At 48.3% G+C, this 57,671-nt stretch carries 57 protein-coding genes and 1 riboswitch (2 of these 58 running past the window's edge); of the genes, 55 read left to right on the top strand and 2 right to left on the bottom strand.

Annotated features, from left to right (window positions below; translation table 11 throughout):
* A protein-coding gene (locus AY633_RS05095) for an acyltransferase (protein WP_068487078.1) crosses the window boundary here: on the top strand, nt 1–628 show its 3' portion. It extends 464 nt beyond the left edge of the window; 628 of the gene's 1,092 nt are visible here — the last part of the coding sequence; the start codon falls outside the window, past its left edge; its stop codon occupies nt 626–628.
* A gap of 156 nt (nt 629–784) precedes the next feature.
* Here AY633_RS05095 and hemQ read toward each other — a convergent pair whose 3' ends face one another.
* Nucleotides 785–1,534 carry a hydrogen peroxide-dependent heme synthase gene (hemQ, locus tag AY633_RS05090; RefSeq protein ID WP_068487077.1) on the bottom strand — a complete coding sequence of 250 codons (750 nt, stop codon included), beginning with the start codon at nt 1,532–1,534 and terminating at the stop codon, nt 785–787.
* A gap of 170 nt (nt 1,535–1,704) precedes the next feature.
* Between hemQ and AY633_RS05085 the strand changes: the two genes are divergently transcribed.
* From AY633_RS05085 to AY633_RS05075, 3 genes are read left to right on the top strand one after another with little or no spacing between them, the layout of a single operon-like run.
* Nucleotides 1,705–2,514 (top strand): lipoate--protein ligase family protein, encoded by an 810-nt coding sequence (locus AY633_RS05085; protein WP_068487076.1) that lies wholly within the window; start codon nt 1,705–1,707, stop codon nt 2,512–2,514.
* A 60-nt stretch (nt 2,515–2,574) separates the two neighbouring features.
* Nucleotides 2,575–3,879 carry an HD domain-containing protein gene (locus AY633_RS05080; RefSeq protein WP_068487074.1) on the top strand — a complete coding sequence of 435 codons (1,305 nt, stop codon included), beginning with the start codon at nt 2,575–2,577 and terminating at the stop codon, nt 3,877–3,879.
* A complete protein-coding gene (locus tag AY633_RS05075) occupies nt 3,880–4,386 on the top strand; it encodes a YwgA family protein (protein ID WP_068487071.1) in 507 nt (168 codons plus the stop codon).
* A 317-nt stretch (nt 4,387–4,703) separates the two neighbouring features.
* Here AY633_RS05075 and AY633_RS05070 read toward each other — a convergent pair whose 3' ends face one another.
* Complete coding sequence (locus AY633_RS05070; RefSeq protein WP_068464286.1) at nt 4,704–4,889, bottom strand: 2-hydroxymuconate tautomerase; 186 nt, start codon at nt 4,887–4,889, stop codon at nt 4,704–4,706.
* Nucleotides 4,890–4,954: 65 nt separating this feature from the next.
* Between AY633_RS05070 and AY633_RS05065 the strand changes: the two genes are divergently transcribed.
* The 51 genes from AY633_RS05065 to atpF form a co-directional block, all read left to right on the top strand.
* Complete coding sequence (locus AY633_RS05065) at nt 4,955–5,470, top strand: YwhD family protein (protein ID WP_068487069.1); 516 nt, start codon at nt 4,955–4,957, stop codon at nt 5,468–5,470.
* A 416-nt stretch (nt 5,471–5,886) separates the two neighbouring features.
* On the top strand, nt 5,887–6,720 hold the full coding sequence (speE, locus tag AY633_RS05060; protein ID WP_068487067.1) for a spermidine synthase: 834 nt from the start codon (nt 5,887–5,889) through the stop codon (nt 6,718–6,720).
* 1 nt (nt 6,721) lies between these two features.
* The gene (gene speB, locus AY633_RS05055) at nt 6,722–7,594 is read left to right on the top strand and encodes an agmatinase (RefSeq protein WP_068464274.1); all 873 of its coding nucleotides are present in this window, start codon (nt 6,722–6,724) and stop codon (nt 7,592–7,594) included.
* Between the two features lie 418 nt (nt 7,595–8,012).
* Nucleotides 8,013–9,257 (top strand): cation:proton antiporter, encoded by a 1,245-nt coding sequence (locus AY633_RS05050; protein WP_068487065.1) that lies wholly within the window; start codon nt 8,013–8,015, stop codon nt 9,255–9,257.
* Between the two features lie 227 nt (nt 9,258–9,484).
* On the top strand, nt 9,485–9,895 hold the full coding sequence (locus AY633_RS05045; protein ID WP_068487064.1) for a DUF1934 domain-containing protein: 411 nt from the start codon (nt 9,485–9,487) through the stop codon (nt 9,893–9,895).
* Nucleotides 9,892–11,553 (top strand): arginine--tRNA ligase, encoded by a 1,662-nt coding sequence (gene argS, locus AY633_RS05040; RefSeq protein WP_068487062.1) that lies wholly within the window; start codon nt 9,892–9,894, stop codon nt 11,551–11,553. Before AY633_RS05045 ends, argS begins: the two co-directional genes overlap by 4 nt.
* 44 nt (nt 11,554–11,597) lie before the next feature.
* Nucleotides 11,598–11,779: riboswitch (cobalamin riboswitch) on the top strand.
* Between the two features lie 407 nt (nt 11,780–12,186).
* Nucleotides 12,187–13,167, top strand: a complete 981-nt coding sequence (locus tag AY633_RS05035) for an ABC transporter substrate-binding protein (RefSeq protein WP_068487059.1) — start codon at nt 12,187–12,189, stop codon at nt 13,165–13,167.
* A complete protein-coding gene (locus AY633_RS05030) occupies nt 13,160–14,152 on the top strand; it encodes a FecCD family ABC transporter permease (protein WP_068487057.1) in 993 nt (330 codons plus the stop codon). The genes AY633_RS05035 and AY633_RS05030 overlap by 8 nt, the downstream gene beginning before the upstream one ends.
* On the top strand, nt 14,153–15,613 hold the full coding sequence (locus tag AY633_RS05025) for an adenosylcobinamide amidohydrolase (protein ID WP_068487055.1): 1,461 nt from the start codon (nt 14,153–14,155) through the stop codon (nt 15,611–15,613). It abuts the gene before it with no gap.
* On the top strand, nt 15,610–16,563 hold the full coding sequence (gene cbiB, locus AY633_RS05020) for an adenosylcobinamide-phosphate synthase CbiB (RefSeq protein WP_068487053.1): 954 nt from the start codon (nt 15,610–15,612) through the stop codon (nt 16,561–16,563). Before AY633_RS05025 ends, cbiB begins: the two co-directional genes overlap by 4 nt.
* A complete protein-coding gene (locus AY633_RS05015; RefSeq protein ID WP_068487050.1) occupies nt 16,550–17,626 on the top strand; it encodes a pyridoxal phosphate-dependent aminotransferase in 1,077 nt (358 codons plus the stop codon). The genes cbiB and AY633_RS05015 overlap by 14 nt, the downstream gene beginning before the upstream one ends.
* On the top strand, nt 17,608–18,156 hold the full coding sequence (locus AY633_RS05010) for a bifunctional adenosylcobinamide kinase/adenosylcobinamide-phosphate guanylyltransferase (RefSeq protein ID WP_068487048.1): 549 nt from the start codon (nt 17,608–17,610) through the stop codon (nt 18,154–18,156). The genes AY633_RS05015 and AY633_RS05010 overlap by 19 nt, the downstream gene beginning before the upstream one ends.
* A gap of 11 nt (nt 18,157–18,167) precedes the next feature.
* Complete coding sequence (gene cobS, locus AY633_RS05005) at nt 18,168–18,938, top strand: adenosylcobinamide-GDP ribazoletransferase (protein WP_068487045.1); 771 nt, start codon at nt 18,168–18,170, stop codon at nt 18,936–18,938.
* On the top strand, nt 18,911–19,495 hold the full coding sequence (locus tag AY633_RS05000; RefSeq protein WP_068487043.1) for a histidine phosphatase family protein: 585 nt from the start codon (nt 18,911–18,913) through the stop codon (nt 19,493–19,495). Before cobS ends, AY633_RS05000 begins: the two co-directional genes overlap by 28 nt.
* Entirely contained in the window at nt 19,447–19,866 is a 420-nt protein-coding gene (locus tag AY633_RS04995) for a bifunctional adenosylcobinamide kinase/adenosylcobinamide-phosphate guanylyltransferase (RefSeq protein WP_068487041.1), read from the top strand. The genes AY633_RS05000 and AY633_RS04995 overlap by 49 nt, the downstream gene beginning before the upstream one ends.
* Nucleotides 19,838–20,428, top strand: a complete 591-nt coding sequence (locus tag AY633_RS04990) for a cob(I)yrinic acid a,c-diamide adenosyltransferase (protein WP_068487039.1) — start codon at nt 19,838–19,840, stop codon at nt 20,426–20,428. Before AY633_RS04995 ends, AY633_RS04990 begins: the two co-directional genes overlap by 29 nt.
* Nucleotides 20,425–20,904, top strand: a complete 480-nt coding sequence (locus AY633_RS04985; RefSeq protein WP_390176112.1) for an ECF transporter S component — start codon at nt 20,425–20,427, stop codon at nt 20,902–20,904. The genes AY633_RS04990 and AY633_RS04985 overlap by 4 nt, the downstream gene beginning before the upstream one ends.
* Nucleotides 20,904–21,578 (top strand): alpha-ribazole-5-phosphate synthase, encoded by a 675-nt coding sequence (locus AY633_RS04980; RefSeq protein ID WP_068487035.1) that lies wholly within the window; start codon nt 20,904–20,906, stop codon nt 21,576–21,578. Before AY633_RS04985 ends, AY633_RS04980 begins: the two co-directional genes overlap by 1 nt.
* A 308-nt stretch (nt 21,579–21,886) precedes the next feature.
* A complete protein-coding gene (locus AY633_RS04975; RefSeq protein ID WP_068487033.1) occupies nt 21,887–24,028 on the top strand; it encodes a (Fe-S)-binding protein in 2,142 nt (713 codons plus the stop codon).
* Nucleotides 24,029–24,471: 443 nt separating this feature from the next.
* Nucleotides 24,472–25,665 carry an acetyl-CoA C-acetyltransferase gene (locus tag AY633_RS04970; RefSeq protein ID WP_068487031.1) on the top strand — a complete coding sequence of 398 codons (1,194 nt, stop codon included), beginning with the start codon at nt 24,472–24,474 and terminating at the stop codon, nt 25,663–25,665.
* A gap of 2 nt (nt 25,666–25,667) precedes the next feature.
* Nucleotides 25,668–26,519 carry a 3-hydroxybutyryl-CoA dehydrogenase gene (locus AY633_RS04965; RefSeq protein WP_068487029.1) on the top strand — a complete coding sequence of 284 codons (852 nt, stop codon included), beginning with the start codon at nt 25,668–25,670 and terminating at the stop codon, nt 26,517–26,519.
* A gap of 18 nt (nt 26,520–26,537) precedes the next feature.
* Nucleotides 26,538–27,674 carry an acyl-CoA dehydrogenase gene (locus tag AY633_RS04960; protein ID WP_068487027.1) on the top strand — a complete coding sequence of 379 codons (1,137 nt, stop codon included), beginning with the start codon at nt 26,538–26,540 and terminating at the stop codon, nt 27,672–27,674.
* A gap of 17 nt (nt 27,675–27,691) precedes the next feature.
* Nucleotides 27,692–28,831: an acyl-CoA dehydrogenase gene (locus tag AY633_RS04955; RefSeq protein WP_068487025.1), complete on the top strand. Its 1,140-nt coding sequence runs from the start codon at nt 27,692–27,694 to the stop codon at nt 28,829–28,831.
* Nucleotides 28,832–28,846: 15 nt separating this feature from the next.
* Nucleotides 28,847–29,488 carry a TetR/AcrR family transcriptional regulator gene (locus tag AY633_RS04950; RefSeq protein WP_068487023.1) on the top strand — a complete coding sequence of 214 codons (642 nt, stop codon included), beginning with the start codon at nt 28,847–28,849 and terminating at the stop codon, nt 29,486–29,488.
* Between the two features lie 5 nt (nt 29,489–29,493).
* On the top strand, nt 29,494–32,745 hold the full coding sequence (gene icmF, locus AY633_RS04945) for a fused isobutyryl-CoA mutase/GTPase IcmF (RefSeq protein WP_082799184.1): 3,252 nt from the start codon (nt 29,494–29,496) through the stop codon (nt 32,743–32,745).
* Nucleotides 32,746–33,714: 969 nt separating this feature from the next.
* Nucleotides 33,715–33,876, top strand: a complete 162-nt coding sequence (locus AY633_RS16570) for a hypothetical protein (RefSeq protein WP_167358172.1) — start codon at nt 33,715–33,717, stop codon at nt 33,874–33,876.
* Between the two features lie 61 nt (nt 33,877–33,937).
* Nucleotides 33,938–34,543, top strand: coding sequence for a DNA-directed RNA polymerase subunit delta (gene rpoE / locus AY633_RS04940; protein ID WP_068487021.1), 606 nt, complete (start codon nt 33,938–33,940; stop codon nt 34,541–34,543).
* Nucleotides 34,544–34,818: 275 nt separating this feature from the next.
* Nucleotides 34,819–36,417: a CTP synthase gene (locus AY633_RS04935; protein WP_068487019.1), complete on the top strand. Its 1,599-nt coding sequence runs from the start codon at nt 34,819–34,821 to the stop codon at nt 36,415–36,417.
* Between the two features lie 157 nt (nt 36,418–36,574).
* Nucleotides 36,575–36,934 (top strand): response regulator, encoded by a 360-nt coding sequence (locus tag AY633_RS04930; RefSeq protein ID WP_068487017.1) that lies wholly within the window; start codon nt 36,575–36,577, stop codon nt 36,932–36,934.
* 86 nt (nt 36,935–37,020) lie between these two features.
* Complete coding sequence (locus AY633_RS04925; RefSeq protein ID WP_068487016.1) at nt 37,021–37,884, top strand: class II fructose-bisphosphate aldolase; 864 nt, start codon at nt 37,021–37,023, stop codon at nt 37,882–37,884.
* Nucleotides 37,885–37,941: 57 nt separating this feature from the next.
* Entirely contained in the window at nt 37,942–38,592 is a 651-nt protein-coding gene (gene fsa / locus AY633_RS04920) for a fructose-6-phosphate aldolase (protein ID WP_068464197.1), read from the top strand.
* A gap of 26 nt (nt 38,593–38,618) precedes the next feature.
* A complete protein-coding gene (locus AY633_RS04915) occupies nt 38,619–39,920 on the top strand; it encodes a UDP-N-acetylglucosamine 1-carboxyvinyltransferase (protein ID WP_068487015.1) in 1,302 nt (433 codons plus the stop codon).
* A gap of 72 nt (nt 39,921–39,992) precedes the next feature.
* Nucleotides 39,993–40,958 carry a class II fructose-bisphosphatase gene (gene glpX, locus AY633_RS04910; protein ID WP_068487871.1) on the top strand — a complete coding sequence of 322 codons (966 nt, stop codon included), beginning with the start codon at nt 39,993–39,995 and terminating at the stop codon, nt 40,956–40,958.
* Nucleotides 40,959–41,074: 116 nt separating this feature from the next.
* The gene (rho, locus tag AY633_RS04905; protein ID WP_068487013.1) at nt 41,075–42,358 is read left to right on the top strand and encodes a transcription termination factor Rho; all 1,284 of its coding nucleotides are present in this window, start codon (nt 41,075–41,077) and stop codon (nt 42,356–42,358) included.
* Nucleotides 42,359–42,508: 150 nt separating this feature from the next.
* Nucleotides 42,509–42,724, top strand: coding sequence for a 50S ribosomal protein L31 (rpmE, locus tag AY633_RS04900; RefSeq protein WP_058382951.1), 216 nt, complete (start codon nt 42,509–42,511; stop codon nt 42,722–42,724).
* A gap of 153 nt (nt 42,725–42,877) precedes the next feature.
* Nucleotides 42,878–43,471 carry a thymidine kinase gene (locus tag AY633_RS04895; protein WP_068487012.1) on the top strand — a complete coding sequence of 198 codons (594 nt, stop codon included), beginning with the start codon at nt 42,878–42,880 and terminating at the stop codon, nt 43,469–43,471.
* Nucleotides 43,472–43,610: 139 nt separating this feature from the next.
* A complete protein-coding gene (gene prfA / locus AY633_RS04890) occupies nt 43,611–44,690 on the top strand; it encodes a peptide chain release factor 1 (protein ID WP_068464182.1) in 1,080 nt (359 codons plus the stop codon).
* Entirely contained in the window at nt 44,677–45,552 is an 876-nt protein-coding gene (prmC, locus tag AY633_RS04885; protein WP_068487011.1) for a peptide chain release factor N(5)-glutamine methyltransferase, read from the top strand. The genes prfA and prmC overlap by 14 nt, the downstream gene beginning before the upstream one ends.
* An 88-nt stretch (nt 45,553–45,640) precedes the next feature.
* The gene (locus AY633_RS04880) at nt 45,641–46,630 is read left to right on the top strand and encodes an L-threonylcarbamoyladenylate synthase (protein ID WP_068487009.1); all 990 of its coding nucleotides are present in this window, start codon (nt 45,641–45,643) and stop codon (nt 46,628–46,630) included.
* A 1,459-nt stretch (nt 46,631–48,089) separates the two neighbouring features.
* On the top strand, nt 48,090–48,524 hold the full coding sequence (locus AY633_RS04870; protein WP_068487007.1) for a low molecular weight protein arginine phosphatase: 435 nt from the start codon (nt 48,090–48,092) through the stop codon (nt 48,522–48,524).
* Nucleotides 48,525–48,722: 198 nt separating this feature from the next.
* Nucleotides 48,723–49,160 (top strand): ribose 5-phosphate isomerase B, encoded by a 438-nt coding sequence (gene rpiB, locus AY633_RS04865; RefSeq protein WP_068487006.1) that lies wholly within the window; start codon nt 48,723–48,725, stop codon nt 49,158–49,160.
* A gap of 12 nt (nt 49,161–49,172) precedes the next feature.
* Nucleotides 49,173–49,757: a TIGR01440 family protein gene (locus AY633_RS04860; protein WP_068487005.1), complete on the top strand. Its 585-nt coding sequence runs from the start codon at nt 49,173–49,175 to the stop codon at nt 49,755–49,757.
* Nucleotides 49,744–50,979, top strand: a complete 1,236-nt coding sequence (locus AY633_RS04855; RefSeq protein WP_068487003.1) for a serine hydroxymethyltransferase — start codon at nt 49,744–49,746, stop codon at nt 50,977–50,979. Before AY633_RS04860 ends, AY633_RS04855 begins: the two co-directional genes overlap by 14 nt.
* A gap of 101 nt (nt 50,980–51,080) precedes the next feature.
* Entirely contained in the window at nt 51,081–53,255 is a 2,175-nt protein-coding gene (locus AY633_RS04850; protein ID WP_068487001.1) for a bifunctional diguanylate cyclase/phosphodiesterase, read from the top strand.
* A gap of 136 nt (nt 53,256–53,391) precedes the next feature.
* Complete coding sequence (gene upp, locus AY633_RS04845) at nt 53,392–54,021, top strand: uracil phosphoribosyltransferase (RefSeq protein ID WP_068486995.1); 630 nt, start codon at nt 53,392–53,394, stop codon at nt 54,019–54,021.
* Between the two features lie 19 nt (nt 54,022–54,040).
* A complete protein-coding gene (gene wecB / locus AY633_RS04840; RefSeq protein WP_068464154.1) occupies nt 54,041–55,159 on the top strand; it encodes a non-hydrolyzing UDP-N-acetylglucosamine 2-epimerase in 1,119 nt (372 codons plus the stop codon).
* A 436-nt stretch (nt 55,160–55,595) separates the two neighbouring features.
* The gene (locus AY633_RS04835) at nt 55,596–55,817 is read left to right on the top strand and encodes an AtpZ/AtpI family protein (protein WP_068486993.1); all 222 of its coding nucleotides are present in this window, start codon (nt 55,596–55,598) and stop codon (nt 55,815–55,817) included.
* 3 nt (nt 55,818–55,820) lie between these two features.
* The gene (locus AY633_RS04830) at nt 55,821–56,192 is read left to right on the top strand and encodes an ATP synthase subunit I (protein WP_068486991.1); all 372 of its coding nucleotides are present in this window, start codon (nt 55,821–55,823) and stop codon (nt 56,190–56,192) included.
* A gap of 28 nt (nt 56,193–56,220) precedes the next feature.
* The gene (gene atpB, locus AY633_RS04825; RefSeq protein ID WP_068486989.1) at nt 56,221–56,931 is read left to right on the top strand and encodes a F0F1 ATP synthase subunit A; all 711 of its coding nucleotides are present in this window, start codon (nt 56,221–56,223) and stop codon (nt 56,929–56,931) included.
* Nucleotides 56,932–56,989: 58 nt separating this feature from the next.
* A complete protein-coding gene (gene atpE, locus AY633_RS04820) occupies nt 56,990–57,202 on the top strand; it encodes a F0F1 ATP synthase subunit C (protein WP_008433003.1) in 213 nt (70 codons plus the stop codon).
* 301 nt (nt 57,203–57,503) lie between these two features.
* Nucleotides 57,504–57,671, top strand: partial view of a F0F1 ATP synthase subunit B gene (gene atpF / locus AY633_RS04815; protein WP_068486987.1) — the start only. 354 nt of this gene lie beyond the right edge of the window; the window shows 168 of its 522 coding nt (coding positions 1–168); it begins with the start codon at nt 57,504–57,506; its stop codon lies beyond the right edge, outside the window.

The following is a 57,671-nucleotide window of genomic DNA, read 5'->3' as shown; positions in this document are numbered from 1 at the left end:
GATCGCCTTGGTGGTATCTGCTGCCATTCATGTTTACGCGATGAAATACATGGATCCTTCGCAATTTGACGGGCTGCTTGCCAGAGTCGTCGAGCAGCGAGCCTTTTTGCCGAAGTGGATTTTCTTCTTTATCTTTGGCGGATTTCTCGCCTACAACTGGGAAACGGCGAAGCAGTGGGCGTACAAGTGGAGAGTCGGTTTGTTTGTTGGGGTGCTGCTAATCCTTTACTTTGCGGCAGTTGAATACGAATGGGGACGTTACATAGGATCCAACCGCGTATCCAATATCATCAATTTGCCGATCCTCATTTTGTTTATCATGGCGATTGCCGAGAAAGTCGGGCGAAATCCACTGCTCCATACAGTCGCTTCGAAGCTAGGCGCGATGTCTATGGGAATCTATTTGATCCACCCGTTTGTCATCAATATGCTGCAGCGCAATATGCCTGAGGGCGTATGGAGGCTCTCGTTGTTTCCATTATGGTACGTAGTGGTGATGGCTATTACGATTGGCATCATTTTGCTGGTACAGAAACTGCCATTTGGCCGCGTTATCTTGACCGTTCCTTCTGTCAAGACGGTCAAGCCCGCTACAAAGAGCGGGAACAAAGACTTAAAGGAAGCTTGATGACATGATATAAAAAAAGTTGCCGGCACACGCAGGCAACTTTTTTATGTTATTTCGCTGAATCTGGTACTTCTTCAATGATTGCGCCGCCAACTAGTAGTGAACACATAAAAAAACGCCGCCTCCTGATGAAAGGAGGCGGCGTTTATCAGAAATTTATACTTCGAGGAATTTCACGGTTTTTTCTTTGTCGAGAATCGTGCCGACGTAGAATGAACCAAATTCGCCGTAGCGAGCGGAAACTTCATCGAAACGCATTTCATAGACAAGTTTCTTGAATTGGAGCACGTCTTCCGCGAAAAGCGTGACGCCCCATTCGTAATCATCGAATCCGACAGAGCCGGAAATGATTTGTTTGACTTTACCGGCATAGCTGCGGCCGATTTTGCCGTGAGACAGCATCAAATCTTTGCGCTCTTGCATTGGCAACATGTACCAGTTGTCATTGCCTTCGCGGCGCTTGTCCATTGGATAAAAGCAAATGTACTGGGAGCGTTGCAGCTCAGGGTACAGACGCGAACGGACATGCGGGTTTTGGTAAGGGTCTTCATTGCTGTCGCCTGACAGGTAGTTCGACAATTCCACAACGGATACGTAAGAATAGGTCGGTACTGTATAAGCGATCAAAGTCAATTTATTGTATTCGGTTTCGAGCTCGCGCAACTCATCCATCGTTTCGCGCAATAGCATAAGCATCAGGTCTGCTTTTTGCCCGATGATGGAATAAAGGGCGTGGGCACCGGTTTTATTGTCATCAGCTTGGTTAACTTTGTCCATGAAATTGTTGAACTCGTCGATTGCGAATTGGCGCTCCTCATCGGTCAACATTTTCCATGCGACCCAGTCCATCGAACGAAAATCGTGGAGCACGTACCAGCCGTCTAATGTGATTGCTGCTTCATTCATCAGTAGAACACTCCTTTTATATGAATCTCTTTCCCAGTTTATCACACGCACCGGAGAAGTTCCTATCCGAATGCGGCCTGTCACGAATTTGCCATGGGCGCAGCGCCTTTTCAGCCTGCATTGAAAAGGGTAAACTGAGAAGAGTGAATCAAAAAGAGGAGAATGACAGCATGGCTTTATTTATGGAAGATAAAAAATGGCGCTTTTGGGACCAGTCCTTGAGTGCGCGCAACCGCTCTGCGCTCGAATCGTTCGCAGCGGACGACACGCTTTGTGAACTGGTTGGCTCGCAGAAAAGTCCGGCGACGGTCAGAACCTGGGTGCATGATGAAACGGTCGTACTTGGCATCCAAGACCATCGCTTGCCCCATATCGATAAAGCGATGGCAGTACTAGAAGACAACGGCTATCAAGGAATTGTCCGGAATTCCGGCGGCCTTGCCGTAGTGCTCGATTCCGGCGTCTTGAATATTTCCGTCGTTCTATCGGAAAAAGAAGGGGCGATCGATATTCCGCAAGGCTACGATATCATGGTCGAACTGGTGGAAGCATTGTTTCCGGAAGCGACAATCGATGCCTACGAAATCGTCGGTTCCTACTGCCCAGGCAGCTACGATTTGAGCATTGGCGGAAAGAAATTTGCTGGCATTTCCCAGCGGCGCATTCGCCGCGGCATAGCGGTGCAAGTGTATTTGTGCATCGAAGGAAGCGGCGCTGAACGGGCGGAAGTGATTCGCAAATTTTACGAAGCGGGCAGAGGGGGCGAAGATACAAAATTCAGCTATCCCGAGATCCAGCCGGAAGTTATGGCCTCGCTTAGTGAATTGCTTGGCCGTGACATCACCGTGCCTGAAGTGGTACTCGATCTACATGCGCTGCTCGGTTCGCCGGCTCCGATGCCGCTTCAAGAAGAAGAATTTGAATTGTATTCGTTTTATTTAAAACGGGTATTTGATCGCAACGAAAAAATGCTCGAATGAACGCTTGAATGAACAGATGATTCGTGTAAAATAACCAGTACGATTCGAGGAGGAGTGCCCGTGAGCTACGCCACACAGAAATTAGCTGAAGAAAAAGTTTTCAAAGATCCGGTTCACCGGTATATCCACGTGCGCGACCAAGTGATTTGGGACCTCGTCAACTCAAAAGAGTTCCAGCGCTTGCGCCGTATCAAACAACTCGGGACATCCTACCTCGTTTTTCACGGCGCAGAGCATAGCCGGTTCAACCATTCGCTCGGCGTCTACGAAATCGTCCGGCGCATCTCAGACGATGTGTTCCATGGCCGCCCGGAGTGGGATGAAGGCGAGCGCTTGACGGTGTTATGCGCTGCGCTTCTTCATGATCTCGGACACGGCCCATTTTCGCATTCATTCGAAAAGGTCTTTGACGTGGACCATGAAGAATTCACGCGTGCCATCTTGACCGGTGATACGGAAGTGAACAGCATCTTGCAAAAAGTTGCGCCTGATTTTCCGGCAGATGTTGCAGAAGTCATCGCCAAAACCTACTCCAATAAACAAGTCGTCTCGCTCATTTCCAGCCAGATCGACGCTGACCGGATGGATTATTTGCAGCGGGACGCATACTATACGGGTGTTTCCTATGGCCATTTCGACATGGAGCGCATCCTGCGGGTCATGCGGCCATTAGATGACCAGGTCGTTATCAAATCGAGCGGCATGCACGCGGTCGAAGACTATATCATGAGCCGCTACCAGATGTATTGGCAGGTGTATTTCCACCCGGTCGCAAGAAGCGCGGAAGTCATTTTGCGGAAAATTTTGCAACGGGCAAAGGAATTGAGCGAAAACGGCTATGAATTCCAGCAGCCGCCGACCCATTTTCTCGCCTTTTTCGACCGCAGCTTTACGCTGGCCGATTATTTAGCGCTCGATGAAGGGGTCTTGATGACTTACTTCCAGCTTTGGATCAATGAACGCGATCCGATTTTGGCTGATTTATGCGAGCGTTTTGTCAACCGGCGCCTGTTCCAATACGTCGATTTCGATCCCGGTACGGACTACAAGAAACTCGGGGAGCTTTCGGCATTATTCAAAAAAGCGGGTATCGATCCCGAATATTACTTGATCGATGATTCGACTTCCGATTTGCCATATGACTTCTATCGCCCTGGAGAAGAAGAGGAGCGCCTGCCGATCCAATTATTGATGCCAAACGGCGACATTAAAGAACTATCCAGGTTGTCCCAGATTGTAGACGCCATATCCGGCAAACGCCGAACCGATTATAAATTATATTTTCCAGCAGAATTGTTGATCGATGGCAAGAAAAAAGCCATTAAGCAGCAAATCCTGGAGATGCTCAGAGAAGGAGGGATTTAGTTGCTCCAAGAACATGCAAGAATCGTCGATTTTATCGCGACGGCCGAAGGAGTAACCGGCCGAAAGAAACTGCAGAAAATGGTCTATATTATGAAAAAGCTCAATGTCCCGTTCAGAGAGAAATACGAATTTCATATCTACGGGCCCTATTCGGAAGAATTGACGGCGCGCATTGAGGAATTATGCGATATGGGCTTTATTTCAGAAGCATTGGAAGACAAAGGTTCCTATGTTCAATATAAATACGCGGTCACGGAAGAAGGCATGGAATTCCGACAAGCCGTTGCGGCATCGATCCCGAAAAACCCTGAAGCCGCCGCTTTGCTCAATGCCAAAAGCGCACGCTTTCTGGAGCTCGCTTCGACTCTTCTGTATTTTGACCATCTCGAGCGTGAAGAACAGATCGCCAAATTGCATAGTGTAAAAGGCAAACTGAACTTCACCGAAACTGAAATCGAGGAAGCTTACCGTTTTCTCGGTGAACTGGCACAATTAAAGCTCGCGTAACTTGTGTCCTCTTTAATCAAGCATATTTCGAGGGGGATGGTGCTTGTTCAAAAGGCTCCCCCTTTGATTGAAGCCTCTTGTTGTGAACCGCCGCCGCGCTTGGGGTTGAGCTCCCGCAATAAGCCAGGAAAACCACCTGTCTCATTGCTTCGCTTCACCCGTATTCGCGCGGTGGCTATACCGGTTCATTGAAAAAAATGAGCAGATGCGACAAGGTCAAAACTGACATCAGCTGGCTATTTCGTGATTTAACTTTTGAGCAGTGAGATGAGCCCATTTATTTGTGCATAAAAAAACTCCCCGAGGGGAGTTTTTGTCTACTCTTCGCTTAATAGCTTACCGTTGACCGCGTATTCGCTTTTCTTTAAGTCTTCGAGGAAGACGACAACTTTTTCGGTTGGTGCACCGGTCGTTTCAGAAACAGCGGCTGTTACTTTTTCGACGAGTGCGCGTTTTTGTTCATCTGTGCGGCCTTCAAGCATTTTTACAGTTACGTATGGCATAATGGATGCAGCTCCTTTTCATTGAATGTTAGGCTAATCATATACAGAATGGAGGAATTGTACAAATGGCAAATGAAGAAAAGCCCAAAAAGAAATTGGGATTCACCATTATAAAAGACGATCCGACAGACGGGCATAAAGGCTACGGCATCGGTTCCTTGTCGCTCGAGAACGTTTCACCGCTCATCATCGACGTCGAAGAACAAGATGCGGTACTTGATATTGGCGCGATGCACGCAAGAAGCCAAACAGAACGCGGCATCAAATTTACGACCAACCGCGAAGATTCTGAGGGCGGAAAAAATTATTGGCTCGTCTGGATCACCATCGATTTCAATCCGGCAGGGCCTTATTATGCAGGGGTCACCGCCTGTGAAATGGTCGTCAACCGGGAAAAGCGCCGCGGCTATAAAATTTTGGCGGACCACGTTAATTTGATGGATAAGTCAATGAAACGCAAAATCATTGTTGACCATATGGATGCGCCATCGAAAAAAGTACTCGCTGATTACTTGAAAACCCATAACCCAGAAATGTGGGAGCGCAGCGAAGAACAATTGCATAGTGATTTGTTACAGTAAAGTTAGATTTTTGAACAGAATGTGAAACCTGAAATTCGGTCCTTCAGGCAGTTGAAGTTGAGACGAAAAAAAAGTAAACTGAGAGTACAGCTTTTCAACTAGAAAGCTAGGACACCTGATAGCGGGCAAGTGCTGTGAGCCATTGCGACAAACCCAAGCCCAATGCCTCATGTCACTTTCTCCGCGCCCATCAGGCCAAAAAGGTTTTCTGTGCAGGGAATGGATTCCCTTTGCAGAAAGCCTTTTTGTATGCAGGGAATCGGCAACTGCCTGAGCTTCTCGAGTCATTTAGGCATGCATAGTCCACGCCTGTTCGGGTAAAGAATAGTGGCGGAAAAGAGTATTGCACTTTTGCGGAAAACACTTATACTTTGTAAGGTGATTTCAATCTGATAAATAAAGGAGTTTGATTATACATGGCAGGATTCTGGTATACCGAAAAACAAACCGAAAACTTTGGCATTACAATGAAAATCAATAAAACGCTTCATACAGAACAAACAGATTTCCAATATTTGGAGATGGCTGAAACAGCAGAATGGGGCAATATGTTGTTTTTGGACGGCATGGTCATGACTTCTGAAAAAGACGAATTCGTCTACCACGAAATGGTTGCACACGTGCCACTATTTACTCACCCGAACCCGGAAAACGTATTGGTCGTCGGTGGAGGAGATGGCGGTGTCATCCGTGAAATTCTGAAACACCCATCAGTAAAAAAAGCGACGCTTGTTGATATCGACGGAAAAGTCATCGAGTACTCGAAGAAATTCTTGCCATCGATTGCATCTGGCTTAGAAGATGCACGCGTAGAAGTGATCGTCGGTGACGGCTTCATGCACATCGCGGAGTCGGAAAACGAATTCGACGTCATCATGGTCGACTCAACAGAACCGGTTGGACCGGCTGTAAACTTGTTCTCAAAAGGTTTCTATGCAGGTATTTCAAAAGCCTTGAAAGAAGACGGCATTTTTGTCGCGCAATCGGATAACCCATGGTTCACGCCAGATTTGATCAAACAAGTCCAAAGCGACGTGAAAGAGATTTTCCCGATTACAAAACTTTATCTTGCAAACATCCCAACATACCCGAGCGGCTTGTGGTCGTTTACAATCGGGTCGAAAAAATACAACCCGCTGGAAGTTCCGGCTGAACGTTTCCACGACATCGACACCAAATATTACACGCGGGAATTGCACGACGCAGCATTTGTGTTGCCGAAATTTGTGAAAGATTTGACGGGTGAATAAGATGCGTTTTGACGAAACTTATTCAGGAAAAGTATTCATCAAAAGCCATCCGAATTATGAAGAATCAAAAGCAGTTCTTTACGGCATGCCAATGGACTGGACCGTCAGCTACCGTCCAGGCTCGCGTTTTGGCCCGAACAAAATTCGCGAAGTCTCCATCGGACTGGAAGAATACAGCCCGTATTTGGACCGCGAACTAGAAGATGTGAAATTCTTCGATGCTGGAGATATTCCGTTGCCATTCGGCAACCCGGAAAAATCCTTGCTCGAGATCGAAACGTATGTCCACACTTTATTGAAAGACAATAAAATTCCGATGGGCATGGGCGGGGAGCATCTAGTATCACTTCCGGTCATGAAAGCGGTCGCCAGCAAATACGACGATCTTGCCATCATTCACTTCGATGCGCATACCGACTTGCGTGAAAACTACGAAGGCGAAGAATATTCCCATTCAACGCCGATCCGCAAAATCGCCGATCACATCGGCCCGAAAAATGTTTACTCGTTTGGTATCCGTTCCGGCATGAAGGAAGAATTCGAATGGGCGAAAGAACAAGGCATGCATTTGTATAAATTCGAAGTACTCGAACCCTTGAAGCAAGTGCTTCCGACACTTGAAGGACGTCCGGTTTATATCACGATCGACATGGACGTGCTCGACCCGGCACACGCGCCAGGAACCGGCACAGTCGATGCAGGCGGAATCACATCGCGTGAATTGCTTGCATCGATCCATGCCATCGCGGCATCCGGCGTCAACGTCGTCGGCTTCGATTTGGTCGAACTAGCACCAGTCTATGACCATTCCGACCAAACCGCGAACACTGCAAGCAAACTCATCCGAGAAATGATACTTGGGTGGGTTAAATAAGAAAAGCGGAAGCGCCCGTATAGATTCGACGGGCATAAGACGATCTGGCGAAGCGGCGCTTTTTGCCGCACAGCCAGAGTGGCTTATGACCCCGAGAATCTGGGCGCTGGAGCTAGACAGAAGAAAAGCGGAAGCGGCCATGTGGAGGCTAAGCTAAGAGCGCGACGTCCTGTCGCAACGCTTAGCTGACTCACATCCTGTGAGCCCTCGACAGGCATAAGACGATCTGGCGAAGCGGCGCTCTTTGCCACGTAGCTAAACATGAAAACGAAACAGCCGGCCTGGCATCCAACAGGTCGGCTGTTTCGTTTTTTTAATAGATTGTGAAGCGGAAGAGGTCTTTTTCCCGACATAGATGTTTACGCAATCGGTTTTAGAGAAATGGGTAAGAAAAGAAATAAAAGGGGGATGATGCGCGATGCATGATTTTAATGAAGTCTTCATACAAATATTGATTCTCCTGGCGATTGCCATCGCAGTAGTTGGGGTGGCAAAAAAAGTCGGGCAACCCGATACGATTGCACTTGTGTTGGTCGGTTTGTTCCTAGGCGTTGTCAATTTGCCGTTTCCTCTGATTGACCAGGCTGAAGCATTCATCACCCAGTCCGAAGTGTTCCAAGTCATCATCATTTCCTTGTTTCTGCCGATTTTACTTGGGGATGCGACGCTGAAACTGCCATTTCATCATTTGTATCAGCAGAAAAACACAGTTATTGGAATGGCGCTTGGCGGGACGTTTCTGTCATTTGTGCTGATTGGATTTGCAGCACATTATCTACTGGGCCTCCCTATTGCCGTGGCCTTTACCTTTGCGGCCTTGATGAGTGCGACAGACCCAATCAGCGTCTTGTCGATCTTTAAATCTGCAGGGGTTTCACAAAAGCTGTCGACCATCATGGAAGGGGAGTCTTTATTCAATGACGGCATCGCCATCGTTCTTTTCCAAATTTCCTCTATTTATTTGCTGACGTATATAGAAATGGGATGGGCCGGTGTAGGGAGCGGCGTGTGGATGTTTTTAAGATTTGCTGTGGGCGGGGTGCTGGTTGGATTAGTGCTCGGCTTCCTCTTTTCTCAAGTTATCCGGTTTTACGACGACTACCCGTTTGAAATTGCTGTCTCCGCACTTTTGTTCTTCGGCAGTTATTTTATCGCAGAACATCTCCACGTATCTGGTGTAATTGCGGTAGTAGCGGGAGGCTTCGTATTTGGTGATTATGGCGGGAAGATCGGAATGTCGAAAACGACTGAACGAAACATCAATTCCTTCTGGGACGTCATCACGCTGATTGCCAATTCGCTTATCTTCCTCATCGTGGGACTCGAAATTCGCAATATCGATTTCATGGGCCAATGGGGCATCATTGCCTTAGCGATTGTCATTGTCATCGTCGCGAGAATCATTGCGCTGTTCATCAGTACGATGCCGGCGAAAAGCTTGAATAGGAAAGAACGAATTTTATTGAACTGGGGCGGACTAAAGGGCAGTTTATCGATTGCTTTGGCTCTTAGCCTGCCGTCTAGCTTCGAAGGAAGAGAAACCATCTTGCTGTTAACGTTTTCCGTCGTGCTGTTTTCCTTGATCGTTCAAGGACTAACGATCAAACCGCTGATCGGCAAATTAGGGCTAAAAGAGAAAGTTTCAGAAGAAAATACTCATTAAGCAAACTGGCTTGAGAAATCAAGCCAGTTTTTTATGGAAGTAAAAAGGAGTGAGATCTTTCATGCATGCTGATGAAATGTTTGCTGCTCTTGTGGAATTCTGCAAGACATCTGACACGTGATCCTATTGCTTCTTTTTCATAATGTCGAAATTGAAACTTAATTGAAAACAACCGTCAATTCGGGCTATAATGAAACGGTTATTAACAAACGGAGAGGCGGATGCATATGAAAAAATCGGTGAACATCAAATTGACGACAATCATCCGCCAGCCGGATGCCGAAGACCAAGTGATGGAACTGCGTTCTGAAGGCGTCCTGACCGAGAAAAACGGGCGGCGCTATCTACAATACGATGAGCGGCAAGACGATCTCGATATCCGGACAACGGTCAAACTCGGCGAGACTGACGCGGTTGTGATGCGCAGCGGGGGCTTGCAGATGCGCTTGCCATTCCTGCTGGATAAAGAGCAGACCGGCAATTTACGCCACGGGGAAGAATCGTTCATGCTGACGACAAAAGCGCATGAGCTCATCATGACGGAAAGCCGTTTTAAAGTGCGCTATGATTTGGCGCTTGGAAGCGAATTTGCCGGCGAATACGAAATGGAAATACAGTTTACGGAGGGAACCAAATGAACGCAGTAGAACAAGTGCAGCACAACATTAAACAGGCGATTGCCGAAGCGGTCCAAAAGGCGGGCCTTACAGAAGAGCCCGTCCAGGTCCAATTGGAATCACCGAGAGATAAAGCGAACGGCGATTACGCGACAAACGTAGCCATGCAATTGACGCGCCTTGCGAAAAAGCCGCCACGCGCCATTGCAGAAGCGATCGTGGAAAACTTGGATACACAATCAGCGAACATCGAAAAAGTCGAAATCGCAGGCCCAGGATTCATCAACATCGTTATCCAAAAAGATTATTTGAACGATGTGATCAAAACCGTATTGGAGCAAGGCGAGGAATATGGCCGCTCGAACGCTGGCAACAGCCAACGCATCCAAGTTGAGTTCGTTTCAGCGAACCCGACAGGCGACCTTCATTTAGGCCATGCCCGCGGCTCCTCTGTCGGCGATTCAATGTGCAATATCTTGGACCTTGCCGGCTATGATGTGTCCCGTGAATATTACATCAACGATGCCGGAAACCAAATCAATAACTTGGCGCTATCAATCGAAGGGCGTTATTTCGAAGCGCTTGGCAAAGGCGAAAGCATGCCGGAAGACGGCTACCGCGGACAGGACATCATCGACATCGCGGCAGCACTCGTTGAAGAGCATGGCGATAAATTCCTTCATATGACTGAGCAAGAACGTTATAAAGCCTTCCGTGAACACGGCTTGAAAGTGGAACTGGCAAAATTGCAGAAAGACTTGGCAGATTTCCGTGTCCATTTTGATGTATGGTATTCTGAAACGTCTCTTTACGAAAACGGCAAAATCGACGCGGCATTGAAAAAACTGCGCGACAACGGCCATATCTACGAAGAAGACGGCGCGACTTGGTTCCGTTCGACGACATTCGGCGACGATAAAGACCGCGTGCTTATCAAAAATGATGGCACTTATACGTATTTGACACCAGATGTCGCTTACCACGAAGACAAGATCCAGCGCGGATTCGATAAGCTCATCAATATTTGGGGAGCTGACCACCACGGCTACATCCCGCGTATGAAAGCGGCGATCGAAGCGCTTGGCTATGACCGCGATACGCTTGAAGTAAGCATCATCCAAATGGTGCAATTGTATAAAGACGGCGAAAAGATGAAAATGAGCAAACGTACCGGCAAAGCCGTCACGATGCGCGAATTGGTCGAGTTGGTCGGCCTGGATGCGGTGCGTTATTTCTTCGCGATGCGCTCTGGCGATTCGCATATGGATTTCGATTTGGATTTGGCCGTTTCCCAGTCTAACGAAAACCCTGTGTACTATTCTCAATACGCACATGCCCGCATCTGTTCAATTCTGCGCCAGGCAGCGGAGCAGAACTTCACTGCTTCCACCGAGCATCTGGAGCTGTTGACTGACGAAAAGGAAATCGAAGTCTTGAAGAAAATCGGCGATTTCCCGCAAGTTATCGCAGATGCTGCCAAACTTCGCGCGCCTCACCGCGTGACGACGTATATCCATGAGTTGGCATCGAACTTCCACAGCTTCTATAACGCCAATAAAGTACTGGATGCCAGCAACGAAGACATGACACGCGCGCGTCTTGCTTTGATCGAAGGGGTCAAAACAACGCTTGCGAACGCCTTGAAGACAGTTGGCGTCCAACCACCTGAAAAAATGTAGAAGACAACTAAAGCTTTGGGTGTATAATGGAGTCATCAAATCAATTGAATAGCCATCAGGAAGGTGCTTATGTCTAAGAACATGAGTTAAAAGGGAAGCCGGTGCAATTCCGGCGCGGTCCCGCCACTGTATGTGAGAGCAAACTGCAAATGCCACTGGAAACTCCGGGAAGGCGCAGCGAGCAATGACCACAAGCCAGGAGACCTGCCTTCTTGAACCCCGAACCGAAAGCTTGCGAGGACAGGCCGGACGCGCTTGTTTTTGCGAACCGTCCCGTAAGTCCCCCGCAGTTTTACTGCGGGGGACTTTTTTTATCGAAAAGTGGAAGCGGCTGAATGGAAGCTAAGCTAAATGCGCGACGTCCTGTCGCAACGCTTAGCTGACCCACTTCCTGTGGGCCCTCGACAGGCGTAAGACGGATGGCCGAAGCGGCGCTCTTTGCCGCACAGGGCAGTCGGCTTACGACCCGAGAGGCAAGCCGCTGGAGCTAGACAACAAGAAAAGAGGAAGCGGCTGAGTGGAAGCTAAGCTAAATGCGCGACGCCCTATCGCAATACTTAACAGACCCGTTTTCTGTACGCCGCCGAGCGAGCGCTTGGTAGGAGAGACACGAAAACATCAGGAGGAATGAACATGGAGAAGATATGGAAATTTGGAGCAGCTGCAGGAATGGCTGCTATTGTACTGGCTGGATGTGGAGACGAAGAAGCGGCACCGGTTGAAGATCAAGAAACAGAAACGCCAGCGGAGCCGCCTACGGAAGTAGCGGAAGCGGAATTCCCGGTGACATTAGTTGATGCAATGGGCGATGAGGTGGTTATTGAAGAAGAGCCGGAATCGTTCGTTTCGATGATTCCTTCAAATACGGAAATCGCTTATGAACTCGGTCTCGGTGAAAAAATGGTCGGTGTTTCTGATTTTGATAATTACCCGGAAGAAGTAGCGGATCTTGAAAAAATCGGTGGCCAAGAGTTCAATGTAGAGAAAATCATCAGCCTGCAACCCGATATGGTATTGGCTCATGAATCAGGGCTGGGCATGGGAACTGATGGATACCAACAATTGCGCGACGCTGGTTTGAATGTCTTTGTCGTAGAAAATGCCGAAACATTTGATGAAGTGTACGAAACGATATCCACGATTGGCCAAGTGTCTGGCGCCGTAGAGGCAGCAAATGGTTTGATTGAAGAAATGGAAGTGCAAGTAGCCGAAATTGAAGAATTGGCAGCGAATGTCGAGGAATCGAAATCGGTATTTGTAGAAATTGGCAGTGAACCGGAATTGTATACAGCTGGAACCGGGACATTCATCCATGAAATGCTAACGATGATTCAAGCGGAAAATGTTGCTGGCGGTGAAGAGGGATGGATCAGTATGGACCCTGAAGCAGTCGTTGCGGCAAATCCAGAGATTATCATCACAACAGAAGGCGGTTATATTGAAAATGCTGCTGAACTGATTAAAGAACGCAGTGGCTATGCAGTGGTAACAGCTGTGCAGGAAGATGCCATTTATGAATTGAACCCCGATACCGTCACACGTCCGGGCCCGCGTTTGACGGAAGGTTTGATGACTTTGGCGGAAGTGATTTATCCGGAGACTTTCAGTGAGTAAATCGGCACTTGCCTATTTAGTCTCCCTGATTTTATTGGGCGGGGCGGTAGTGCTCGGTGTGACGGTAGGAACCGTGCCGATTTCCCCGATGGTTATTTGGAATCCTGCTTCAGACGAAGCGGCGGCAAATATTTTATGGAATATCCGCATGCCGCGTGTCGTGCTTGCGGGATTGGTCGGTGCGGCACTTGCGATTGCGGGCGCAGCTTTTCAAGGCTTGCTGAAAAACCCGCTCGCGGATCCATACACGTTGGGAGTGTCGTCCGGGGCCGCTGTCGGTGCTGTGATGACACTTTTTTTCGGCATCTCCATCCCTTTTCTTGGCTTGTTCACCTTGCCGGTCATCAGCATGATAGGCGCTTTGATCACGATGCTTGCCGTCATGGGCTTTGCACGGCTGGTCGATCGGTCGATGAAAATGGAAACCGTTATTTTGACCGGCATTATTTTCAGTTCATTCCTGGGGTCGATCATGTCGTTAATGATCGCGTTGACCGGTGAAGAATTGCGTCAAATTATCGGTTGGCTGCTTGGCAGCGTATCGATGCGCGGCTGGCCCTATGTTCAGATGGCGCTGCCGTTTGTGCTGGTGGGCTCGTTCGTCTTATGGCTTTACCGCCGCGAATTAAATGCAATGCTATTCGGCGAAGAACGTGCTCAGCATCTTGGCGTCGACGTCAAACGAAGCAAAATGGCGATTTTGATCGGCGGTTCGGTCTTGACCGGATCCGCTGTCGCCGTTTCTGGAACGATTGGCTTTGTCGGATTGGTCGTTCCGCATATTACCCGCCTGGTGTGGGGATCTGATCATCGCCACGTCTTGCCTTTATCGTTCATCAACGGAGCGGCACTGTTGATTGTTTGTGACTTGGTGGCACGGACAATCATTTCGCCAACGGAATTGCCGATCGGGGTCATCACCGCATTTATCGGGGCACCGGTCTTTGCATTTATCTTTTTCCGCCAGCGCAGAGGAGGGCTATAAATGTTGCAAATCGAAAATTTGTCCGGTGGCTACGGTGACAAAAAAATCGTCAAGGATATCTCATTTGAAGTTGGAAAAGGCCGCATGCTCGGTATACTCGGACCGAATGGCAGCGGCAAATCTACCTTGATGAAATTAATCAGCGGTGTGCTGGAGCCAACAGCCGGCGTTGTCCGAATTGACGGCAGGCCAATTAATGATTTTCCAGCCAAGGAATTGGCGCGGAAGATGGCGGTCTTGCCCCAACTACATGCGCATGCTTTTTCACACACCGTGCGTGAAACGATTTCTCTCGGCAGATACCCACACCAAAGCGGCTGGTTTTCTTCTTGGTCCGCAGAAGACGAGGCGACGGTCCAGGAAGCGATGAAGCTGATGGACATCAGCCATTACGAATCGACTTTACTCGAAGAAATGTCCGGCGGTGAACAGCAGCGTGTCTTTGTCGCGCAAGCCTTGGCACAAAATGCGGCGGTCCTGTTGCTGGATGAACCAACCAACCATCTCGACATCAATCACCAGAAAGAATTATTGGATACCATCAAAAAGCAGGCGATCGAAAAAGAATTGACGGTCATCTCCATTTTCCACGACATCAATCTCGCCTCCATGTATTGCGATGGATTGTTGTTGATGAATGAAGGAAGCATTGTGCGAAAAGGCGAACCCCATGAAGTCGTCAGGACCCATGACGTCGAGTCCGTCTATCGCACGCGCGTCAGCAACCACCCTCATCCGGAATTGCCAAAGCCCCAGATCACGCTATTGCCAGGAGTACGCAGGGAAGCGGCAGATCAGCAAGTAACAGCTGAAGATTTTCTTGTGACGCCCGAATTTGTTGTTTATCAAAGCGAACTTCCGCTAAAAACGGTGTCGTCTGCCGTTGTCAATGCCGGGTCTGGCTGGTTCCGTAATTTTCTCAACAGGCACGTGGATGCTACTTACAATATCGACAATAGTTTCGAGGAAATGGTCGAGTATATCGAAGGCAGTGGGTTGAAAGCGACAGATACCGTAGCGATGATGACCGCTGTCCGAACAGAACATGCGATTGTCCGCGAATACGAGTCGGAATTTGGCAGCATCGTCGTAGCAGTGACAGCGGGAGTGGGCAACGGCGTCGACGTGTCGCAGGCAGTGGCACGCGAGCAGCGCGTTGGCACCATCAATACGTGGATCATGATCAACGGCGTATTATCGGATGAAGCCTTTATCCAAGCGATGATCACGGCAACTGAAGCGAAAACGAAAGCTTTGCAGCATGAAGAAGTCATCGATCCCTTAACCGGGACGATTGCGACGGGCACCTCAACCGATAGTTGTCTGGTTGCCGCAACGCAGCAAGGACAAGCACTACCGTACGCAGGGCCCATTACCGAGGTCGGGAAACTGATCGGCACGGGTGTCTTCGAATGTACTGTTGAAGCTATACACCTTTACCGCGAGGCGAAAAAAGCATGATCCACCATGTGCTGGCCATTGGCATCGGCCTGTTGCTCGACCGCATAATCGGAGATCCGCCAACTTGGCCGCATCCTGTTCGCTGGATCGGGTCATTGATCCATGCGCTGAAAGAACGGCTCAATGTCCCGCGACATGCTTTTCGCAACGGATTTGTGATGCTGTTTAGTGTCTTGCTGATTGTCGCTTCAGAAACGCTAGCTGTCGTTGCTATTGCTTACTCGGTCAATCCCGTGATCGGAATTTTAGTGGAAGCGTTGTTGATCGCTTCTGGATTGTCGCAGAAAAGCTTGAAGCAAGCTGCAGAAGATGTTTACACGCCGCTTGTCCAGGGGGATATTGCGCTTGCACGAAAAAAATTGTCGTGGATTGTCGGGCGCGATACCGAAACCTTAGGGGAAAGCGAGATTACCCGCGGCGTTGTCGAAACGGTTTCTGAAAACACCAGCGACGGCATTACCGCCCCAATGTTTTGGGCGCTATTGTTTGGTGCGCCAGGGTTATGGATCTACAAAGCGGTCAATACATGCGATTCGATGGTCGGCTATCAGAATGAAGAATTCCGCGCTTTCGGTTTTGCTTCCGCAAAATTCGACGATGTGTTGAATTATGTTCCGAGCCGTGTGACCGGCTTGTTGATCGTGTTATTCACCCGAAATGAAAGTGGCATGCCGAAAAAAACCCGCCTGTCGATCTGGCTGCGCGATGCCAGGAAACATCCAAGCCCAAACAGTGGCTGGCTTGAAGCCGCGACGGCTGTGCAACTCGGTATTGAACTAGGAGGCGTGAACTCTTACGGCGGCGTTCGGTCGATCCGCGCTAAAATGGGTGAACCATTGTTTCAACTTGAAGCCAGACATATTAGAAGTGCAGTAAACCAAATGAATATAGCGACAATCAGTTTTTTTGCGCTGATTGCACTAGGGGGAATCTTGCTTGAAATTGCCTGAACACGGAGCCAATCCACATCGCCTCTATGAACAAGCGGTGCAAAAGCCGCCTTCAGACATAATCGATTTCAGTGAAAATGTTCATCCTTTCGGGCCGCCAGATTTTGTGAAAGAACAATGGGCAAATTTCTTCGGTTTGGTGGCTTCGTACCCAGACCCTCAAGCCGAGCCGTTCAAGTCGCAAGCGGCCATCTACCATGGCGTGGAAAAACAGCACATCGCAGTGGGAAACGGCGCAGCTGAAATCTTCACGTGGCTGGCCAAACGTTACCGCAACAAGCGGGTGTTGCTAGTGGAACCTGCGTTTTCTGAATACCGGAGTACCTTGACTGCCGAAAAAATCCATATAATAGAAATTAACTTAAAGCCTGAAAATAGCTGGCAATTGCAGCTGGACGAAGTCGAAAAACAGCTAGCGCATTGCGACGCCTTTTATCTGTGCAATCCGCACAACCCCACCGGCCGCTTGCTTGATGTTCCTAAGCTGACGGAAATCGCTGAGCTCTGCAAAGGAAAGTGTGAATTGGTGATCGACGAGGCGTTTATCGATTTTGTTGGAGAACACGCGTCGTTCATTCCGATGCTAGACAGCTATCCTCATGTGATCATCGTCCGTTCGATGACGAAAATGTATGCGCTTGCGGGGTTGCGGCTTGGCTACGCGATTGCCACGGCTGACATTATAAGTGAGTTGACGGACAGTGCAGCCCATTGGAATGTTAATGGCTTAGCAGCGGCAGCCGGCGCGCGTTGCTTTTCCGAAGAGACATACCGCGAGCGGGTGATCGCTGCTGCAACCAGTGAACGCGTGAAAATGGAAACTTACCTGGAGGCGACAGGCTGTACATTCATCCCATCAGCCGCCAACTTCCTTTGTTTTCAATTGCCGAATCCGCAGCTGTCGGAACCGTTTTTCCAAGCGATGCTAAAAGCAGGGATCGTCTTGCGCCACACCTATTCTTTCAAAGGAATGGATGGGCAATGGTTCCGCATCGGCATGAAAAGCGCCTTGGCAATGGAACGGCTGAGAAAGGAGATGCATCAATGGTTCCGGGACAATTAATATTTGTATCGGGAGGCGTGCGCAGCGGCAAAAGCACCTATGCGGAGTCGCTTGTCCGGCAGGCGAACGCTAAACGCAATGTCTATATTGCGAGCGGTGTCGCGCGCGACCAGGAAATGGCCGAACGCATCGGCCGACACCAACAAGACCGTGCGCAAGATGGCTGGTGGACCATTGAACAGCCCAGGCAATTATCAGAAGCCTTGCCGCTCATCCATGAAAATGACGCGATTCTTTGGGATTGTGTAACGACTTGGCTCGCTAATGAATTATATGATGGGGTCGAGGAGGGCAATTTATGCGCAGATACGCCTGGCTGCATGGAGCAGAAATGGCAGGAGTTGAAAAACACCATTGATGCGTTGCGTGAACAAGCTCTAACTATTGTTATCGTGTCCAATGAGTTGCTGGATGAACCGCTAGTCGCCCCTGCGTATCAGCAATGGCTCGGAACAATCCATCAATGGCTCGCAAGCCGCGCAGACCAGGCGTTTGAAATGGACAACGGCCTGGCAATCCGAAGAAAGTGAAGGTGATGCGGATGGCGAATCGAACACTTGAGGGCTTACTGCTCGCATTCCAATTCTTTTCATCGATCCCAGTACATCAAGAGATTCCGGTGAAAAAGCCACAAGTAACAGCGATGTACAGCTTGTTGCCGATAGTCGGATTAATGATGGGGACGATGATTTCAGTCGTAACTTGGTTTATTTACCATACAGCTGATGTCGGTTCGTTAACGCTTGCGTTCTTGCTTACGTTTTTACTATGGGCATTTACCGGGGGCTTGCACTTGGACGGGTTGGCGGACACGGGCGACGCTTATTTTTCTTACCAAAACCGTGACAAGCGCCTTGAAATTATGGGCGACCCACGAATTGGCGCATTTGGAGCGATGGTATTGGTTTTCGCGATTGTTGGGAAGATTATTGTGCTAGCGGAACTGGTCTCTTCAGTTTCCTTGCTTGCCATTGCAGCCGTACCTGTTGTCAGCCGAATCGGGCTATCGGTATTATCGCTCTTTGCAAAGCCGGCAAAAACGAATGGGCTCGCTGCTTATTTCCAGCGCTTGATCGACCGCAGAACGACTTTGTCAGCGATGTTCGCCTGGTCACTCGCTATGCTCTTGGCCTTATGGGCAATTTGCGGCTGGGCAGTGGCACTCGCCTTTTTACTAGTAGCGATCATCGCGACCATTGGCTATAAAAAATGGTGTGACAAGAACTTTGGCGGTGTAACGGGCGATTTGCTCGGGGCATACGTGGAAGGAATGGAGCTGGTATTATGGGGAATGCTTTTGTTCTTCATTTAATCCGCCACGCGCCAACTGCCGGGAATAGGCGAAAAGCGTATATCGGCTGGACTGATGAACCGATTTTGCCGTTCGAAGCCCAAGTCACTCATGCGACCCCGCTCGTTTTCGGCAGTGATTTGCTGCGCTGTCGGCAAACGGCACAATCGCTATTTCCGAATGCGCGTTACGAGGCGGATGCTAATTTACGGGAACTGAATTTCGGGGATTGGGAAGGCAAGACATATGATGATTTGCAATCGATTAAGCGTTATCGTGAATGGATTGATGATCCACTTGCAGTACAGCCTCCGAATGGGGAAAGTTTTCAGCAATTGGCCGAACGGGTAGACCGAGCAATCGGAGCTTTCCCTGAAAAAGGGGATTTTACACTTGTCACTCATGGCGGGCCAATCCGATACCTTTTAGCTAAAGCGAACGGTGGAGAATTCTTTTCTCAACAAGCAGCCCACGGACAATGCTATACCGTCGCATGGGCGAGCAAGTCGGCGTATAAGGAGGGACAGCCATGCATATCATTTTCGGCGGAGCCTTTAACGGCAAACGCCAATATGTAAAAGAACATATGGGACTCGAATCTATCGCTTGGCTCGAAGGCGAGCTTCCGAACCCCGGGGACAATGCGGTCATTGCCGGACTCGAACATTGGATTCGCGCACAATTGGAACAAGATCATTCCGAACAAGAGATACTAGGGGCAATTAGTACCTTGGCCAACAGCACAGGTGAACGCATCTGGATTTTGACCGATATCAGCCGTGGCATTGTGCCAATCGATCCGCTTGAGCGTGAATGGCGCGATGTCACCGGCAGAAGCTATCAGTATTTATTCGGGCAGGCTCAGCGCATTACACGCATTTGGTACGGCATTCCACAAACACTCAAAGGAGATGGGCGAGATGAACATTTACACGAAAACCGGCGATAAAGGGCAAACAGGATTGATCGGGGGGCGGACAGACAAAGACAACCCGCGCGTAGAAGCATACGGTACAATCGACGAAGTGAATTCATTTATCGGAAAAGCCATGACGGAACTCGACCGTGAAGTGTTCGCCGATTTATTGGAAGACTTGCAAACGATCCAAAATGAATTATTCGATTGCGGCGGTGACTTGGCGGATGTCCGCAACACGCCACAGTACAAAACCAACGAAGAATCGGTCGAGCAGCTAGAGCGCCGTATCGATGTGTTGATGGATGAGCCGCCGCTTCTAGAGCGTTTTATCCTTCCTGGTGGCACACCAGCGGCAGCGACTTTGCATATCGCACGAACGATTACACGCCGGGCGGAACGGCAGACCGTCAGTTTGGCGAAAGCCGGTGAAGAATTTCCTGCGGTCGTTCAGCGCTATTTGAACCGCTTGTCGGATTATTTATTTGCTGCAGCACGCGTCGCCAATTCCAGAATGAAAGTAGCCGATAACGAATACGTGCGCAGCGCCAAAGTCTTCAAGGATGGCGGACGCTCGAAAAAACGGGAGGAATGACATTGAAGACGCAGCAGATTGCTTTGGCCGCGGTTTTTATCAGCTTGTCTGCTATCGGCGGCATGGTAAAAATTCCGCTTGGCATTGCGTCGATTGCACTGGATTCGATGCCAGCACTCGTTGCAGCGCTGTTTCTTGCGGCACCACTTGCCGGTTTTGTCGCCGCGGCAGGCCATGTATTGTCAGCGTTATTTAGCGGTATGCCACTCGGACCTTTTCATCTACTGATCGCACTGGAGATGTTTGCGGTTGTCTGGCTGTTCGCGGTGCTGCATCGAAACGGCAAGACCTGGTTGAAATGGGCAGCATTTATTGTCGGCAACGGTGTGGTGGCGGCTGTGCCATTTTACTTCTTGTTATCGCCTGCTTTTTTCTATGCCTCTGTCCCGGGCTTATTGCTGGCCGCTTCTATTAATGCTGCAATTGCTGGATTAGCTATACCGTTTGTCACACAAGCTGCGAGGAGATTTGTTTAATGCGCAATGAAATGATTGTAGACGGGTTAATCATCACGACGGATAATGCGGCAGCCATCGGAGAGAAAGCACTCGATCAAGTGAATGTGCCGGATCGAGTGACCGCGAAGTTTGCCGCGCGCGTCGCATTGGCTGAACAATGGGCGGCTGGTGGCCAAGTCTCTGCGATCCTGCTTCATAATTTCAGCGGGGAGCTGCATTGGCCGCGCTATATTTCTGGAATTGAGGAATTGTTTTCCGAGTTGGGGATGAAAATGCCGCCCGTGACTGGCAGCACGGAAAGCAATATGGAGACCTTGCAATCGGCGCTGGCGGTGACCATGATTGGTCGAAAAGTGCACGTACTCGATGAAGCTCGCGAACTGCAATGGTTCGTATACGGGGAACCACTTACCGGGGAAGCGGTCTTGACTCATGCGGATAGGATCGCCGATTTGCGAATCGTTCATGCCGCACTCGAGGGCAAGCTGATCGAACGCATCTGGCCAGTTGGGTCCCAGGGAATCGAACAGGAAGCAGAAAAGTTGTTCGGTCAAAAAATGCCGATCGCTTCGTGGATTACTAAAAAAGCGTCAGGCGGACCGGCCACTTGCCTGCTAATCGGGGTGAAACCAACCAAAGTGCAAGAAGCGCAGCGCGTATTCGGAAAATATTTTCGACCTTTAGAAGAGTAACCTGACAGCCGCCGGCAAAGCGGCTATTTTTTATGGAGGAAAACGGTGCATGTGAAGCGGATTCCAGTAAAAGATGGCAAGTGGAAGCACGAAGTAGGTGCCTGAATTCCCTCGAACTTTCAGGGAAACGGCGAAAGTACATGAAATATCAGTATTTGGAAATTATATTTCAGCAAGCTTGCAGATTTCTATTGACTGAATGCTCATTCACTTTTAAACTAGAACATAGTATCGACATTCTGCCGCAGTTCACGTAAACTTTGGATAAGAATAGGGGATTTACACATTCAACAAGGGGGGACTACACGATGGAGTTTTTGCTCATCGCTAACTGGATTTTATTTATACTTGTAACCGCTTACGCTGTTTACTTGTTTATCTACTTGCTGAAGTCGCGCTATGAATATATCAAGCTCGGCAAAAAAGTGGAATTTGAAGAAAACTTCAATGAACGCGTCCGCAAAGTAATGGTCAACGTATTTGGCCAGAAGAAACTATTGAAAGATAAAAAAAGCGGCGCGATACACGTGATGTTCTTCTATGGCTTCCTGCTCGTACAGGCGAGCGCCATCGATTTCATCATTAAAGGCTTATCACCGGATTCGCATTTGCCGCTTGGCCCATTGTACCCGGCATTCACATTATTCCAGGAATTCGTCACTTTGATGATTCTGGTCGCAGTTGTCTGGGCATTCTATAGACGCTATATCGAAAAGCTGGTCCGCCTGAAACGCGGCTGGAAATCAGGACTTGTCTTGATTTTCATCGGCGGTTTGATGGTGACAGTTCTTGTCGGCAACGGCATGGGCATGATCTGGCACGGGCACGAAGGCGCTTGGACAGAACCAATTGCAAGCGTCATTGCCGCAGCATTTGCTTGGCTCCCTGAAGCGGCTGCAGTGACCATCTTCTACGTCATGTGGTGGGCGCATCTCTTGTTCCTATTGACGTTCTTGGTCTATGTCCCGCAATCCAAGCACGCTCACTTGATCTTCGGGCCAGTTAATACTTGGTTCCACCGTTTGGATCATGTCGGCCGCTTGAAGCCAATCAATTTTGAAGACATGGAAGAAGAAAATGAAGAAGATCCTGATGCGATGCCAACGTTCGGTGTCGGAAAAATTACGGATTTTACGCAAGCCCAAATGATCGATTTCTACGCTTGTGTAGAATGTGGGCGTTGCACGAACATGTGTCCAGCTACTGGAACCGGCAAAATGCTGTCTCCGATGGATTTGATCACGAAGCTCCGCGATAATTTGACGAACACGGGTGCTGTCATGACCCAGAAAAAACCATGGGTGCCGGCATTGGCATTCAACAATACGCAAGGAAACCAATTGGCGATGGCTGCTGGCGCTGAAGGAATTTCAGTCGATGAACTTTACAGCCCAAGCTTGATTGGCGATGTGATCACAGAAGAAGAAATTTGGGCGTGCACAACATGCCGCAACTGTGAAGACCAATGCCCAGTCATGAACGAACACGTCGACAAAATCATCGACCTTCGCCGTTACCTAGTCATGACGGAAGGGAAAATGGATAAAGATGCCCAGCGCGCGATGACCAATATCGAGAAGCAAGGCAATCCATGGGGCTTGAACCGCAAGGAAAAAGAAAACTGGAGAGATGCTCGTCCAGATATCTCAATCCCAACGGTCAAAGAAGTCAGCAAAGCTGGAGAAGAATTTGAATACTTGTTCTGGGTCGGCTCGATGGGCTCATTCGACAACCGTTCTCAAAAAATCGCACTGTCGTTTGCCCGTTTGATGAACGAAGCAGGCATCAAATTCGCGATTCTCGGCAACAAAGAAAAGAACTCCGGCGATACACCACGCCGTCTCGGCAACGAATTCCTTTTCCAGGAACTCGCAACTGCCAATATTAAAGAATTTGAAAAAGCGGGCGTTAGCAAGATTGTCACGATCGACCCGCATGCTTACAATATTTTTAAAAACGAATACCCGGATTTCGGCTTTGAAGCAGAAGTCTATCACCACACGGAAATGCTCTTTGACCTTGTCCAACAAGGCAAACTGAAGCCGCAGCATGCAGTCAATGAGAAAATCACGTTCCACGACTCCTGCTATCTCGGCCGCTACAACGATGTATACGATGCACCTCGTGAGATCCTCAAAGCGATCGAAGGTGTCGAACTTGTTGAGATGAAGCGCAATCGTCAAGACGGCATGTGCTGTGGAGCCGGCGGCGGCCTTATGTGGATGGAAGAAGACGCCGGACACCGCGTCAATGTTGCCCGCACCGAGCAGGCGCTTGAAGTGAGTCCGACGATGATCTCATCCGGATGCCCGTACTGCTTAACGATGCTATCGGATGGCACGAAAGCAAAAGAAGTTGAAGAGCAAGTCGGAACATACGATGTCGCTGAACTTCTCGAGATGGCTGTTCTCGGAAAAGATACACCACCAGTTGAAGAAATCGTCCAATAAATAGATTTGCCAACTGACAGAAAATTGAGTAGAATGACAGCATAGAGAAAAAATGAAAGGGAGTGCTACACTCCCTTTTCTTATGTAAACAAGTCGAGCGAGCGTTCAGTCAACTGAGAAAAGCAAAACCAGCCGATCAGGTTCGACAGGCATAAGACGGAATGGCCAAGTGGCGATTTTTGCCACACAGCCAGATCGGCTTATGACCCGAGAACCTGGCTGGAATTTGCTAGACACCAAGAAAAGCAAAACCAGCCGATCAGGTTCGACAGGCATAAGACGGAATGGCCAAGTGGCGATTTTTGCCACACAGCCAGATCGGCTTATGACCCGAGAACCTGGCTGGAATTTGCTAGACACCACGAAATGCAAAATCAGCCGTAAGGGCTGAAAAAATTTTAGTTCTTATGAAAACGTTTCCAAAACACGAGGAGGAAAATGAAATGGCAAAAACGGTCATCATTGATGGGGCACGCACAGCATTCGGAAAATTCGGCGGAGCACTCAGTTCATTTACAGCTAGCGATCTTGGAGCAGCGGCTATCAAGGAAGCGCTTCAACGCGCGCAAGTAAATCCAGAAGATGTACAAGAAGTCATCATGGGCAACGTCTTGCAGGCAGGGCAAGGACAAATTCCTTCGCGCCAAGCAGCGCATAAAGCGGGAATTCCTTATCACGTGAAATCCGAAACGATCAATAAAGTATGTGCATCCGGTTTGCGGTCAGTCACGATGGCCGATCAGATTATCCGCTTAGGTGACGAAGAATTGATCGTTGCAGGCGGTATGGAATCGATGTCGAACGCGCCTTATTATTTGCCGAAAGCACGATTTGGTCTTCGCATGGGCGATTCGCAAGTAATTGACGGCATGGTCCACGACGGCTTGTCGTGCTCGTTCCATCCCGACAAAGTGCATATGGGCACATACGGGAATTCAACAGCAGAAACCTTCGAACTAACACGCGAAAGACAAGACGAATGGGCAGCCCGTTCCCATGAACGCGCAATTGGAGCACGTGCTCATTTTGCTGAAGAAATTGCAGCGATGGAAGTGCCGCAGCGTAAAGGCGATCCGATTACTGTCGACCAAGACGAAGCACCGCGTGACGGCACAACGGCTGAAGTGCTGGCGAAACTGCGTCCGGCATTCGGTAAAGACGGCACCATTACGGCAGGGAATGCACCTGGAATCAACGACGGAGCGGCAGCGCTCGTCTTGATGAGTGAGGAACGCGCACAGAAAGACGGGAGATCCGTATTGGCTCACGTTATCGGGCATACAGAAGTGGCGGTTGAACCGCATCGTTTCCCTGAAACACCAGGGCTTGTTATCAACGAATTACTGAAAAAAACCGGTAAGACTTTAGAAGAAATCGACCTTTTTGAAATCAACGAAGCGTTTGCGGCAGTTGCGCTGGCAAGCTCGAAAATTGCAGGCCTTGACGAAGAAAAAGTCAATGTGAACGGTGGATCCGTTGCACTTGGCCACCCAATTGGAGCAAGCGGAGCGCGCATTGTTCTGACACTGGCTTATGAGTTGAAACGCCGCGGAGGCGGAATTGGAATCGCAGCCATCTGTTCGGGCGGCGGGCAAGGCGACGCAGTAATGATCGAAGTTCCAAAGGAGGAAAACTAAGCATGTCTATTCAAAACGTCATGGTCATCGGAGCCGGCCAAATGGGCTCTGGTATCGCACAAGTATGTGCACAAGCTGGATTTAACGTAAAACTGAACGATATGAAGCAAGAAGCATATGAACGCGGAATCGCAAACATTTCGAAAAACTTGTCGCGCAACGTCGAAAAAGGCCGCATGACAGAAGATGAAAAATCACAAGTGCTCGGCCGGATTCAATCATCTTTGAATTTGAAAGATGCACATGATGTCGACATCGTCATCGAAGCGGCTGTTGAGAACATGGGAATCAAATCAACGATCTTCAAAACATTGGACGAAGTGGCGCCAAAGCATGCCATTCTTGCATCCAACACTTCTTCACTTCCGATCACGGAAATCGCAGCAGCGACAAACCGCCCGGAACAAGTCATCGGCATGCATTTCATGAACCCGGTACCGGTCATGAAGCTGGTTGAAATCATCCGCGGCTTGGCGACAACGGACGAAGTATATCAGGCGGTTGAAGACATGACGGTAAAACTGTCGAAAACGCCGGTTGAAGTCAATGACTTCCCTGGATTCGTTTCAAATCGTATTTTAATGCCGATGATCAATGAAGCGATCTTTACGCTGCAAGAAGGTGTTGCAACGAAAGAAGCAATTGACGAAGTAATGAAGCTCGGCATGAACCATCCGATGGGGCCGTTGCAACTCGCTGATTTTATCGGCCTTGATACATGCCTTTACATCATGGAAGTGCTGCACGAAGGTTTTGGCGACAGCAAATACCGCCCAAGCCCGCTCTTGCGCCAATACGTAAAAGCCGGCTGGCTCGGCAAAAAGACCGGACGCGGTTTCTACGAATACAACTAAGAATTAGGAGGAGCCGTAATGGACCTGCATTTTACAGATGAACAATTAATGATGCGCAATATGGTGCGCGATTTTGCCAAAGAAGAAATCATGCCTTTTATCGAACGCATGGAAGAAGGCGAATTCCCGACTGAGATCCTGAAGAAGATGGGCGGGCTCGGATTGATGGGCATTACCGCACCTGAAAAATACGGCGGTTCGGAAATGGATTTCACTTCGTACATCACTGCTATACATGAGCTATCCAAAGCGAGTGGCGTTATCGGCGTCATTCTCTCGGTGCATACATCGGTCGGCACCAACCCGATCATCAATTTCGGGACAGAACAGCAAATCGCAAAATACGTGCCGAAACTGGCAACGGGTGAATATTTAGGCGCTTTCTGTTTGACAGAGCCTTCTGCCGGCTCAGATGCAGCGGCATTGAAAACGCGTGCTGTAAAAAAAGACGGCCATTACGTCTTGAACGGATCGAAAGTCTATATCACAAATGGCGGCGAAGCAGATACTTATATTGTATTCGCTTCAACTAATCCTGAAGCTGGCCCTCGTGGAATTTCTGCCTTTATCGTGGAAAAAGATTTCCCAGGGTTTGTGGTCGGCAAAGACGAACGGAAAATGGGGCTGCACGGTTCACGGACTGTGCAATTGACGTTCGAGAACATGGAAGTGCCAGCTGAAAACTTGCTTGGCGAAGAAGGCAAAGGCTTTTCAATCGCCATGGCGAACTTGAACGCCGGGCGCATCGGAATCGCAGCACAAGCTTTAGGCATCGCAGAATCAGCTTACGAATACGCGGTCGCTTATGCGAAAGAGCGCGAGCAGTTCGGCAAACCGATTGCCCAGCAGCAAGGCATTGGATTCAAGCTTGCTGATATGGCCACTCAAGTCGAAGCGGCTAAATTACTGGTTTATAATGCGGCGGATATGTACGCAAAAGGCATCGAGTGCAATAAGGAATCATCAATGGCCAAGTTATTCGCTTCAAAAGCGGCGATGGACATCACGACAGAAGCCATCCAAGTTTACGGCGGCTACGGCTATACGAAAGACTATCCGGTCGAGCGCTTGTTCCGTGACGCCAAAGTCACGGAAATTTACGAAGGCACAAGTGAAATTCAGCGCATCGTTATTAGCAAGCAACTACTAAAATAATTGGGGGAAATAATACAATGAACTTTCAACTATCCGAAGAACATAAAATGATCCGTAAAATGGTTCGCGACTTCGCGAAAAACGAAGTGGCACCAACAGCAGAACAGCGCGATGAAGACGAAAGCTTCGATATGAAAATTTTCCATCAAATGGCGGAACTTGGCCTAACGGGCATTCCGTGGCCAGAAGAGTACGGCGGAATCGGTTCAGATTACTTGGCGTATTGCATCGCGGTGGAAGAATTGTCACGCGTCGACGGTTCGGTCGGCGTTATCTTGTCTGCCCACACCTCACTTGCTGGGTGGCCGGTTTATACATTCGGAACAGAAGAGCAAAAGCAGAAGTATTTGCGCCCGATGGCTGAAGGCACGAAAGTCGGTGCTTATGGCCTGACGGAACCGTCTGCCGGCTCGGATGCAGGAAGCATGAAAACGAGCGCGAAAGAAGATGGCGACCATTACGTCTTGAACGGATCGAAAATCTTCATCACTAACGGCGGGATTGCGGATATCTACGTGGTCTTTGCGGTAACAGACCCAGATTCGAAACATAAAGGCACGACAGCATTCATCATTGAAAAAGATTTCGAAGGCTTCTCAGTTGGCAAAAAAGAGAAGAAACTCGGCATCCGTTCAAGCCCGACAACTGAAATCATTTTCGACAACTGCCGTGTACCGAAAGAAAACGTCCTCGGCGAACTGGGCCAAGGCTTTAAAATCGCCATGCAAACGCTTGATGGCGGACGCAACGGCATCGCCGCACAAGCTGTCGGCATCGCACAAGGCGCAATGGATGCAGCAGTCGATTACGCCAAAGAGCGCGAGCAATTCGGCAAGCCAATTGCAGCGAACCAAGGGATTTCGTTCAAACTTGCGGATATGGCGACAGGAATTGAAGCATCCCGTCTATTGACGTACCAGGCAGCTTGGCTCGAGTCGAACAAACTGTCCTACAGCAAAGAATCGGCGATGGCGAAATTGATGGCCGGCGATACGGCGATGAAAGTGACGACAGAAGCGGTTCAAGTGTTCGGTGGCTACGGCTACACGAAAGACTATCCGGTGGAGCGTTTCATGCGCGATGCGAAAATTACGCAAATCTATGAAGGCACACAGGAAGTCCAGCGTTTGGTCATTTCCCGTATGGTCACTAAATAAACGGAGGGTCGGCCCATGACGAAAAAGCGTGAAATTCAGTCCTCCGTGAAAGACGAAAGCCTGATTGTAAAGCGCCGTGAACAAATGATTCACGGTGCTGTCACGCTTTTTAAAGAAAAGGGCTTTCACCGGACGACAACAAGAGAAATTGCTAAAGCGGCTGGTTTCAGCATCGGTACATTATATGAATATATTCGCACAAAAGAAGACGTGCTTTATCTTGTGTGCGACTCAATTTACGATGAAGTCAACGCCCGGCTCGATCGCTTGGATTTGGAAGAAGGGTCGCTTGAGACGCTGGTAAAAGCGCTCGAGCAATACTATACATTGATCGATGATATGCAGGATGAATTTGTTGTCATGTATCAAGAATCCAAATCACTGCAAAAAGACGCGCTGGGCTATGTGTTGAAAAAGGAACTCGAAATGACAGCCTTGTTTGAACGGCTGCTTGAAAAATGTGTGGCCACAGGGGAATTGTCCTTGACGCCGAAAGAAATCGTCTTGGCTTCCCACCATTTGTTCGTGCAAGGACAAATGTGGGCGTTCAGGCGCTGGGCGCTGGATGATTACACCGTTGAGGAATTTATCGAAATGCAAACAAAGTTTCTGCTGCAGGGGATGGCAGGGGAAAAAATCACCATACAGGGGGCTTGACTATATTGGCTACTATACAAGAAAACACCACGTACCAGCCGAAGCATCATATCCGGTTTGTTACGGCATCGAGCCTGTTTGACGGCCATGATGCATCGATCAATATCATGCGCCGGATTTTACAGGCAAATGGCGTCGAAGTTATTCATCTCGGACATAACCGCTCAGTTGAGGAAGTCGTCAATGCAGCGATTCAGGAAGATGTCCAAGGAATCGCCATTTCGTCTTATCAAGGCGGCCATGTAGAGTATTTCAAATACATGCATGATTTGCTTCAAGAACGTGGAGCGGGGCATATCCATATCTATGGAGGTGGCGGAGGCGTCATTTTGCCGCGTGAAATTCGTGAACTAGAAGATTATGGCATCGCTGGCATCTTCTCGCCTGAAGATGGACGCAAAAAAGGCTTGCAAGGCATGATCGCAGAAATCGTTGAGGAATGTGATTTCTCAACAGCCAAAGAAGACGTTTCGCTAGACGGGTTGTCTGCGGAAAACCCAGTGGCGCTCGCTAATGTCATTACGACTGCAGAAGAAGCGCATACGCGAAATCTTGATACGGGCGACTTGATGAAAGCGGTCCGCGAGAAATCGAAAAACACGCCGGTTCTTGGGATTACCGGAACGGGCGGAGCCGGAAAAAGTTCATTGACGGATGAATTGATTCGCCGCTTCCTCACTGAACTTCCTGATAAAAAAATCGCTATTTTGTCGATTGACCCGACGAAACAAAAAACGGGCGGAGCGCTGCTTGGCGACCGCATCCGCATGAACGCCATCTTCAATAAACGTGTCTTTATGAGAAGTCTCGCGACACGCGGATCCCGAACAGAATTGTCCGCAGCAATTGGTGATGTGCTTGATGTTGTAAAAGCGGCAGGATTTGATTTGATCGTCGTCGAAACGAGCGGCATCGGGCAAGGGGATGCTGAAATCGCCAGCATTTCGGATGTATCGATGTATGTTATGACGAGTGAATTCGGTGCGCCGACACAGCTCGAAAAAATCGACATGATCGATTACGCCGATCTGATCGTCATCAATAAATTCGAACGCAAAGGCTCAGAAGATGCATTGCGCCAAGTCCAGAAACAATACCAGCGCAGCCATTTGCTATGGGAGAATGACTTGGATGACATGCCGGTTTACGGCACGATTGCAAGCCAGTTCAACGATAAAGGCACGAACGCATTGTTTGCAGCTCTTGTCGCAACCGTCAACAAAAAATGCGATATGGACTGGGAAACGAGCTATGAGGCATTTGCCAAGACCCAAAAAGAAAACTTGATCATTCCGAACGACCGTCGCTATTATTTGCGGGAAATTACGGATTCGGTTCGTGGGTATCATGCAAAGAGTGCAGAACAGGCTGGTTTCGCACGCCGTTTGTTCCAACTAGAAGGCGCAATCGAGGAAGTTCAGAAAAACGCGCCAGATGACGCACTGGTACAGTCTTTGGAATCACTCGCCACAGGGGTCCGTGACGAATTGACGGCTGAATCGAAGCGCATTCTTGATAACTGGAACTCCCTACAGGAAGACTACGCAGGTGATGAATTGGTCACGAAAGTCCGTGACAAAGAACTGCGGACCTTGCTGCGGACAGAAAGTTTGTCTGGCATTAAAGTGCCGCGTGTTGCTTTGCCGAAATTTAAGGATTACGGTGAAATTTTGCGCTGGGTTTATGCAGAAAACGTACCGGGGGCGTTCCCGTATACAGCAGGCGTGTTCCCGTTCAAACGGGCTGGGGAAGATCCAAAACGCCAGTTTGCAGGGGAAGGAACGCCTGAACGGACAAATAGAAGATTCCATTATTTGTCAAAAGGTGACGATGCGAAACGCTTGTCTACAGCATTCGATTCCGTGACACTTTACGGAGAAGACCCGGATTACCGTCCAGATATTTACGGAAAAGTCGGCGAGTCTGGTGTTTCTATCTGTACATTGGAAGACATGAAGAAACTATATGATGGATTTGATCTATGTGCACCGTCCACTTCGGTATCGATGACCATCAACGGGCCGGCGCCGATCATCCTGGCGATGTTCATGAACACGGCTATCGACCAGCAAGTGAAAAAACAAGAAGAAGAGCTCGGCCGCACATTAACAGTCGAAGAATTCACCGAAGTGCGTGAAGGCACGTTGCAAGTTGTTCGCGGAACGGTTCAAGCGGATATTCTGAAAGAAGACCAAGGGCAGAACACATGCATCTTCTCGACAGAATTTGCGCTGCGCATGATGGGCGATATCCAGCAATACTTTATCGACCATAAAGTACGCAATTACTATTCGGTATCGATTTCCGGCTACCACATTGCAGAAGCGGGCGCGAACCCGATTTCGCAATTGGCGTTCACCTTGTCGAACGGCTTCACCTACGTGGAATATTATTTGAGCCGCGGCATGAACATCGATGATTTCGCACCGAACTTATCGTTCTTTTTCTCGAACGGTTTAGATCCGGAATACACGGTCATCGGACGCGTTGCTCGTCGCATTTGGGCAATCGTTATGCGCGATAAATACGGCGCAAACGAACGCAGCCAAAAACTGAAATACCATGTCCAGACATCTGGCCGAAGCTTGCATGCACAGGAAATTGACTTTAACGATATCCGCACGACGCTGCAAGCATTGATGGCACTTCAGGACAACTGTAACTCGCTTCACACGAATGCTTACGATGAAGCGATCACAACGCCGACAGAAGAATCTGTGCGCCGCGCGATGGCCATCCAGATGATCATCACAAAAGAGCACGGACTGTCGAAAAACGAAAACCCATTGCAAGGCGCATTCGTCGTGGAAGAGCTGACGCAATTGGTTGAAGAAGCGGTCATGACGGAATTCGACCGCATCAACGACCGTGGCGGCGTTCTTGGCGCGATGGAAACACAATACCAACGCGGCAAGATCCAGGAAGAATCCATGCATTACGAAATGAAGAAGCATACCGGCGAATTGCCGATCATTGGGGTCAATACGTATTTGAACCCGAATCCGCAATCGGACGATGACATCAACGCGATGGAAATCGCCCGTGCAACGAAAGAAGAAAAAGAAACGCAAATCAACAACTTGCGTGCGTTCCAGGAGCGCAATCCTTCAGATGAAGCGTTGCAGCGCTTGAAACAAGTGGCGAAAGAAGGCGGCAATATTTTCGAAGAGCTGATGGAGACGGTTAAAGTCGCAAGTCTTGGCCAGATTACGTCAGCCCTCTACGAAGTAGGCGGCCAGTATCGCAGAAACATGTAAGATCCCATCCCCTCGCCTTTAACCGGGCGAGGGGATTTTTTTATGCTTGAGCATGTGCTTTCATCCGTGCTTAGCTAGACTGGAGTTTGGAGAAGTGAGCGAGATGGGTGGTTCGTTGATCATTGCATTACGAAGCAGCCGCCTCCCGCTTGGGGCTGGCCTCTCACAATGAGCCGAAAAGAACGTTCGTCTCATTGTTTCGGCTCGCCCATATGCGCGGTTCGGCTTTTAGATTTCATTGGATGTTGCATATGGGGAAGTGTCGCTGTTAGTTAACTTCATCCGCTGGTAGCGACGCTTAATTGGACTGGATTGCGAGATGTGTGGATCGTTAATTCTTTCAACTGTCAGTCGTCGCCTCCCGCTTGGGGCTGGCCTCCCGCCATAAGCCAAGAAGAACGCTTGTCTTATGGCTTCGGCTCGCCCTTGTGCGCGGTTCGGCTTTTAGATTCCATTGGATGTTGCATGCGAGGAAGTGTGGCATTCGATAGTTTACATCCGTTAGTGGAGCCGCTTAGTTAGACTTGGTAATTTCAGAGATGCTTTATATCTGTTCAATTTGAATCTACGAAGCAGTTCAAGATTCTTGAAGCTTAATTCATTGAGAGACAAATCTTAATTCTTCTCTCAAACTAGAGATGGAGCGAAAAGGGGCGACTCTGGAGGGATCAGGACGAGCTGAAGACCCTGGACTGAGCGTTAGCGAGGGAAGCGGCTGAAGCCGGCCCCCGGGCAGCCGAAAATGCGACGTCCTGTCGCATCGGCTGCATGACCCGCATCCTGCGGGCCTAAAGCGTCCCCTTGTAGCGGAATCTCTTCTACTTAGTATTTCCTACATCCAGTGCTCGACAGATTTCATTCATCACCATAGCAACAAATAGAATCATCTGGCACTTCGGTCGATTTGACGGGACAAGTCCGTTATAATAGGAGAAGTTGAAACTCTAAAGAAAAGAGCTGGATAACGCCATGCCCAAAGCTGCCCATTACGCCATCATTATGGTCGCGGTCGTGTTGCTGATTGTTTTATACAATAAAGCGCTCGGTTCGATCCCATTTTTAATCTTGTCTGCCTACTTTTTTTATTTTGGCTGGGTTCAGCTTGCGCGCAGAAAAAAGAAATCTCGGTAGCGGACAGCAACGACTTTGTATATAATGGATAGAGTTACGATACAAGAAGGGACGTGCACGAATGAACATCCGTGAATTAACGAAAGAAGAATTGCTAGAAGAGTCGTTCGTCGACTTAACATATGCCATTTTGGAAGAAACGAAAGAAACAAAGACTTTTTCTGAGCTGGTTGCTGAATTGCAGCAATTGATCGGGCTTTCTGAAGAAGAAATGAAAGCGCATCTTGCACAGTATTACACTGATATGAACATCGATGGCCGTTTTCTGATCCTTGGCGAGAACCGCTGGGGCCTTCGTGAGTGGTACCCGGTAGAGCAGATTGAAGAAGAATCTGCACCAACGGTTAAAGCTCGCAAGAAAAAGAAATCGAAATCGACAGATGATGATTTCGACGACATGGATCTTGAGTTGGAAGACGAACTTGATTTTGAAGACTTCGGCGAAGATGATGGCGAGGTTTCTTCGGATGACGATGATGACGACGATGATGAAGATGAAGTGGCGGTCAAAGCACCGGTCGCTGATCTTGATTTCGATTCAACCGATGATGACGACGATGTGGACGAAGTAGAAGACGTCGGCGTACTCGTTGAAGACCTTGATGGCAACATCATCGATGAAGAGGAAGACGATGAAGAGGAAGAAGAAGAGGATGGGCTCAAGTAGTCTGAACTTTTTTTCACCTTGACGGAAACGGCTGTACAGGATAAGATTTTATTGGGCTCCTTAAAATAGGAGAGATGATTCGTATAGCTAACGCGCTCCCCCTGCACGCATTGCAGGAGGAGCGCTTTTTATTTTTTAGTGCTGCTATCTGGCGGCAAATCAATGTGCCATCCGCCTTTTAGGATGGCCAAAGCTTTTTCTGGCTGAACGCGATTCGGGACTGCATGACGTGGAACGATCACATTTTATTTCATTACTCGAGGAGGAAACAGAGCATGACAAAGTATATATTTGTAACAGGTGGAGTGGTTTCATCATTAGGAAAAGGAATCACGGCCGCATCTCTTGGCCGCTTGCTGAAAAACCGCGGACTTAGCGTAACAATCCAGAAATTCGATCCATACATCAATATTGACCCAGGCACGATGAGCCCTTACCAACACGGAGAAGTGTTCGTCACAGATGACGGCGCGGAAACAGATTTGGATTTGGGACATTACGAGCGCTTTATCGATATTAATTTGAACAAATACTCGAACGTGACGACGGGGAAAGTCTACTCGACGGTCATCCAAAAAGAGCGCCGCGGTGATTATTTGGGCGGAACGGTTCAAGTCATTCCACACATCACAAATGAAATCAAAGACCGCTTGTTGCGTGCAGCGAAAACGGCTCAAGCAGACGTTGTCATCACGGAAATCGGCGGGACGGTTGGCGATATTGAATCGTTGCCATTCCTCGAAGCCATTCGCCAAATGCGTTCGGACCTCGGCCGTGACGAAGTCATGTACATCCACTGTACGCTCATTCCTTATCTTGGCGCAGCCAAAGAAATGAAAACAAAACCGACGCAACACAGCGTAAAAGAATTGCGCAGCCTCGGCATTCAGCCGAACTTGATCGTCGTGCGTACAGAACACCCTGTACCACAGGACATGAAAGATAAAATCGCCTTGTTCTGCGATATCAAGTCTGAAGAAGTCATCGAGTCGCGCGATGTCGATGTCATCTATGAAATGCCGCTTCGTTTGCAGGAGCAACACATGGACCAAATCGTTCTGGATCATTTCGGCATTGAAGCACCGGAAGCGGACATGACAGAATGGAACGAACTTGTCGAGAAAGTGAAATCTTTGAAGAAATCCGTGAAGATTGGCCTTGTCGGTAAATACGTAGAACTTCAAGATGCTTATATCTCTGTCGTGGAATCCTTGAAACACGCCGGTTTCGCATTTGATTCCGATATTGAAGTCGACTGGATCAATGCGGAGCACGTCAACGCAGAAAATGTAGCGGAAACGCTTCAGGACTGCGACGGAATCCTTGTACCTGGTGGCTTCGGCGACCGCGGTGTAGAAGGAAAAGTCCTTGCTACGCAATATGCGCGTGAAAACAAAGTGCCATTCTTCGGTATCTGCCTCGGGATGCAGCTTGCTTCTGTCGAATTTGCGCGCAATATCATGAATTTGGACGGCGCGCATTCGTCTGAACTCGATCCGAAAACGTTGTATCCGGTTATCGATTTGTTGCCAGAGCAAAAAGACGTCGAAGACTTGGGAGGGACTTTGCGTCTCGGCCTATACCCAGCGAAGCTCGACAAGACTTCGAAAGCTTATGAAGCATACGGGGAAGAACTCGTTTACGAAAGACACCGTCATCGCTACGAGTTCAACAATGAATTCCGTGAGCAGTTTGAAAAAGCCGGATTCAAATTCACAGGCACCAGCCCGGATGGCCGCTTGGTTGAAATCATCGAAGTTACTGATCATCCGTGGTTCGTCGCGTGCCAGTTCCACCCGGAATTCATCTCGCGCCCGAACCGTCCGCAACCATTGTTCCGTGAATTTATTCGCGCATCATTGAATAACCAGTAATTAGCATGTGAAAAGCCTCTTCATTTCCTGGAAGGCCGACATCGTTTAGATGGCAAAAGCCTTCCCTATTTTTAGGGAAGGCTTTTTGCGGCTCGTCACTGGTGTCATCAATATTTTCAAATAGGTTCACCATAAAAGGTGAAAAGGAGTGGCTGAAGTGAAAAGGATTCTGATAGTAGATGACCAACAAGGCATCCGCCTTTTATTGAAAGAAGTGTTTGAGCGTGAGGGGTACGAGACGTGGATTGCAGGCAGTGGCAGAGAAGCATTGGAACTGACGGAAGAGGAGTGCCCTGATATGGTGCTGATGGATATGAAGATGCCCGGTATGGATGGCATCGAATTACTCAAGCAGCTGAAGCAAAGGCAGCATGATTGCAAGGTGATCATGATGACGGCTTACGGTGAAATGGGCGTGATCGAGGAGTCGATGAATTGGGGAGTAGTGCGTTATTTCACCAAACCTTTCGATGTTTTCGAGCTGCGCGATGCTGTAAGTGAATTGATTAGCGATTAAATCGCCAGCGAGTGGCGAAATGGCGCCATTTTTGATATAGTGAAAAAGATATTGGGCTTGTGCCTACCCTGAGGAGGAAAATTATAATGCCATTAGTTTCGATGAAAGAAATGATGATAAAAGGTAAGAAGGAAGGTTATGCCATCGGGCAATTTAACCTGAACAACCTGGAATTTACACAAGCGATCCTGCAGGCGGCGGAGGAAGAAAAATCTCCTGTCATCTGCGGCGTCTCAGAAGGTGCAGCACGCTATATGGGTGGATTTACGACTGTCGTACATATGGTAAAAGGCCTGATGCATGATTACAATATCACCGTTCCGGTCGCTATCCATTTAGATCACGGTTCCAGTTTTGAAAAATGCAAAGAAGCGATCGATGCAGGTTTCACATCAGTGATGATCGATGCATCGCATCATCCATTCGAAGAAAACATTGAAATCACACGCAAAGTGGTTGAGTACGCTCACGCTAAAGGTGTTTCTGTGGAAGCAGAACTCGGTATAGTAGGCGGACAAGAAGACGATGTCATCGCAGAAGGCGTCATTTACGCCGATCCGAAAGAATGCCAAACCCTCGTAGAACAAACAGGCATCGATTGCCTAGCGCCAGCGCTTGGATCGGTCCACGGGCCATATAAAGGCGAACCAAACCTTGGATTTGCTGAAATGGAAGAAATTTCACAACTTTGTGACGTGCCGCTTGTCTTGCACGGCGGAACAGGCATCCCGTTAAAAGATGTTCAACGTGCAGTATCACTTGGTACATCAAAAATCAACGTCAACACGGAAAGCCAATTGGCGGCATCAAAAGCCATCCGTGAAAAATTGGCATCTGATGCAGACGTCTACGATCCACGTAAATACTTGACGCCAGCACGTGATGCTATCAAAGCGACTGTCATCGGCAAAATGCGCGATTTCGGTAGTTCACAACAAGCAAATTCATAATAACTTAGGAAGAGAGGCGGATCCGTCTCTTTTTCCACATATAGGAGGAAATCATTCATGAAATTTTTTATTGATACAGCAAACTTCGACGAGATTAAAGAAGCGCACGCTTGGGGCATTCTCTCAGGTGTTACTACTAACCCATCGCTTGTCGCAAAAGAAAAAGATGTTTCATTTCATGACCGCCTGAAAGAAATCGCCGATCTTGTCGATGGTTCGATCAGTGGCGAAGTCATCGCCCTTGATTCAGAAGGCATGATCAAAGAAGGTCGTGAATTGGCTGAACTTGCGCCAAACATCACAGTGAAATTGCCGATGACTCCGGAAGGCTTGAAAGCATGTGCGGTTCTTGCTGGAGAAGGCAAAAAAGTCAACGTTACATTGATCTTTAGCGCCAACCAAGCACTTCTTGCAGCACGTGCTGGAGCAGCTTATGTTTCTCCATTCCTTGGCCGCCTAGATGACATTGGACATAACGGCATGGATTTGATTGCACAAATTGCTGAGATTTTTGCAATTCATGAAATCGATTCAGAAATCATCGCTGCTTCAATCCGTCACCCGCAACACGTAACGGAAGCCGCGCTTAACGGTGCGCATATCGGCACGATGCCAATGAAAGTGCTTGAAATGATGTTCAAACATCCGTTAACGGATAAAGGCATCGAAGCATTCCTAGCCGACTGGGAAACACGCTCTGTGAAATAAGGCTGACAGGGAAAAGGAGAAATACAATGGACGTTTATAAAATAACAGGCGGCAAACGCCTATCCGGGACGATCAAAGTCAACGGCGCCAAAAACAGCGCCGTAGCACTCATCCCGGCGTCGATCTTGGCAAATTCGCCGGTTTCGATTGAAGGCTTGCCGGAAATTTCCGATGTTTGGACATTAAAAAATATTTTGGAAGAAATCGGAGGCTCTGTCACATTTGAAGACGGCGTCATGCAAATCGATCCGACAGAAATGATCGACATGCCTTTGCCAAATGGCAACGTCAAAAAATTGCGGGCTTCTTACTATATGATGGGCGCAATGCTCGGGCGTTTCAAACACGCTGCGATTGGATTGCCAGGAGGCTGTTTCCTCGGGCCACGTCCAATCGACCAGCATATTAAAGGTTTCGAAGCGCTAGGTGCAAAAGTGACCAACGAGCACGGTGCGATTTATTTGCGTGCTGACGAACTCCGCGGCGCAAAAATTTATCTAGACGTTGTTAGCGTAGGCGCAACAATCAATATCATGCTTGCAGCGGTTCGTGCGAAAGGGCAGACGGTGATTGAAAACGCGGCGAAAGAGCCGGAAATCATCGATGTCGCGACGCTTCTCACCAATATGGGTGCGAAAATTAAGGGTGCCGGTACCAATGTCATCCGTATCGAAGGTGTGGATGAACTTCATGGTACCAATCACACCATCATTCCAGACCGCATTGAAGCCGGTACTTTCATGATCATGGCGGCAGCAGCTGGTGACGGTGTAACGATCGATAACGTTATTCCGTTTCATATGGAAGCTTTGACTGCGAAGCTCCGTGAAATGGGCGTCGAAGTACAAGAGGATGAAGAATCGATCCACATTCCGAAAACCGAAAACTTGCAGCCAATTGATGTGAAAACCTTGGTGTATCCAGGATTTGCGACCGATTTGCAGCAGCCGTTCTCGGTCTTGATGACACAAGCGCATGGCTCTTCCATGATTACCGACACGATTTATTCGGCGCGCTTCAAACATATTGATGAGTTGCGCCGCATGAATGCGGTTGGGCGTGTCGAAGGGCGTGCTGCTGTTATTACCGGGCCGACGCCATTGACTGCAGCGACCGTTGTTGCTTCCGATTTGCGTGCAGGCGCTGCACTGGTTATCGCTGGCTTGCTTGCTGAAGGTGAAACGGAAGTGCGGGAGATTTATCACATCGAACGCGGCTACTCAAACATCATTGAAAAACTGCGTGGCTTAGGCGCTGACATTCGCCGTGAAACTATTGACCCGGTAGCAAGCGGCAAGTCGTCCGACCTCAGTTCAGACGTGAATTGACTCTCTAATGAGTGTTCTATATATGCTACAATATAAATGGCATATTTAAAGAGTGAACGGAGGAAATGAATGATGGAACGAAGTCTTTCGATGGAATTAGTGCGGATTACAGAGGCGGCAGCGATTGCCTCCTCTAAATGGATGGGCCGCGGCTTGAAAAATGAAGCAGATGATGCGGCTACGGAAGCGATGCGCACTGTATTCGATACGATCCCGATGCGTGGAACCGTTGTTATTGGCGAAGGCGAAATGGATGAAGCTCCGATGCTCTATATCGGCGAAAAGCTTGGTTCAGGCGACGGCCCCGAAGTGGACGTGGCAGTCGATCCGGTAGAAGGTACGAACATCGTCGCTGCCGGCGGCTGGAATGCGATTGCCGTATTGGCAATTGCAGATCGTGGGAATTTACTCAATGCACCGGATATGTATATGGACAAAATTGCGGTCGGCCCTGAAGCTGTCGGCAAAATTGACATCAACGCTCCGGTCATCGATAATTTACGCGCGGTAGCCAAAGCGAAAAACAAAGATATCGAAGACCTGGTTGCAACCATTATTGATCGACCACGCCATGCACAAATCATCAAGGAAATCCGTGAAGCGGGAGCTCGTATCAAATTGATTACCGACGGCGATATTGCCGGTGCTATCAACACAGCTTTCGACCAAACGGGTGTCGATATCCTATTCGGGATCGGCGGAGCTCCGGAAGGGGTTATTTCGGCAGTTGGCTTGAAGTGTCTCGGAGGAGAATTTCAAGGGAAACTGATGCCTCAGGATGAAGAGGAAAGACAACGCTGCCTAGATATGGGCCTTGAAGTCGATAAAGTGTTGATGATGGATGACCTGGTTAAAGGTGACGATGCGATCTTTGCAGCGACTGGGATTACAGACGGAGAACTTCTTCGGGGTGTCCAGCTGAAAGGTGCTTTTGCAGAAAGCCATACCTTGGTCATGCGCGCTAAATCCGGCACGGTCCGTTTTGTCGAGGGGCGCCATAGCCTTAAGAAAAAACCGGATCTTGTCATGAAAGATTAATTTCTATACTCCAAACCTGAGTCCGGCTTTATGCCGGGCTCCTTCTTTAATGACTCCAGAACAATCGAAATTCCCCCAAAAAATCGAAACTAATGATAAGTGTGGTGTCCAACTAGATGGCAACGATGACAATTTCCGCTTTGGAAAATATGACGCTCAAAGAACTTTATAACTTGGCGAAAGAATATAAATTAAATAATTACAGCAAACTGACAAAAAAAGAATTGATTTTCGCCATTCTCAAAACCCGTGCAGAACAGGAAGGCTTCTTTTTCATGGAAGGTGTCTTGGAAATCATTCAATCGGAAGGTTTCGGTTTCCTTCGCCCAATCAACTATTCACCAAGTTCGCAGGACATTTACATTTCTGCTTCCCAGATCCGCCGTTTCGACCTTAGAAATGGGGATAAAGTATCCGGCAAGGTTCGGCCACCCAAAGAAAACGAACGTTATTTTGGCCTGCTTCAAGTAGAAGCAGTCAACGGTGAAGACCCGGAAGTCGCGAAAGAGCGCGTCCATTTCCCAGGCCTGACACCATTGTATCCGGATCGTCATATCTTATTAGAGACCGGGCCGGAACATTTATCTACGCGCATTATGGATCTCATCTCCCCCGTCGGATTCGGCCAGCGTGGATTGATTGTGGCGCCGCCGAAAGCCGGAAAAACCATGCTCTTAAAAGAAATTGCCAATGCTGTCACGACAAACCATCCGGAAGCAGAATTGATTGTCCTGTTAATCGATGAGCGCCCAGAAGAAGTGACGGATATTGAACGCTCTGTTGACGCTGATGTGGTGTCCTCAACTTTTGATGAAGTTCCAGAAAATCATGTCAAAGTAGCTGAGCTGGTTCTCGAACGTGCGATGCGCCTCGTTGAACATAAGCGCGATGTCGTCATTTTGATGGATTCGATTACGCGTTTGGCGCGTGCTTATAATTTAGTGATTCCACCAAGTGGGCGAACGCTATCAGGCGGGATCGACCCTGCTGCATTTCACCGCCCGAAGCGCTTTTTCGGGGCTGCGCGTAATATCGAAGAAGGCGGCAGTTTAACGATTCTCGCAACGGCGCTCGTTGATACCGGTTCACGCATGGACGAAGTCATTTACGAAGAGTTCAAAGGCACCGGCAATATGGAACTGCATTTAGATCGCAGTTTGGCGGAACGCCGCATTTTCCCGGCGCTGGATATCCGCCGTTCAGGAACTCGCAAGGAAGAATTGTTGATGAAACCGGAACAACTTGATAAACTATGGACTATCCGCAAAACCTTTTCGGATGCGCCAGACTTTACAGAGCGTTTCATGAAAAAACTTAGCCATTCGAAGACGAATGAAGAGTTTTTCAGTCAATTGCCAAGAGACGGTAAATCATCACGTACATCACGAAAGCCGATTTGATTGCTTGCAAAAGCAGTTAAGTTTTGCTATGATTATAAGAGTGAAACAAAACAGTACTATTGCATATACGACCTAACGAGCCGTGTAAGGCAATAGGCTAAATAGATTAAACTCTGTTCCAGATGGTTCAGGGCGGGAGGAGAAAATATTATGAAAACAGGTATTCACCCAGAGTACAAAAAAGCAACGGTGACTTGCTCATGCGGCAACTCATTCGAAACTGGTTCAGTAAAAGAAAACATTAACGTTGAGCTTTGCTCAGAATGTCATCCATTCTATACTGGACGTCAAAAATTCGCAGCTGCAGATGGCCGCGTAGACCGTTTCAACAAAAAATACGGTCTCAAAGAAGAAATCAACAACTAAGTCACCATTATACCCGTCCGTCGCGAAAACGCCGGATGGGTATTTTTTTTCGCCGTATAACGGAAAAAATCAATTACATAGCAAAAAAATGATAGGCATTACCAACATTTTTGGTATGATACTAACAGTGAATGTTTGAAAGGGGTCTCCACTATGTACGTCATGAAACAGACTGGATGGGTCGAGTTGATCTGCGGAAGCATGTTTTCCGGGAAATCGGAAGAATTGATCCGCCGTATCCGCCGTGCGCAATTTGCCAAGCAGAAAATTGCAGTATTCAAGCCGAAATTGGACAACCGCTATAGTGAGGAAGCAGTAGTCTCCCATAACGGAACCACTGTCATTGCGTTACCAATCGGCCATTCCGGCGAAATGAAAGAATATATAAGCGACGAGTTTGATATCATCGCTATCGACGAAGCGCAATTTTTTGATATGGAAATTGTTGACCATGTCCAACAATTAGCAGATCACGGATTCCGTGTCATTGTCGCAGGACTCGACCAAGACTTCCGCGGCGTGCCGTTCGGTCCGATGCCATCCCTACTATCTATTGCAGAACAAGTAACAAAATTGCAGGCTGTTTGCACCGTCTGCGGATCCCCCGCGAGCCGCACACAACGCCTGATCGACGGCAAGCCTGCCGGTTCGGATGACCCGATTATCCTAGTGGGCGCATCCGAAGCCTACGAACCGCGCTGCCGCCATCACCACGAAGTTCCAGCGGGTGTTACGGTTACAGAATAAATGTCTGAAACCTAAGCAAAATGAAGCAAAATTGCGGAGACTCCCGCTCGCCCGCAGGAAAGCGAAGCATTTTTGCTGAATGTAGGGAAATGTAAAGTTATAAGTACTATTTATATAGAAGAAACTAGAGGTGAAAACAATGTTTGACCGTTTACAGTCTGTCGAAGACAGATACGACCGTCTCAACGAAATGTTGAGTGACCCGGATATTGTCAGTGATACGAATAAGCTACGCGATTATTCGAAAGAACAATCCGATTTGCAGGAAACGGTGGAAACCTACCGTGAATACAAAGATGTCCAAACGCAACTCGCCGATTCCAAAGCGATGTTTGAAGAAAAAATGGATGCTGATATGCGTGAAATGGTTAAAGAAGAAGTGGCGGAACTCGAAGGCCGTTCAAAAGAGTTGGAAGAACGCCTCCACATCCTATTGATTCCGAAAGACCCGAACGATGATAAAAACGTCATTATGGAAATCCGTGGTGCAGCTGGTGGCGATGAAGCGGCCTTGTTCGCAGGCGATCTGTTCAAAATGTATTCCCGTTTTGCGGAAGCTAATGGATGGAAAGTACAAATCATGGATTCGAATACGACGGAAATCGGGGGATTTAAGGAATTGGTCTTTATGGTAGCTGGCAAAGGCGCTTATTCCAAACTGAAATACGAAAACGGTGCACACCGCGTACAGCGTGTTCCTGAAACCGAATCGGGCGGGCGCATCCATACGTCAACAGCAACGGTCGCGTGTTTACCGGAAGTGGAAGAAGTCGAAGTTGATATCCACGACAATGACATCCGCGTCGATACCTACGCATCATCAGGTGCAGGTGGGCAATCAGTCAACACGACAATGTCTGCTGTGCGTTTAACGCATTTACCAACCAATATCGTTGTTACATGCCAAGATGAAAAATCACAGATTAAAAACAAAGCGAGCGCGATGAAAGTGTTGCGTGCCCGTGTTTATGAAAAATTCCAGCAAGAAGCACAAGCAGAATATGATTCCGTACGTAAATCCGCTGTCGGTACGGGTGACCGTTCCGAGCGCATCCGCACTTATAACTTCCCGCAAAATCGAGTGACGGACCATCGTATTGGTTTGACCATCCAGAAGCTAGACCAAATCTTGCAAGGTAAAATGGATGAAATTGTTGACGCCCTGGTGATCGATGAACAATCAACGAGGATGGAGAGCTTGAATAATGAACAAAGTTAATACCTTAACGACAGTGGAATTTGTCTACGAAGCCTTGGAGCAAGCAACTAACTATTTAAAGCAACACGGACGTGAAGGAACGCCAGCCCGCATTCTGTTGCAGCATGAACTGGGGATGGACTATTCCGGCTTGGTCGCAGCAATGCGCGACCAAATCGAAGATCGTCAATTTGAAGCCTTCTGGGCAAATGTCGAAGAACTGGTTGAAGGTGTACCCGTCCAACATTTAACGGGTGTTGAACAATTTTACGGAAGAACTTTCCAAGTATCACCGGCTGTGCTTATTCCGCGTCCGGAAACAGAAGAACTAATCGAAGAAACCTTAAAGTTGAAGCGTGAGCTATTTGGATCTGATGAAGTTCAAGCAGCAGATATTGGAACGGGCAGTGGAGTCATTGCAATTACTTTGAAACGTGAATTGCCAGAAGCAGAAGTGATGGCTACGGATATTTCCGAAGAAGCTTTGTTTGTGGCTGAGCGTAATGCAGAAGCCTTGAATGCAGATGTCCATTTCATAAAAGGAGATCTGGCGGCACCGCTTGCAGGGAGAAAATGGGATATGATTCTCTCCAATCCTCCATATATCGCTCATCATGAAGCATCTGGTTTATCTGATACAGTTCGTGAATACGAGCCGCACCAAGCTTTATTCGCTGATCGCGAAGGACTTGCGGCTTATGAAACTTTGGCTGAACAAGTACCTGAGTTGATTGGCCGTCCAGGCATCATCGCCCTTGAGATCGGCAGCAGCCAGGGAGAAGTTGTAACAGCCTTATTCCAAAAGGCTTTGCCAGATGCCCGGATTTACTGCAAAAAAGATATCAACAAACACGACCGCATGGTATTTTGTATTTTAGAGTAAGTTGTGCACAAATCACTTGATATTAAGGGGTGTTATCCACAAAATGTGGATATTGTCACCAAAACCTTATTGTACTGGAGATGTTTAGGTGGAAACAAAAACGATTCTTGTGGATGAACATGTGAACAATGACGAAAATTACACACAAGCTGTGGATAATATTCGCAAAGGGGAAGTTGTCGCATTTCCTACCGAAACCGTATACGGCCTCGGAGCGGATGCCATGAACGCTGAAGCGGTCGATAAGATCTTTGAAGCAAAAGGCCGCCCGACTGATAACCCATTGATTGTTCACGTGGATTCCAAAGAAACCGCCTTGGAGTATGTGGAAGAAGTTCCTGAAAAAGCGCTGCAATGCATGGATGCTTTTTGGCCAGGGGCACTGACTTTAATCATGCAGGCGAAACCGGATATCTTTGCTTCTAACGTGACAGCAGGCTTGCCAACAGTAGGCATTCGCGTACCGAATCATCCAGTTGCGTTAAACTTATTGAAGCAATTGAAGCGGCCAGTCGCAGCGCCGAGCGCCAATACGAGCGGAAAACCGAGCCCGACTTTGGCTGAACATGTTTACTTTGATATGAACGGAAAGATTCCACTCATTTTGGATGGCGGACCGACACAAGTCGGGATCGAATCCACTGTGTTGGATATGACTTGCGCACCGCCAGTCATTTTGCGTCCTGGACAAGTAACAAAAGAGCAGTTGGAAGAAGTGATCGGTACAGTCCGTTTGTCTTCTGAAACAAAGGGCAACACACCGAAAGCTCCTGGCATGAAATACGCCCATTACGCGCCGCAAGCACCGCTTTATCTGATTGAGCACAATAGGAAGCTCATCGAAAAAGCAATCGACCACATCCACGGTAAAAAGAAAAAAATCGCCGTACTGAGCCGCGAAGATTTCGTAGCTGCAGATTATTGCTTCCCGCTTGCTGTGGATAAGTTGTACGACAGCCTGCGCAGATGCGACCAGACGGATGCCGATTTGATCCTCGCTTGCGTGCTGCCGGAAAACGAAGACGCTGCCCTGATGAACCGCCTGGAAAAAGCCGCGGATCATAAATGGTTCAGCTGACGCCAGCAAACGAATTGAATGACAGTATATAAAGCCGCTGGAAAAATTCCAGTGGCTTTTCAGGCTGTCGAGAAAGTGATAAAGTCGTATTTTCCGAAGTTTATCGCTCGCTTTCCGTGGGGCGGGAATCGAGCCTCCTCGTTCGCTTCGCTCCCTGCGGGGTCTCTCAAACCCGCTAGTCCCATAGGAGTCGAGCGAACACTTCTCCAAATACTTGGAGAGTTCATTGATTTTCATTGTGGAATAGTCTCCACTCTTTTCATTAATTAAGGATAATAGACTTCTTCAACACTCTGTAAAGCCACTGGGAATTTCCCAGTGGCTTTTTTGTGTTTAAAATCAAGTCAGAGGGGTGAGGTTCCGTTGCAAAGGGAACACTTGGGGCCTGCAGGATGCGAGTCATACATCTGATGCGACAGGACGTCGCGCTGTCAGCTGCCCGGGGATGGGGCGGGTGCCCGGTAAATGTGCCGCAAAGAGCACGGCACATTTGTCTCGCCAGCCCGCGCGGTCCCTCCGGCGTCGGTCCCTTTCCGCTTCCTCTCTAGTTTTAGAAAGCAAATCAATGCATCTGGCACTGGAATTAGTTTGAATAGTTTTGTTCAGCTTTGTAAGTTCAAATTGAATAGCCACGACAACTTCATAACTATCAAGTCTAGTTAGGCGTCCCCACCAGCGGATGAAGACAATTACCAGTAACGCTTCTTCGCACATAACACCCAATGAAATCTAAAGCCGAACCGCGCACAAGGGCGAGCCGAAGCCATAAGACAAGTGCTCTTCTTGGCTTATGGCGGGAGGCCAGCCCCAAGCGGGAGGCGACTGCTTCGTGACAAAACAATCAACGAACGATTCACCTCACTATCAAGACCAGCTAAGCGCCGATGCCAGTGGATGAAAACAACTAACAGTGACGCTTCTTCGCACACAACACCCAATGAAATCGAAAAGCCAAACCGCGTCCACGGGCGAGCCGAAGCCATAAGACAAGCGTTTTTCTTGGCTTATTGCGGGAGGCCAGCCCCAAGCGGAAGGCGACTGCTTCACGATGAACGAATCAACGAACGATTCATCTCACTATCAAGACCAGCTAAGCGCCGATACCAGCGGATGAAGACAATTACCAGTAACGCTTCTTCGCATACAACACCCAATGAAATCGAAAAGCCGAACCGCGCACAAGGGCGAGCCGAAGCCATAAGACAAGTGCTCTTCTTGGCTTATGGCGGGAGGCCAGCCCCAAGCGGAAGGCGACTGCTTCACGATGAAATAATCAACAAATATTTCACCTCGCTATCAAATCCAGCTTTCCACAATGATTTCTACACATTCAAGCCCAATCCTCGTCCATACAATAGCTTGATCAAATGCGTTATAATAGAACTTAGACAGACATCATCCTGCAAGTACAATGAACTGAAAAGATGATGGCACAGAAGCTTGGATAAGGGGGAATTGGATGAAGATTTTATTCGTCTGCACAGGAAATACATGCCGCAGCCCAATGGCAGAAGCAATTGTGCATACCCGCAACATCGAGGGAATGGAAGCGCGCTCGGCAGGGATTTACGCAGGGCAAGCGCCATTGTCAGCGAATGCACGAAAAGTGCTGAGTGAACAGTCTATCAAATTTGACCATACCTCGAAGCCGCTGAACCCGCGTGACGTGGAATGGGCGGAGTTGATCTTGACCATGACCTATTCACACAAGATGATGCTCATGCAAATTTATCCTGAAGTGGCAACAAGACTGCATACAGTAAAAGAATTTGCAGAAGGTTCGACGGGCGATGTCAGCGATCCATACGGCGGCTCTTTGGATGAATACCGGAGAACTTATAAAGAGCTGGAGCAATTGATCGACAAAATGGCAAATCAATTCGATGAAAAGTAACAGGAAAGAGCTGTCCAAGAGCCTAAATGCATGTGCTAGAGGACGGCTCTTTCTGATGGCCGAGTCGCGAGGGTTTCAGTTGCAGAAAGCGGGTACGGGGAAGTAACATGGAACTGTTCAAAAATGTTAGAATTGAATAAAAGCGGCGGCGCTGCCTTGAAGGCTGTCTGCTAAATGAAAACGAAAAGAGGGTTAATCATGAAAATAGCAATTTCATCAGACCACGGCGGCAATAATCTGCGCAAGGAGATTGTCAACTTATTAAACGAACTAGGAATTGAATACAAAGACTTCGGGCCACAAACGGACGATTCCGTCGACTATCCGGATTATGCACAACCGGTAGCAGAAGGTGTCGCCAGCGGAGAATTCGATAAAGGCATTTTGATTTGTGGGACAGGGATCGGCATGTCCATTTCAGCAAACAAAGTAAAAGGCATCCGCTGCGCTCTCGTACATGATGTATTCAGCGCGAAAGCGACGCGTGAACATAACGATTCGAATGTCCTCGCGATGGGCGAACGTGTTATCGGGCCAGGACTTGCGAAAGAAATTGCGAAAACATGGCTGACGACCGATTTTGAAGGCGGCCGCCATGAAAACCGCGTCCAGAAAATCAGCGCACTCGAAAACTAAGGAGGAGTAAGCATGCAAAGCTTATGGCAGTTGCAGCTTGAAGAAGTTCTTAGCGAATTGGAGCAACAGATTGCGTTCAAGGAAGGCCAACTATTTGTTATTGGCTGTTCGACTTCTGAAGTGGCCGGTGAACGTATCGGTACAGGTGGCGGGCTCGATATTGCAGAAAGTTTGTTTGAACCGCTGCGTGTGTTTGCCGAACGCCATGGCTTATTTCTGGCTTTCCAAGGCTGTGAGCACATCAACCGCGCGTTGACCATCGAGCGGGCAGCTGCCGAACGCTATGGCTTGGAACCGGTATCGGTAGTGCCGGTCGCAAAAGCAGGCGGTTCAATGAGCGCTTACGCCTTTATGAATATGACAGATCCGGTCGTCGTCGAAGAAATTGCTGCCCACGCCGGAGTGGACATTGGGCAGACGATGATCGGCATGCATTTAAAAAGAGTCGCCGTTCCGGTGCGGACTTCTGTTAAACTAGTAGGGGAAGCGATCGTCTCGAGTGCGACCACACGGCCGAAATTGATCGGCGGTGCCCGTGCAAGCTACGATCGCCAGGTACTTCAATCACGGGAGGGAAAGACAGATGGAATTGATTAAGGCGCAGGATCAGGCAGTATATGAAGCAATGAATGCGGAAAAAGAACGCCAGGAAGCGAATATTGAGTTAATCGCATCGGAAAACTTTGTATCTCAGGCAGTTATGGATGCACAAGGATCCGTATTGACCAATAAATACGCAGAAGGCTATCCAGGCAAACGCTATTACGGCGGTTGTGAATTTGTCGATGTAGTGGAAAATATCGCGCGTGATCGCTTGAAAGAAATTTTCGGTGCAGACCATGCGAACGTCCAGCCGCATTCCGGTTCACAAGCGAATATGGCTGTGTACACAGCGATGCTAGAACAAGGCGATACAGTCCTTGGGATGAACTTGAACCACGGTGGGCATTTGACGCATGGCAGCAAAGTCAACTTTAGCGGCATGCAGTACAATTTTGTTGAGTACGGTGTGGACAAAGACACGCAATTGCTTGATTACGAAGCCGTTCGCCAAGCAGCTCTTGAGCACAAGCCGAAAATGATCGTTGCCGGTGCCAGTGCTTATTCCCGTACATTGGATTTCGCGAAATTCCGTGAAATCGCTGATGAAGTCGATGCTTATTTGATGGTCGACATGGCGCATATTGCAGGGCTCGTCGCAACCGGTGCCCATCCAAATCCAGTGCCTCATGCACATTTTGTCACTTCCACTACCCATAAAACATTGCGCGGCCCTCGCGGCGGCCTGATTCTTTGCAAAGAAGAATTTGCGAAGAAAATCGATAAAATCATTTTCCCAGGAATTCAGGGCGGCCCGTTGATGCACGTCATCGCAGCGAAAGCTGTCGCGTTTGGTGAAGCCCAACAGCCTGAGTTCAAAGATTATATCGACCAAGTCGTCAAAAATGCGAATGTCTTGGCTGACAGCTTAACAGCTGAAGGTGTTGATATTGTTTCCGGCGGCACAGACAACCATCTATTGCTGCTTGATCTCCGTTCCCTTAACTTGACGGGTAAAGTCGCAGAACATGTATTGGATGAAGTCGGTATCACGACGAACAAAAACACCATTCCGTTCGATCCGGAAAGCCCATTTGTCACATCAGGCATCCGTCTCGGAACAGCAGCTGTCACTTCCCGCGGCTTTAAAGAAGAAGAAATGAAGGAGATTGCTTCCATCATGGCACTTCTACTGAAAAATCCGGAAGATGAAGCTGTGAAGAAAGAAGCCGCTGAGCGTACAGCAAAATTGACCGCTGCTCACGCTTTGTATAAATAAGTAGTTGGCTATTTAGATGAATACTGAAGTGAATAAAGCCGCCTTATGTATTGGCGGCTTTTTTTTACCATACATAGTAAGAAAAATTCGGGGGGACGCGTATGCATCAATATGAAATCCAAGAAGATCGGAAAGTGATCATAGATTGGCTACGCCGTCTCGGGCTCGAATTCCACACAAGTTTTGTGGTTGTGAATCCGGAAATTCCGGACCACCCAATCGCCTATGCAAACGACGCATTTTTTGAGATGACCGGCTACAGGGAAGAGGAAGTTGTGGGCGAAAACGGTAAATTTTTGCATGGCACAAAGACTGATGCAACTATTGGCAGTCAAATTCGTGAGGCGACAGCTTCTGCTAAGCCAGGCGTCTTTGAAATCGTCAATTACCGAAAAGACGGTACACCTTTCTGGAATGAAATCACCGTCCAACCCTTGGCATTCCCAGAAAAATCATTGCGCTATACGTTAATGCTGCAGCGCGATATCAGCGACCGCAGACGTGCAGAGACCTTGATTGATTTACAGAAAGAAACATATAAAGGAATTGAAAAGGGACATGTGATTGGGATGCTCTTGCAGAATATATGTGAAACAGCTGAATCCTTTTTCCTCGATGGTGTACGCTGCACCGTCTTGTTAGTAGATGAAGCGAAACGTTTCCAAATAGGTGCGGCGAAATCGATGCCGGATGAGTTCCTGAAAGAAATACGCGGATTGGAAGTAACACCGGATTCCAGCCCGTGCGGCGCAGCATATTCTCGACAAAAACCTGTGGTCGCAGAGAATGTTTTTCAAAGTGAACTATTAACTGATAAACAAGAGCTTCTCTATAAGTTTGGGGTCCAGGCGATTTGGTCTGTTCCAATTTTTAACGGCAAAGATGAAGCAATCGGGACGTTCGGGATTTATTTCCCCCAAATTTATAAGCCGACTGATAAGGATTTAAACTTCATGGAAGAAATCGCGTCAATCGTTTCGCTGGCCGTGAAATTTTCAAGCCAACAAGAAGAAATTTTGCGCCTTGCCTATATCGATGAAGAATCTGGACTGCCGAACCGCCATTATTTCCGTACCGAGCTGAAAGAATTGTTGAAGGATGGAAAAGAAGGCGTTGTTGCTTTTATTTCAGCAGACGAATTTATCAAAATCAGCGATCAATATGGTCATCGGGCAGGAAATGATTTATGCCGAGAACTCGGCCGCCGCCTTGTTCTGGCAGGGGGAGCAGGGGAAAAGCTGGTTGCCCGCTTTTCAGATGCCAGATTGTCACTTTACAGCTCGGTTCCGCTAATCCGTGCCCCTGAATTTTTGGAAGATGTATTGAAAAGTCTTCGAGAGCCGGTAACGATTGGTGAACTGGATTTATTTTTAACAGTCAAAGTAGGTGTGGCAATTGTCACGCCTGCCCAACAGAATGCGGAGGAATTGGTGCGTTGTGCTGATAGCGCTTTGTCAAAAGCGAAAGAGCGGATTGGCGAAGCAGTTTGTTATTTCGAAAATGAGCAAGACGAACTGATGATGCGCGATTTGCGTGTCGCCAACGCATTAACAGTAGGGCTCAAGCGTAAGGAAATCAGTGTCTTTTTGCAGCCGAAAGTGTCGCTTGAAAGTCGAGAAATTGTGGGGTTTGAAGCATTGGCCCGTTGGAAATCGCCGGAACTTGGGGATATTTCACCTGCTATTTTCATACCCGCCGCCGAAAAGAATGGCAAAATCCGTCAACTTGAGCAGCATGTCATCGAACAGGTCTTGGCTTGGCTAAAAAAGCGCCAGGATCAGGGTTTGGGACTACGGCAGGTGGCGATCAATATTTCGGCCGAGCATTTCTTTCATCATTCATTTATCCCCCATTTAGTGGATGTAACGAACAAATTCGGCATAGACCCGAAATGGATTCAGTTGGAAATTACGGAGCGTATCGGCGTCGTCGATATTGATACGGCAAGCAAAGTGTTCGATCAGCTGAAGAACTATGGCTTTGCGACCTCGATCGATGATTTCGGGACGGGTTATTCCTCGCTTAGCTATTTGCAAAAACTTCCTGTCGAAGAAATCAAGATCGATCGATCGTTCGTTTCTCATATGGATGAACAAGGAACGCGTGCTGTCATTCGGACCATCATTCAACTCGCGGATAATTTAGGATTGCGCGCTGTCGCGGAAGGCATCGAGACAGAAGAAGACCGCACGCAATTGCTTGGCATGGGCTGCACTATCGCCCAAGGATTTTTATTCCATCGACCGATGCCGCTTGATGAAGCGCATCTTCTTTAACCGGGGCATTTGCTCCCGGTTTTTTATTTTGCCTGCAAAAGTTGACTGAATAATTCTAATGCAGGAGTGAAGCTCTAAAACTGGTTAATTTCTGTTATACTGTTTAGGAAAATGTATGAAAAAGGAGAGATACACTGTGGGAAAAGTATTCGTTTTTGATCATCCGCTGATCCAGCATAAACTGACGTATATCCGCGACAAATCGACGGGGACAAAAGAATTCCGTGAATTGGTTGATGAGATTTCAACATTGATGGCGTTTGAAATCACGCGCGAGCTTCCGCTCCAGGAAATCGATGTGGAAACGCCTGTGCAAATTGCCAAGTCAAATGTTCTTGCCGGGAAAAAACTAGGTATCGTGCCTATCCTGCGCGCAGGCATCGGGATGGTCGATGGCGTTTTGAAATTGATTCCGGCGGCTAAGGTCGGCCATATCGGCTTGTACCGCGACCCGGAAACTTTGCAACCAGTCGAATATTATTTTAAAATGCCTTCCGATGTATCTGAACGCGAATTGATTGTTGTCGATCCGATGCTTGCAACAGGCGGTTCTGCAATTGAAGCCGTAAATTCTTTGAAAAAACGCGGTGCGACTAAAATCAGATTCATGTGCATCATTGCAGCTCCAGAAGGTGTGGAAGCTTTGCAGAAAGCACATCCGGATGTGGATATCTATATTGCCGCACTCGATGAAAAGCTCAACGAAAAAGGCTATATCGTGCCTGGCCTCGGCGATGCTGGAGATCGCTTGTTCGGAACAAAATAAGAAAGCGGGTTGATCAGCAGTGACGAAAAAATGGAAAGTGATGACGATTTTCGGTACACGCCCGGAAGCGATTAAAATGGCGCCACTCGTTTTGGAATTGCAAAAGCATCCAGAAACGATTGAAGCCCTTGTGACCGTGACCGCCCAGCACCGTCAAATGCTGGACCAAGTACTCGACACATTCGGCATCACACCCGATTTTGATTTGAACATCATGAAAGACCGCCAAACCTTAAGTGATGTAACGGTCCGTGCCATGCAAGGCTTGGATGATGTGATGAAAGAAGCGAAACCGGATATCGTACTGGTTCATGGAGATACGACGACGACATTCGCGGCTAGTTTGGCTGCTTTGTATAATCAAATCTCGATTGGGCATGTAGAAGCTGGGCTCCGGACCCACAATAAGTACTCTCCTTTTCCGGAAGAGATGAATCGCCAATTGACAGGTGTCATGGCGGACATCCATTTTGCGCCAACTGAAAAGTCCGCGCAAAATTTACGTGACGAGAACAAAAAAGAAGAAACCATCTATATTACAGGTAATACGGCTATCGATGCTTTGCAGACTACAGTCCGTGACAATTACCATCACCCGGTACTTGATCAAATCGGTGATGACCGCATGATCTTGTTAACTGCCCATCGCCGTGAAAACCTCGGTGAACCGATGCGCAATATGTTCCGTGCGATCAAGCGCTTGACTGAAGAGCATGATGACATCCAGGTTGTTTATCCGGTGCATATGAATCCAGCTGTCCGCGAAGTCGCGGATGAAGTGCTCGGACGCGACCCGCGCATCCACTTGATCGAGCCGCTCGAAGTCTTGGATTTCCATAACTTCGCAGCCCAGTCTTATTTCATCCTGACTGATTCAGGTGGGGTGCAAGAAGAGGCACCTTCTCTTGGTAAGCCGGTTTTGGTGTTGCGTGATACAACAGAACGTCCAGAAGGCATCGATGCCGGCACTTTGAAACTTGCTGGCACGGATGAAGAAACGATTTACCGCCTCGGCAAGGAATTGCTGACAGATGCCTCTGCGTATGAAGCGATGTCTCAAGCATCGAACCCATACGGTGACGGAAAAGCATCCCAGCGAATCGTCGAAGCATTGCACAAGTATTTCGGCGAATTGTAAGAAATAGGAGAGACAGAGGGCCACAGGGGGTGAGTCAGCTAAGCGTTGCGACAGGACGTCGCGTTCTTAGCTTAGGATCCATTTGACCGCTTCCGCTTTTCTTGGTGTCTAGCGTCAGCGGTCTGGCTCTCGGGTCGTAAGCCAACTTCCCTGTGCGGCTAAAAAGCGCCGCTTCGGGAATTCGGCTTACGCCTGTCGAGCCAAAACGACCGCTTCCGCTTTTCTTGTAACAAATTTGTCAATCATATGTCGGTGGGATATCGCTTGTGAAGTTTTTCACTACATGCAATTGACATGATTTTGCCCCTATTGTATGCTTACAAAGGGTCTGCATGAGAGGGTTTTCATACATAATGGATGTGCTATTGAAAGCCAGATGCGACTGCTCTTTTATGGGCGTGAATATCAAATCATTATGAATTTCGAGGGGTTTATCATGCACCCGAAAAAAAGTCCCTTACAAGCAATGGCGATTTATTCCGTCATTCTTTCACAACTTGTCGGGTCCGTACTAATCGGGGTCTTCACAGGGATGTGGCTTGATGAGCAATTCGGAACCGCCCCGCTCTTTTTGATCATCTGCCTATTTATCGGTCTGAGTGCCGGGGTATGGGCGATGCTTCAGACCGTCCGAAAATTCGAATCAGGAGACATGTGAACAATGGATGGACTTCAAGAGATCTACAAAAGATTGAAGAGACTGATGTATTTCATTCTCGCAGCGTTCGTTTTAGGGTGGGGAGTCACTCCTTATCCAGAAGTATTCGCTGGCCTAATCGTCGGATCTCTGTTCGGCATTTATAATATGTGGATCTTGGTTCGGAGAATGGAAAAATTCGACCGGGCGGTAGAAGAAGGCTCAAAAGTCCGTTCTCTTGGAACGGCATTACGGTTTGCATCAGGCGTAGCTGTTGTGGCGATTGCAATATTGTTCGCTGAACACATACACTTGGTCAGTGCGGTAATCGGGTTGATGATCCCATATGGTCTCCTTTTAATGGAGCGGATCGTTTATCACATGAAACACCATTAAAGAAAGTGGAAAGAGAGGTGAATTTATCGTGGATCATGGCGCTCCAATGCTCGAGGTGTTCGGAATTTGGTTCAACCTTTCGAACGTTATGATGCTACTTGTAGCCGCTCTTATTGTGTTCCTTATCGCATTCTTTGCTACCCGTAACTTGAAGCTGAAGCCGACTGGCATGCAGAACTTCATGGAATGGGTCATGGACTTTGTTAAAGGGATCATTAAAAGCAATATGGACTGGCGGGATGGCGGACGATTCCATGTTCTTGGAATTACATTGCTCATGTTCATCTTCGTTTCGAACATGCTCGGTCTCCCATTTGCTGTCGTTGTCAACGGAGACCTATGGTGGAAATCACCAACAGCGGATCCAGTCGTGACAATGACATTGGCTGCAACAATCATCATCTTGAGCCATTATTATGGTATTAAGCTGAAAGGCTTGAAAGGCTATAGTTCAGATTTCCTGAAACCGATGCCGTTCTTGTTCCCGCTTAAAATCATTGAGGAATTCGCAAATACGCTGACACTCGGTCTGCGTCTTTACGGTAACATCTACGCTGGTGAGATTTTGCTCACATTGTTGGCAGGTCTTGCTTCAGCAAGTATCTTCGGATTCGTCGGTGCAATCTTGCCGATGATGGCATGGCAAGGATTCTCGATCTTTATCGGGGCTATCCAAGCGTTCATTTTCGTTATGTTAACGATGGTTTATTTATCGCATAAAGTCAGCGAAGACCATTGAGTATAAACTGCCTTCGGGCAAAACAAAAAAACAATCATCCTGAGGAGGACATTTTAAAATGGGTTTATTAGCAGCAGCAATTGCAGTAGGACTAGCAGCACTAGGTGCAGGTATCGGTAACGGACTTATCGTTTCAAAAACAGTTGAAGGTATCGCTCGCCAGCCAGAAGCACGCGGCGTTCTTCAAACAACAATGTTTATCGGTGTAGCTTTGGTAGAGGCATTGCCGATCATCGCCGTAGTTATCGCGTTCATCGTAATGAACCGTTAATAAAGAAAAGCGAAAGTGCCTGTTCAGCTCTGACAGGCATAAGGCGAACCAGCGAAGCGGCGTTCTTTGCCGCACAGCTGGGTTGACTTATGTCCCGAGGAGCTAGGCACTGGAGTCTAGACATCGCGAAAAGCGAATCTAGACAAAGCAATTTATGAGTAAAAAGCTAAATGGCGAGAATGCTCCGGCATGTTTTTCGCCATTTATGCTTGTATGATGCATTTTGGATTTCGACAGCACATCTAACGATTTATATAATAGAAGAAAAGTATTTTAGGCTCTTGAAGGGAGTGAAACAATCGTGTTTTTTGATCACCTCGTACTCGGTGCAACCGGGGAGTTTTTGAATATTGGAGACATCATCGCAACATTGGTCATCTTTTTGCTCCTAATGGCCCTGTTGAAGAAATTTGCTTGGGGTCCGTTGATGGGCGTTATGCAGCAGCGTGAAGATCTGATCGCAAGTGAG

It is taken from the genome of Planococcus maritimus (assembly GCF_001592825.1).
In the GTDB taxonomy this organism is placed as follows: Bacteria; Bacillota; Bacilli; order Bacillales_A; family Planococcaceae; genus Planococcus; species Planococcus maritimus_C.
This window is presented reverse-complemented; position numbering and strand designations above follow the sequence as displayed.

Coding starts and splice junctions, on each gene's coding strand:
- speB (WP_068464274.1), top strand. CDS start 6,722: ATGCGTTTTGACGAAACTTATTCAGGAAAAGTATTCATCAAAAGCCAT.
- AY633_RS04965 (WP_068487029.1), top strand. CDS start 25,668: ATGTCTATTCAAAACGTCATGGTCATCGGAGCCGGCCAAATGGGCTCT.
- hemQ (WP_068487077.1), bottom strand. CDS start 1,534: ATGAATGAAGCAGCAATCACATTAGACGGCTGGTACGTGCTCCACGAT.
- prfA (WP_068464182.1), top strand. CDS start 43,611: ATGTTTGACCGTTTACAGTCTGTCGAAGACAGATACGACCGTCTCAAC.
- AY633_RS04935 (WP_068487019.1), top strand. CDS start 34,819: ATGACAAAGTATATATTTGTAACAGGTGGAGTGGTTTCATCATTAGGA.
- atpE (WP_008433003.1), top strand. CDS start 56,990: ATGGGTTTATTAGCAGCAGCAATTGCAGTAGGACTAGCAGCACTAGGT.
- AY633_RS04850 (WP_068487001.1), top strand. CDS start 51,081: ATGCATCAATATGAAATCCAAGAAGATCGGAAAGTGATCATAGATTGG.
- rpoE (WP_068487021.1), top strand. CDS start 33,938: ATGAACATCCGTGAATTAACGAAAGAAGAATTGCTAGAAGAGTCGTTC.
- AY633_RS04895 (WP_068487012.1), top strand. CDS start 42,878: ATGTACGTCATGAAACAGACTGGATGGGTCGAGTTGATCTGCGGAAGC.
- AY633_RS04925 (WP_068487016.1), top strand. CDS start 37,021: ATGCCATTAGTTTCGATGAAAGAAATGATGATAAAAGGTAAGAAGGAA.
- AY633_RS04975 (WP_068487033.1), top strand. CDS start 21,887: ATGGAGTTTTTGCTCATCGCTAACTGGATTTTATTTATACTTGTAACC.
- AY633_RS04990 (WP_068487039.1), top strand. CDS start 19,838: ATGAACATTTACACGAAAACCGGCGATAAAGGGCAAACAGGATTGATC.
- AY633_RS05050 (WP_068487065.1), top strand. CDS start 8,013: ATGCATGATTTTAATGAAGTCTTCATACAAATATTGATTCTCCTGGCG.
- AY633_RS05045 (WP_068487064.1), top strand. CDS start 9,485: ATGAAAAAATCGGTGAACATCAAATTGACGACAATCATCCGCCAGCCG.
- cbiB (WP_068487053.1), top strand. CDS start 15,610: ATGATCCACCATGTGCTGGCCATTGGCATCGGCCTGTTGCTCGACCGC.
- AY633_RS04970 (WP_068487031.1), top strand. CDS start 24,472: ATGGCAAAAACGGTCATCATTGATGGGGCACGCACAGCATTCGGAAAA.
- AY633_RS04860 (WP_068487005.1), top strand. CDS start 49,173: ATGCAAAGCTTATGGCAGTTGCAGCTTGAAGAAGTTCTTAGCGAATTG.
- AY633_RS04985 (WP_390176112.1), top strand. CDS start 20,425: ATGACATTGAAGACGCAGCAGATTGCTTTGGCCGCGGTTTTTATCAGC.
- AY633_RS04960 (WP_068487027.1), top strand. CDS start 26,538: ATGGACCTGCATTTTACAGATGAACAATTAATGATGCGCAATATGGTG.
- AY633_RS05035 (WP_068487059.1), top strand. CDS start 12,187: ATGGAGAAGATATGGAAATTTGGAGCAGCTGCAGGAATGGCTGCTATT.
- AY633_RS04915 (WP_068487015.1), top strand. CDS start 38,619: ATGGACGTTTATAAAATAACAGGCGGCAAACGCCTATCCGGGACGATC.
- fsa (WP_068464197.1), top strand. CDS start 37,942: ATGAAATTTTTTATTGATACAGCAAACTTCGACGAGATTAAAGAAGCG.
- cobS (WP_068487045.1), top strand. CDS start 18,168: ATGGCGAATCGAACACTTGAGGGCTTACTGCTCGCATTCCAATTCTTT.
- AY633_RS05000 (WP_068487043.1), top strand. CDS start 18,911: ATGGGGAATGCTTTTGTTCTTCATTTAATCCGCCACGCGCCAACTGCC.
- glpX (WP_068487871.1), top strand. CDS start 39,993: ATGGAACGAAGTCTTTCGATGGAATTAGTGCGGATTACAGAGGCGGCA.
- AY633_RS04830 (WP_068486991.1), top strand. CDS start 55,821: ATGGATGGACTTCAAGAGATCTACAAAAGATTGAAGAGACTGATGTAT.
- AY633_RS05085 (WP_068487076.1), top strand. CDS start 1,705: ATGGCTTTATTTATGGAAGATAAAAAATGGCGCTTTTGGGACCAGTCC.
- argS (WP_068487062.1), top strand. CDS start 9,892: ATGAACGCAGTAGAACAAGTGCAGCACAACATTAAACAGGCGATTGCC.
- rpmE (WP_058382951.1), top strand. CDS start 42,509: ATGAAAACAGGTATTCACCCAGAGTACAAAAAAGCAACGGTGACTTGC.
- speE (WP_068487067.1), top strand. CDS start 5,887: ATGGCAGGATTCTGGTATACCGAAAAACAAACCGAAAACTTTGGCATT.
- AY633_RS04955 (WP_068487025.1), top strand. CDS start 27,692: ATGAACTTTCAACTATCCGAAGAACATAAAATGATCCGTAAAATGGTT.
- AY633_RS04995 (WP_068487041.1), top strand. CDS start 19,447: ATGCATATCATTTTCGGCGGAGCCTTTAACGGCAAACGCCAATATGTA.
- rho (WP_068487013.1), top strand. CDS start 41,075: ATGGCAACGATGACAATTTCCGCTTTGGAAAATATGACGCTCAAAGAA.
- AY633_RS05010 (WP_068487048.1), top strand. CDS start 17,608: ATGGTTCCGGGACAATTAATATTTGTATCGGGAGGCGTGCGCAGCGGC.
- AY633_RS05025 (WP_068487055.1), top strand. CDS start 14,153: ATGTTGCAAATCGAAAATTTGTCCGGTGGCTACGGTGACAAAAAAATC.
- AY633_RS04950 (WP_068487023.1), top strand. CDS start 28,847: ATGACGAAAAAGCGTGAAATTCAGTCCTCCGTGAAAGACGAAAGCCTG.
- rpiB (WP_068487006.1), top strand. CDS start 48,723: ATGAAAATAGCAATTTCATCAGACCACGGCGGCAATAATCTGCGCAAG.
- prmC (WP_068487011.1), top strand. CDS start 44,677: ATGAACAAAGTTAATACCTTAACGACAGTGGAATTTGTCTACGAAGCC.
- AY633_RS16570 (WP_167358172.1), top strand. CDS start 33,715: ATGCCCAAAGCTGCCCATTACGCCATCATTATGGTCGCGGTCGTGTTG.
- AY633_RS04980 (WP_068487035.1), top strand. CDS start 20,904: ATGCGCAATGAAATGATTGTAGACGGGTTAATCATCACGACGGATAAT.
- AY633_RS04835 (WP_068486993.1), top strand. CDS start 55,596: ATGCACCCGAAAAAAAGTCCCTTACAAGCAATGGCGATTTATTCCGTC.
- AY633_RS05070 (WP_068464286.1), bottom strand. CDS start 4,889: ATGCCATACGTAACTGTAAAAATGCTTGAAGGCCGCACAGATGAACAA.
- AY633_RS04870 (WP_068487007.1), top strand. CDS start 48,090: ATGAAGATTTTATTCGTCTGCACAGGAAATACATGCCGCAGCCCAATG.
- AY633_RS04855 (WP_068487003.1), top strand. CDS start 49,744: ATGGAATTGATTAAGGCGCAGGATCAGGCAGTATATGAAGCAATGAAT.
- AY633_RS05065 (WP_068487069.1), top strand. CDS start 4,955: ATGGCAAATGAAGAAAAGCCCAAAAAGAAATTGGGATTCACCATTATA.